Raw genomic sequence first — 57,671 nt, 5'->3', positions numbered from 1 at the left:
TACCAGTTTTAGAATCAGAAAGGCTAAAAACCTTCTTAAGAAACAGATCGACAACTACGAGGGAGACCCGCGCGCGGTTTTCGTCTACACTTTTTGTAAAGATACAATTGATGAAGCATACGAGGCTGCAGAACTCCTGGCATCACACAACTGCAAAATAACGTTCAACATGTTTTCCGCACCATTGAACTATTCGGGGAATCTGTTGCACACGCCGGGGACCCTGGATAAAGTCCGCAACGTGATGATAGATCTCATGGAAAAGTATCCGGAATCGGTATTATTCTCATATTATAATTCGGTTGTACATACCCACAAAAACAGCCTGTATCAGCTATTTTCATGTCCATATCCACGTATGAACCCGTCTGTTGCATTCGGACTCGGCAGATCTTTCCGTCAGTACAGAACTGATCTTACATGGGACAGGGCAGCGGCATGTTGTGTTCCGGATACGGATTGCAATGACTGCAGACATTATGCCGCAGGAAGTGCTATAGTTACATCAAAGCTGAGCAGACATACCGGGAATGCGGAGATCTTTAAATCATGGCTTGATTACGTGGATACGTACCTTGCTGTCTGGGTTAAAGGATACGATAAGGGAGAAAATCTTTGTTCCCATATTGAACAGCCGCCCGGTTTTTAATTTAATACAAATTCTACAGACAATGAAATACTCTCTGTTAAAAAAAACAACGATTAAACCTAAAGGAGTGGATTATGAGAAAGCGAAATAACATTTATTGTGCATTTCTGAAAGAGAAGGATGCATGCACACGGTAAGTACGCTTCTCAGCGGAGAATGGAAAAAACGTTATAACGCCATTTCTAACCTCAATATACGCAGCTCTATCTATGATATGACGAACAAGTGCAACCTGAGATGCAAAGGTTGTTTCTTTTTTTCCTCTGACGAACACAAACTGGAGGAGGAAACAGACCTCGGGAAATGGGAGAAATTTGTAGATAAGGAGAAAGAGAGAGGGGTGAATCTTGCGATATTGATCGGCGGAGAACCCACGCTCTTCCTTGACAGAATTGGGGCATTTTACAAACGCATCCCCACGTATTGCGCAACAAACGGCCTTATCAAAATTCCCAGGGACCGTTTCCCTGACATGATGGTAGGAATCTCCCTGTGGGGAGATGAAAACGAAGAACAAGTCCTGCGGGGTAAAAATACCTTTGGCATATCCCTGAAGAATTATAAAGGCGACCCTTATACGTATTATCTGTACACGATAACGCCCAGACAGGTTGGGACCGGTACGATTGAACGGATTATTAAAAAGATCTCGGATGCCGGGTTAAAAGTACATCTGCAGTTGTTCTCGAATGATGAGGAGGTGGAAGGCTTCGTGTGGACTCCAGAGATACTCGAGCGTGCACGCGATGAAATGGATGATATGCTGGAAAGGTACAGCGATACCGTTATATCCAGTAAGTACTACCATAAAATAATAACAAGCGGAAAGATGCTCGACAAGACATGGGGATGGATGGAATGTCCTTCTGTAACAGAGCCGATGGATACTCGTGACCCTCAACCCAAGAGGCTAATACGGTTCATAAGATGGGGAGCCGATCTAAAAACAACGCATAGGTGCTGCACATCAGCCACCCGTGAGTGTTCAACATGTAAGGATGGAGCCGCACACATGAGCTGGGTAATGGTAAATAAGCGGGCACATATGCGCAGCCCCGAGGATTTCCAGCACTGGGTTGAGGTCTATGAAATGTTCGCCAAATTATACCGCTTCATCCCGTGGTAATCCATTGATCAAAAAAATTGCATTTAAAAATAAGGGGATTTGTGCAGTGAGTAAATATTTGAATAAACATATAATATCAAATTCCGAATTCAAAATCCTGATTTCTAAACGATATCAAATGACAAAAAATCAAAACGGTATACCACTCTGTTTTGAATATTTGAGTTTAAGATTTAGGATTTGTTTGGAATTTAGATATCGGAATTTAGTATTTAAGAAAACGCGGATCGGAAAGTTTGAGCAAACAGCAGAATTATTGGAAAACTTCCTCACTACATTTTTTTGGTTGAATACGGATAGGAGCTGGTTATGAAAACACCCGTGCCCGTGGTTTTGGGATACGATGCCGTGTCTCCACTCGGTACTGTCTTTGAGGATCAATGGAACAGGGCTGCAGAGGGACAGAGCGGTATAGGTCCACTGACGCGGTTCCCATTGCGAGAGAATTTTCCGGTGCAGATTGCTGGAGAGGTTGCGGACGTTGATGTTGCACCGTACCCATTCTTAAGACCAAGGGAAATGGTACACTGGAAATCACCAATCTTTAAATACGGCATGCTCGTGGTCCATCGTACCTTAAAGAAGATCAAACTGGACATTACCGGTGAGTTATCACCAAGAATAGCAACCACGTTCAGTACGGCTATCGGGGGACTTGATGCTGTGCTCGATGCGGACAGGACCATGGTGCAATCCGGACAACTGCCCAAGCCGTATGTGAACCCGAATTCCTGCATCAATATGGTCGGAGGCAAGATATCGATCCTTACCAATGCCACAGGCCCTATTCTTACCACGGTCACGGCCTGTGCCACGGGAAGCACCTCGATGATTATCGGGGCCATGTTATTGCAGAGCGGCATGGCTGATGTTGCCATTTGCGGGGCAGTGGATTTCCCTCTTGTGGAAAGCATTGTGGCCGGGTTTGCCACTATGAACGGTGCATACCAGAACAGTGCGGAGTCCGCTCCGGAAACGCCTTCACTGGCCAGCAGGCCGTTTTCCATCAACAGGCGCGGGTTCATCATTTCAGAGGGGGCAGGATGTATAATACTGTCAACAAAGGAGTTTGCAAAGGCGCACGGATTAAACTACTCCATAGAGCTGGCAGGGTGGGCCATGACAGCCGATGCATATCACTCCGTAGCGCCACGGCAGGATACTATCGTACATTGTATCGATGGTGCCATAAAGCATGCAGGCATAGCACCAGGGGATATCAGTGCGGTCAATGCACATGCGACCTCAACCAAGGTAGGCGATGATGTTGAATATCTGGCACTCAGGAAGATCTTTCAGAATAATATTCCTCCGGTCAGTGCCAACAAATCCATGATCGGCCATGCAATGGGTGCATCCAGTGCCCTGGAGAGTATATTTGCCATGGAAGGCATGATGAGGGACGCTATTCTTCCAACGATAAACTATAAGCCTGACCCGTCAATAAGCATTGACTGTGTTCCCGGATCTGTTAGAACGCTGAAACAAAAATATGTTTTAAAGAACGCATTCGGATTCGGTGGAGCCAATGCCTGCATAATATTTCACAGGATTAAATGAGAGAAGTATGAAATCACCTAAAAATAGACGGGTTTTTGTAGTAGGATATGCAGTTGCAACCCCATTAGGAAAAACCATGGAAGAAACATGGAATAGAGCTGTAAAAGGGGAAACCGGGTTCCGCCGCGTTACAAGGTGCACGGTGGATACGTCTGCCAATATTGTTGGAGAAATTCCCGATTGGAACCCTGCTGGTCTGGATTTTTCTAGTGAGAAAGAAGCCAAGGAATGGAACGCAATGTACGTGATCCTTACTATGTCGGTATGCAAAGATGCATTGACAAACGCAGGACTTGAGATGGTCGACGGTGTAAAAGAAAGGACCGCCTGTATGATCGGTTCCGCGATAAACGGACATGATGCCTATAGGAAAGCAATGATCAATTTGCAGGAGAAGGGTCCCAACAGCGTCAGCAACTACCTTCTCCCGAACCTTTGCGCCAACCTGCCTTCAGGAAAGGCAAGCATGCTTTTAGGCTTCACGGGCCCGATCTTCTCTCCGCAGGCGGCATGTGCTTCAGGAAATTACGCCATCGGGATCGGCGCCAGGATGATACGGGACGGAGACAGTGATTTTGTTCTCGCCGGCGGGGTAGATACCCCGATTATGCCTGAGATCCTTCACGGATTTGCCAACATGAATGCGGTAATAAAAGTGACGGAAAAAGACCGTGCATGGAATGATCCCGGACAGGCGTCCAGACCGTTCAGTATCGACCGCCAGGGTTTTGTTCTGTCCGAAGGTGCAGGAGTCGTTGTTCTGGCAGCTGAAGAGATGATGTCCATCTATGGTCTAAAGCCCAGGGCCGAGGTCATCGGCGTAGGCTGGACATCCGATGCCTACCATTTTACAAGGCCGAACGGACCCACGGTTGTCCGGGCAATGCAGGAGGCCATTGATGATGCTGGCATGAGTCCCGCAGATATCCAGTACATAAACACGCACGGCACTTCTACACCCAAGGGTGATTTGAACGAGATAAATTGTATACGGGAGGTGTTCGGCAAAGCGCTTGAGCATACCCCTATTTCATCCAATAAATCCCAGATCGGTCATACCCTGGGAGCTGCGGCTGCAATCGAGGGTGCATTGACAATAGAGGGCATGCACCAAGGGATTATCCTCCCAACCATGAACCACATCCCTGACCCGGGCTTTCAGGATGTCGACGTTGTACCCAATGAGGCACGGAAACAGAAGGTGGAAATTGCCATGTCCAATGCTTTTGGTTTCGGCGGGACAAACTGCTGCATCGTGTTCATGGGGTGTAAATGAGACCCTCACCATTTAAACCTGAAGCAACAACCACGAATCATCCGTTTGATGGAGCTAATTTTGTCAGGGACACTGTCGGTAAGCTTGTCTGGCACAAGGTGTTCAACAGGACACTGTATGCGGATACTGATAGATCAGGGGTCGTTTACCATGCAAATTATCTCAGGTATTTCGAACTAGGTCGCTCGTGTTTGATGAGGGATGTTGGATACCCCTACAAAGAGGTGGAAGACAGCGGTTATGTGTATCCTATTATAGATCTGGGCGTAACTTATCATTCACCCCTGTATTACGACGATCCTATGTGGATTTACACGCGTCCAGGTGAGATAAGCCGTGTCAAGGTTGCATTCAATTACATCATTGCCCATGCGGAAACAAATAAAATTGTATGTATTGGATTTACACAACATTGTGCAATAAACCAATCAGGATGGCCTATCGCTATTGATAAAAAAACTGTTCAGCTGTGGAAAACATTCCCGAAATAAATTGCACCATGCGTTCCATCATTCGGATAGAAAATCATCCTTATCTTTTTGATCATAGTGTAGAGGGGCGTGCCGTGTATCCGGCTGTGGAATCTCTTGAGAGGCTTGCCGAAGCTGTAACGTCCGGATGTCCCGGAAGAAAAGTCATGAATTCCTGTGATGCGGAATTTTTAAGGTTCCTTGTGCTCCCTGCTGAAAAATCTTCTGCTGAAGTTGTCGCTGACATTGAGACGAAAGAAAACGGTGAGGTAACTGCCTCCATCGGCACCTTCGTGCGTGCACCGGGTGTCTCCATTTCACGTATCCGTGAGCACGCCCGTGTAACATTTTCCGATATACCCCCTCCTGTGCCCATACCTCTGGACATAGCGTGTGCAGGAGAGGGGCTATGCTATGCGGTAACGGCAGAAAGACTTTACAAAGAGATGGTGAAATTCGGTGCGTCATTCCATAACGCAGTGGGAACCGTGTTCCTATTCCACGACGGAGCCGTGGCAACCCTTCAGGCACCCGTCATAGGAATCCCCAACCCGCCTCTGGGCTCTCCGTTTGTTCTTGATGCTGCGTTCCATGTTGCCAGTGCATGGGGACAACGCTATCGAGGCTACATTGCCTTCCCGGTCGGCTATGCTGTCAGAACAATTATTCACCCCGCTATAGCCGGGGAATCGTATTTTTGCAGGGTTATACCAATGGCTGATGAAGCAGACACGCTCGTTTTTGATATATGGATATATGACAAAAATGGAGAACTCTGCGAGGCTGTTTCAGGCGTAAGAATGAAGGATGTATTCAAAAACAAGATACAGGTGCCGGAATGGGTGATAGATATCGGCACGGACAAGCTCCGGGTCATAAAGGAAAGAAGCATGGGCATGTCTGTGGTAGAGCTGGCAAGCATTTTGCCGTTTGCGGAAAACATATTATCGCCGCATGAGCTTGAGATAGTACGCAGGCGTCATCCGGGCAAAAGAAACATGCACATAGGTGCAAGGATTGCACTCAAGCGTCTATCGCGTATCCTCTACAGAACCGGGGTCCCGGATGATCCCTCACTCATAGAAACGATAGCCCCGGACGGCATACATCCTGCGTGCGTTCCATCAGGGAACAAACAGGGCTTTTACTGCAGTGCGTCTCATGATGACCGCTTCGCTGTTGCTGTAGGGGGAAACCATCCCATAGGTGTAGATGTAGAACGGATTAAAGATACCCTTTTGAAAGGCACGCATGTCTATATGACATCAAGCGAGCAGGCCCTGTGTGCACGATCTCCCCTCGGTCAGAAACACGCAGCCATCAGGGTCTGGACGACAAAGGAATGTGCAGCCAAGGCACTTGATATCCCGATTGCAGCCATGTGGTTCAGGGCTGAGCTGAAGGAGATTAAAGAGGACCGGAGCATAGTATCTATTGAAGGTAAGGCTGTTGAGGCGGCACATACTGCTGTAGACGATCATTTGTTCACTGTCCTGCAAATACCGGGCGCATAGCCGGCTGAGGTAGTCCACTTTCCCCTGCATACATCAATTTTTACTCCTGATAGATACACTATTTCATAAACCGTTTGACTGATAAGTTCCAATACGGTCTTTACTTCATTATTTGAAGCTTTTAATTTTTTAGCAAGTATGCTTTCAAATTCTTTGAGTATAAACGGACATGTAATAAGCTGTAATCGCCTAAAGTACGGAATGAAATCGAAGGCAGTTGAATTTCTGATTGATTTTATAAAAAAACTGTGTTTGATAATAAACAAGGTTGAGCAAAATATGCAGTGAGGTGTTTAGAGCCTGCTGCTCACCTATTGTATCTTCAGGTCAAAATGAGGTTTTATTTAAAAATAACAGTATTAGTTTTTATACTTCTATTCTCGTCTTGCATTCATAAAGATTATAAAGGCTCGGTATTGGTTATCGGGATTGAAGGAAGTCCTACAAACCTTGATCCAAGATATGCTACGGATGCCTTTTCTGAACAAATAGCAATGTTATCATTTAATGGACTAATGAGATTCACAAATAACGGACGCCTAGTTCCCGACCTTGCAAGAGCTATAAATATAAAGAATAACACTACAATAGATATAATATTAAAAAGGAATATCAGGTTTCAGGATGGCACATATTTCAGTGCGGCAGACGTTGCTGCTACAATTAACAGTATCATCCATGGGAAAGAATATTCACCATATACAGAGGCGTTTTTACATATAGAATGTATTTCCATATCAAATCCTTTTAATCTGGTCATTCATTTGACAGAGCCTTATGCGCCTATTTTATCAGCACTTACACTTGGTATACTCCCAGCCAAATATGCAGAAGATAAGAATATAACTCTAAAAAATCTTATAGGTACTGGCCCATATAAACTCGTAGATTACAGACCGGCAAAGTATGTAAAACTTGAAGCTAATAAATATTACTCCAATGGTAAACCCCGGATATCAACCCTTATATTTAAAATCATACCGGATGATCTTACAAGGGTGCTTGAATTAGAAAAAGGCTCGATAGGGTTGCTTGTTAATTCAGTGCCGCCTGATTCTGTCAAAAGCCTCATGAAGGATAAACAATTAAAAGTCATTGTAGGTGCGGGAAATAACTATGAATATGTTGGCTTCAATATGAAGGACCCCATTCTCAAAATAAAAAAGGTAAGACAGGCTATTGCTTATGCAATAAATAGAAATGATATTATTAGATATGTATTATTTAATCTTGCGGAACCAGCAACAGGAATACTGCCGCCATGGAACTGGGCATATACAAGTGATGTAGATATTTACCCTTATGAACCGTCTAAAGCGAAATCATTGCTTGATCAAGCAGGTTATCCTCTAAATCATGGGCATAGGTTTACTCTTACTTACAAAACCTCAAACAACCCCTTATCGGTAAGGATCGCACAGACAATCGCCTACGAGCTTGGACAGATCGGTATAAAGATCATTTTAATGCCATATGAGTGGGGAACTTTTTACAATGATATCAGACATAGCAATTTCCAGATGTATTCACTAAGATGGGTTGGAGTCATGGATCCGGACATTTTTTATTATGCATTTGATTCAAAAAGTGTGCCGCCTTTTGGAGCTAACAGGGGATACTATATAAATCCTGAGATGAATCAATTGTTGGAGACCGCAAGAACAATTCTTAAAAGAGATAAAGCCCTTGCTCTTTATGAATCGGTTCAGAGACTTGCTGCAAAAGACCTCCCTTATGTAAGTTTGTGGTATATGGATGACATAACTGTTATGAATAGAAGGTTGCATAACTTTATACCGCGCCGCGGAGGCGGATATGACGGGATTGAGAAAGCGTATCTCTCAGATTAGATCATAACCCGTATTTTTTTATCCTGTACCTTAGAGATCTCATGGGTATTCCAAGAAGTTCGCACGCTTTTTGTTTATCACCCGATACCGCGTTTAGAGCATCTATAATGAGTTCCTTCTCAACTGAAAAGAGCAGGTTATCAATGACTCCATTAAAATAAATCGAGATATCATCGAGTGTATAGATCTTATTATGTTCATTTGAAGTTGTGCAAATGATCTCATTGGGTAAAGATTCAGGAAGTATCCGTTGGCTTGATTCGATAGCAACAGCTCTTTCTACAATATTCTCCAATTCTCTAACATTTCCCGGGTAAGAATAGCTCTTTAATCGTTCTATTGATTCATTTGAAAAATCTTTTATATCCTTACCAAGTTCTTTGTTATATTTTTCAAGAAAATATCTGAGCAAAGGGAGTATATCCTCTCTTCGTTCTCTTAATGGTTTTAACTCTATTTGCATAACATTTAGCCTGTAAAAAAGGTCTTCTCTGAATTTACCCTCTTTTAACAGTTTTTTTATATCTTTATTGGTGGCCGTAATAATCCTCACATCAACGGAAAATTCTGCAGAATCGCCAACAGGCTTCACCCTTCTTTCCTGTATGACACGCAAAAGCTTTACCTGTGTTTGTAACGGCAGTTCACTTACTTCATCAAGAAAGATTGTGCCTGTATCGGCTTCCAGAAAAAGACCTCTCTTGTTTTCTACTGCCCCTGTAAACGCACCTCTTTTATGCCCGAAAAGTTCGCTTTCAACAAGATTCTCCGGTATGGCACCGCAGTTTATAGGAACGAATGCGCTATCTTTCCTGATTCCCTGATAATGGATAGCCCTTGCAACGAGTTCCTTCCCGGTTCCAGATTCACCTGTAATCAACACGTTTGTTCTTGTGTCTTTAACTCTGTCTATCATATTGAATAATTGCTGCATGCTATCGCTTACGCCTATGATATCCCATTTGCCGTCTTTAATACCAAGCTGCTGTTTAAGACGAAGGTTCTCATGTTCTATTTTTTGACTTTCTATTGCCCTCCTTATCTTTATTCTAAGGTCATCGTTGTTAAATGGTTTTGTTATATAATCGTAAGCACCAAGTTTCATTGCCTCTACAGCAGTCTCCACTGTCCCAAATGCGGTGATCATTATAACCTTTATATCGGGATATAATTCTCTTGATTTTTTTAATAGCTCTAATCCGGTTATGGCTGGCATCGTAAGATCCGATATGAGCAGTTCAAAATAATTTTCCTTTAACAACAGTATAGCATCAGCCCCATCTTTTGCAGTTGTAATATTATACCGCTCCCGCCTTAGCATAAGCTCAAGGAATTCCCGCATGCTTTTGTCATCATCCACCACGAGTATATTCACCATATATAATCTCTAATTTAAGGGTAAACTCATTGTAACAACAGTTCCTTTGCCTTTCTCACTCGTAATTTTTATGGTACCGCTGTGCTGCTCTATTATAGATTGAACAACCGGCAATCCCAGTCCCGTCCCACCCGGCATTGTTGTCCAGAAAGGCTCCAATGCCATTTTCAACTCTTTATAATCCATTCCCTCGCCATCATCTTTAATAGATAGTACAGTACAATTATCTTTTACAGCAAACTCTACATTTATATTACCTTCTTTCTTTATTGCGCTGACCGAATTAAGGAAAAGATTATAAAATACCTGTTTTAGTTTTGTACTATCTGCTCTTATTGTAGAATCCTCCGAAACAAGCAGATGCAGTTTTATTAATGGATTAAAATCTGCTCTCTTAGTTATGCTCTCCCATGATTCGTCTATAATAGGTTTTACTGACACATTGTTTGTTATATTTGAAACGGGTTTTGACATGTTGAGGAATTCTGTAACCAGGCCATTTATCCTGTCAATCTCCCTATAAATGAGTTGCATCAACTGCGAAGATTCCCTGCTATTCTTGATATTTGTATCTTCAAGTAGCAGCTGTGCAGATCCACTCATAGAAGCAAGAGGATTACGTATCTCATGGGCTACACTCGTTGCGAGCTTACCTGCTGTGGCAAGAATATCCGCTCTTTTCAGCTTTGCCTCTAATTTTTTCATTTCTGTCAAATCCTGAAATGTTATAACTGTACCTACTACCTTACCGGTTTCATCATTCAATTTGGAAATATTGTATCCAACAGGTATGATTTCCCCATTTTTCTTATTTATAAAGGTTTCTGCTCTTATAACCGTATTTTGAGGTTTAAACTCGGGCATCATTTTATTTACCTGCATATCGTAGATTTCTGTCAGGGTATATCCAGTAATACGTTCTGCCGCCGGGTTAGTGGTTTTTATTTTATACCCTTCATCGAGCGTTACTAATCCGGAATCTATACTGTTTATAATGATAGAATGGATTTTACTCAATTTTCTCAAATCCGTTGCACTTATTGATAACTCTTTTTTTGCCTTTATAAGATTATCACCAAGGTATGCCCCCAATATTCCAATCAGAAATGTTGTTAGGATATAAGTAATAAGATTAACGATGATCTCTTTAACGGAATGAATTGTTTGAAACGGCATTATTGCTGACGGGATTAATCTGTAATACTGAAAATCTACAATAAGCCCATACATTATGGCTGAAGCAGAAGCAAAAATAAGCCCGCCCTTTTTTGATAATAAAAATCCACCCTCTATTGCTACAAAAAGATAGAGGAATGCATATATGCTATCTACCCCGCTTGTCAGAATAACAATTGCTGATGTCAACATAACATCAAATATCAATGTAAGTAATGCAACTCGTTTTAATGTGGATTCTTTTTTAAGAATAAAAAATTCAATAAGACTGAATAGATATGCGGATATAACAAGTATAATTAAAGGAGACAGCCATGGTATTATTCTGAAAATGGAGGCATGTTCGTATAATATTAAAGCGGTTCCTATGATAAGCGTTATGATAAAAAGCCTTATCCATATAGACCAGTAAAGCCTATTCAACAGCTCTCGCTGCTCGTTAAAACCTGTTGAGGATAAAGAGTTATGCTGGTTGCCGGATGGTAGGATATCTGTCATTAATGAACTGTACTTGCAATCTTAAATATAGGCAGATACATCGCAACGACAAGCCCGCCTATTATCACGCCAAGGAACACTATCATTATAGGCTCAATAAGTGATGTCATTGCAGCCACAGCATTATCAACCTCTTCATCATAAGAATCTGCAATCTTTCCAAGCATGGCATCCATATTACCTGTAGCTTCACCCACCGAGATCATCTGAATAACCATTGAAGGGAAAACCTTACTCTGGCCAAGGGGCTCTGCTATGGTTTTACCCGATGCAATACTTTCCCTGGCTTTCATAATTGCATTTTCGATAACTTTGTTGCCTGATGTTCTGGCGACTATCTCAAGTGCATCCATTATGGGGACTCCACTTGACATCATCGTGGATAGCGTTCTTGTAAACCTTGCTACTGCATTCTTTTTTATCAAATCTCCGAACACGGGTAGTTTTAAAGTTATACTATCTATAACCAATGTACCATTCGGTGTTTTATAATACGTCCTGAAAGCGAATATTATTCCTACAACACCTATGATCATATATATTAGGTAATGCCGCAAGATATAACTGATTTTCATAACAACCAATGTAGGCCCGGGCAGTTGAGCACCCATATCAGCAAACATCTTTGCAAAAACAGGGATAACAAAAACAAGCAGTATCGCTACTGCACCGGCAGCAACCGTTAAAACAACGATAGGATAGACCATAGCCCCCTTTACCCTGCTTTTTAGCTTGTCCGCCTTTTCAATATAAACTGCAAGCCTGTTCAGTATTGTATCAAGCATACCTCCTACCTCACCTGCTGCAATAAGATTTGTATAAAGGTTATCAAAGACATCGGGATGTTTTTTTAATGCAGCGGCGAAGGTAGAACCACCTTCTATAGAAACCTTTATATCTTTTATCGTCTTCTGAAAAGTTTTATTTGGCTGTTGATCTCCGAGTATGTCAAGACACTGAACAAGCGGTAAGCCGGCATCAATCATCGTAGCAAACTGTCTTGTAAAAATAGCTATATCCTTACCTTTAATCTTCTCCTTGAATATGTTTATAGAGCCAAGATTAAAAGCAGATTTCTTCTCTTTAACAGATGTGGGTCTGATATCCTGCTGTCTTAATAAGGCTATGACAGCAGACTCACTTTGTGCCTCTGTAGAGCCCTTTACTGCCTCACCTGTTTTTTTCATACCTTCCCATGTAAATAGTGCCATAAACGTTCTCCTTTAAAAACTCCTTTGTACTGTTTGTGATTGCAGCCTTGCCTGTGCTTGAACACCCTGTGGGGTCGCAGAACTATTCTGCAACATCTGTTTTAATTCTTCAAGATCAGTAGAATATATCATGGCATCATCAAGGGATATCAGTTTTTTCTGGTATAAACTGAACAGAGATTGATTCATCGTTTGCATTCCGAATTTGGCCTGCCCTACCTGCATGTGTGAGTATATCTGATGGACCTTCTCTTCCCTTATAAGATTCCTTATGGCCGGAGTTGGTACCAATACCTCTACAGCGAGTGCCCTGCCGGGCTGATTGTACTTTGGTATTAGTGCCTGAGTCAGAACCCCTTCCAAAACAAATGATAACTGGGCCCTTACCTGAGGCTGCTGATGCGATGGAAAGGCATCTATAATCCTGTTTATTGTTTGCACCGCCGAGTTTGTGTGTAATGTGGCAAGGACGAGGTGACCTGTTTCTGCAGTATTAAGCGCCGACTCTATTGTTTCAAGGTCTCTCATTTCACCTATTAAAACAATATCCGGATCCTGTCTAAGTATGTATTTTAAGGCCTGTGGAAAACTTTTTGTATCGGCTCCAACCTCTCTTTGATTTACAATACAGTGCTTGTGTGGGTGCAGATATTCTATAGGATCTTCGATTGTTATGATATGCTCATGCCTGTCTTCGTTTATTTTGTCTATAATGGAGGCAAGTGTGGTAGATTTCCCACTCCCGGTAGGACCTGTTACTAAAATCAATCCGCGCGCCCTTTTTGTAAATTCAGAAACAACCGGCGGAAGACCAAGATCATTAAAACCGAGGATCTTAAAGGGTATTGTCCTGAAGGCTCCTGCAACAGCACCCCTTTGCATAAATATATTGGCTCTAAATCTACTCAACCCCTTTACTCCAAATGAAAGATCAAGTTCATTTTCCGATTCAAATTTTTGTTTCTGTGCATCCGTAAGTATGCTGTAACAGAGCTGCTTTGTCTCTATAGCAGTAAGAGGCGGAATCCCTAATGGTGTAAGGGTCCCATCTATCCTTAACTGAGGTGGTGTTCCAGTAGTGACATGTAAATCGCTCGACCCTTTTTCTATCATTATCTTTAATAACTGGTGTAAATTGATACTCATAATTACTCCTTATCTTAATCTTTTACAGTTACCCTTACAACCTCTTCCACCGTCGTTAACCCTGTTTTAAAATGTTTAAGCGCACTCTGCCTCATTGTCATCATTCCAAGCCTTATTGCCTCTTTTTTTATCTCGCTTGCTGATGCACCGGAAAGCACCAATTCTTTTAACTCCTCACCAATAACAAGCACCTCATAAACCGCCATTCTTCCTTTATATCCGGTATTATTACAGCTGTTACACCCCATACCTTTGTAAACTTTTGTGTTTTTTGCATCCTCTTCTGACATTCCCAGTTCTATCAACACTGCTTTCTCTACACTGATAGGTTCTCTGCATTTCTCGCAAACTTTCCGTACAAGCCTTTGAGCAATAATACAGTGTACCGATGACGCAACGAGGAAAGGTTCTATCCCCATATTTAATAATCTGTTGATAGCACTTGGTGCATCATTTGTATGGAGCGTGGAAAGAACAAGGTGTCCCGTCAATGCTGCTTTTATACCGATCTCTGCTGTTTCGTAGTCCCTTATCTCACCAACCATAATTATGTTAGGGTCCTGTCTTAAAAAGGATCTTAATGCAGAAGCAAAATTTAAGCCGATCTCTTCATGCATTTGAACTTGATTTATCCCAGGCATGTTGTATTCAACGGGATCTTCTGCTGTTGATATGTTTTTTGTTATCTGGTTCAGTTCTGACAATGCAGAGTATAGTGTTGTTGTTTTACCGCTTCCTGTAGGTCCGGTAACAAGAACCATGCCATAAGGTTTATGGACAGAGTCCTTAAAGTCTTTTAACTGATTGTCGAAAAATCCAAGTTTTGTCATATCAAGCTGAAGATTGGATTTATCAAGCAGTCTCAAAACAATTTTCTCACCAAACAATGTTGGGAGTACGGAGACGCGAAAATCCATATCCTTTCCATCAGCGTAGCGGATCTTGATTCTGCCATCCTGGGGCCTTCTTCTCTCTGCGATATCAAGCTTTGCCATAATCTTTAATCTTGATGCTATTGCATTTTTTAAAGTAAGCTGAGGCTTCATCACTTCATAGAGCATGCCATCTATCCGGAATCTCACCCTGAAGGTCTTCTCATAAGGCTCAACGTGTATATCGCTTGCGCCTTTTTTTATTGCATCATTTAAAATAGAATTAACAAGTTTAATAACAGGGGCCTCTTCACTCGCCTTTTCAAGACTTTTGACATCAATATTGTCATCATCATCTATAACCTCATACTCCTGTGCAGCTTCGTTAAGCAATTCCTGATAATCCGTTGATACCTCAAAATATTTTTCTACAGCCTTCTTGATAGCTGTTTCTGTTGCCACTACGAACTCCACATTGTAGCCCGTCAAAAATTTTATTTCATCAATAACGGATAGGTTTGTTGGATCCGATGTGGCAACTATGAGTGTAGAGCCTGTCTGATTAACTGGAATAACAAAATGTTTTCTTGCCACACTTTCGGGTATCTTTTTTGCTATCTCTTTATCAATCTCAAACTCTTCAAGGTTAATAGCCGGTACATTGTATTGTTTGCTGATAAAGGATATCAATTCCTGATCAGACACAAATCCAAGCTTTGTTAAACTTGCCCCAAGTCTGCCGCCTGATGCTTTTTGTTCATCTATTGCTTGTTTAAGCTGTTCAGTGGTTATGAGGTTTTCTTTAATAAGTAATTCTCCAAGCCTCGATGCCATAAATATAAGCCTCCTCCAGTGTTTGTATGGAGTATACGGAAAACTATCAATCCTGTCAAGAATGGATTGTTTATTGTCCCAGGATTTTTAATGAAATGGGGGATCTTTACCCCCTTTACAGCCATTCTTATATTCTTAAATGCATCGCTGGAGCAACAATAATGTCACAGGAAACTGTATATGTGACTACAACTGCACAAACCGCCCGTCCTTTACCTGCCATATAACATAAGGGCTGTGTACGACATCGCCTTTATTGTCAAACCGGATAGGACCAAGCGCGGTATCAAAACTATGGGTATGCATGTAGTTTATAATAGCCCTGGAGTTTGTAGTCCCGGCAGCACTGATTGAACCAAGCAGGATGTTCGCAGCTATATAAGCGTAAATAGAATAAGGGCCAGGATCCCCGTAAAGCCTTTTGTAACTTTTTATGAACCCTTTTGCCTGTTTAAACCTGGTTATGTCGGGACCAAAGGTTGCATATACACCATTCGCAGAACTGCCTGCTATTTTTATAAACTCAGGTCCCATAATCCCATCACCGCCCATGAATAAAGCATTTATGCCAAGCTGTCTTGCTTGATTTACAAGGAGCCCGCCTTCAGGATAAACGCCGCCGTAATAAATGAGTTGGGGATCGGCCGCCTTAATATCGGTCAGGACTGCTCTAAAGTCTTTATCTCCCTGGATAATCGAACTTGAATACACAACCTTGCATGCCTTTCCAAGCCATTTTTTGAATTGATCCGTAAGACCCTGTCCATAAGTTGTCCTATCATCTATAACGGCAATCCTTGTTAGTTTAAGTTTATTTGTTACGAATTGTGCTGCAATCCTGCCCTGCTGATCATCTCTTCCGCAAACGCGAAACACATTATTAAAACCCTGTTCCGTTAGCTGGGGATTTGTTGAGCCATGAGAGATCATGGAAATACCTGCCTTATGATAGACAACGGATGCAGGGATAGAGCAATTGCTGTTAAAATGTCCGATAACCCCGACAACTCCATCATCAACAAGCCTGTTTGCTACAGCTACGGCCTGTCTTGGATCATGCTGGTCATCTTCAACAACGGCAATGATTTTCTTTCCTAAAATCCCGCCCTTCTCATTCCATTCTTTAACGGCAAGCTCAACGCCGTGTGCCTCATCCTGACCGAATACGGACTGATCACCTGTCATCGGGCCTGCAACACCTATCTGTATTACATTTGTTTTTTTTGTACATCCAACCAGTACAGCAAACACAAACAATACACTTATGATCCATTTCATACATTGCCTCCGAACTCTATATTTTATTAAATATCGACTCAATATAGTCAAGATACTTTATCATTTAAACTTGAAAAGTGAAGCGATCTCGAGGGATCTAAAGTTGAAAATCCATTACTTCTACTTCTCACTTAATATGCAATATGATAAATTATGAAACACATTGTTTGACTTTGTCAGGATAGTCAATATAATTTATTTTAATTAAAGGTGGTATTTATGTTTGATTTTGTATTTAAAAAGATCCTGGGTACACAGAATGAAAGAGACCTGAAAATGGTTGAACCTATCGTTGATAGCATAAATAAACTTGAGCCGTCCATTTCTGTACTTTCCGATAATGAACTAAGGGCTAAAACGGATGAGTTTAAAAAAAGGCTTGAAAACGGAGAAACCATTGAAGATCTTCTTATTGAAGCTTTTGCGGTTGTAAGGGAGGCGTCAAAAAGAACTCTAAGAATGCGTCACTTTGATGTTCAGCTTATCGGCGGTATTATACTGCACAAGGGCAGAATAGCCGAGATGAAGACGGGCGAAGGTAAAACACTGGTTGCAACACTTCCAGCATATTTAAATGCACTTGACGGCAGGGGGGTGCATATTATAACCGTTAATGATTATCTTGCAAAACGTGATTCAGAATGGATGGGCGAGATATATAGTTTTTTAGGCCTGAGTGTAGGTGTTGTTGTTCACGAACTTGACGATAAGGAAAGACAGGCGGCATATAACTCGGATATCACTTATGGAACCAACAACGAATTCGGCTTCGACTATCTGCGGGATAACATGAAATTCGATATAAACGAGATGGTTCAAAAAGAGCTTAACTACGCAATTGTAGATGAGGTTGACAGTATCTTAATCGATGAAGCAAGAACGCCGCTCATTATTTCCGGGCCCGCAGAGGAATCAACAAGCAAATACTATACGATAGATAAGATCATTCCAAAACTCAAAAAAGATGCGGATTACACAGTAGATGAAAAGTACAAGCAAGTCATATTAACCGAAGAAGGTGCAGTCAAAGTAGAACAGCTGCTTTCTATAAAAAACCTTTTTGAACCGTCTCAGATTGAGATACTCCACCATGTCAATCAGGCGTTAAAGGCCCATGTAATTTTTAAAAAGGATGTTGACTACATGATTAAAGATGGGGAGGTCGTCATTGTCGATGAGTTTACCGGCAGGTTGATGCCGGGCAGAAGATGGAGTGATGGGCTGCATCAGGCAATTGAGGCAAAAGAAGGTGTAAAGATAGAAAACGAAAACCAAACCCTTGCAACCGTAACATTCCAAAACTACTTCAGAATGTATAAAAAACTTGCAGGAATGACCGGTACTGCCGATACAGAGGCATCAGAGTTTAAAAAGATATACAACCTTGACGTAAATATAATCCCGACCAACTTAGAGATGATCCGTCTGGATCAGGAAGACAGCATCTACGGGACAGAAGAGGAAAAATTTAATGCGGTGATAGAAGAAATCTTAAAATTAAATAAAGCAGGCACTCCTGTGCTTGTGGGCACAATCTCCATAGAGAAATCGGAAACATTAAGTAAAATGCTGACAAAGCGCGGGGTTAAACACCACGTTCTAAACGCCAAACATCATGAAAAGGAGGCTGGGATCATAGCTCAGGCAGGAAGAAAAGGCTCTGTAACAATTGCTACAAACATGGCCGGGAGGGGTGTTGATATTTTACTTGGCGGAAACCCCGAATACATAGTTAAAGAAAAAATTAAGAAAGGCGATGCAAAGCAGGAAGATTTTCAACAGCTTTACGAAACAGCAAAACGTATCTGCGACGAAGAAAAAGAAGTGGTTTTGAATTCGGGGGGATTACACATTATAGGTACTGAGAGGCATGAGGCAAGACGAATAGATAATCAGTTAAGAGGACGATCGGGAAGACAGGGAGATCCAGGGGCATCAAGGTTTTATTTATCCCTTCAAGACGACCTTTTAAGACGCTTCGGTTCTGAACGCATATCCTCATTTATGCAGAAAAGTATGGGACAAGGAGAGCCTATAACGCATCCGTGGCTTACAAAGGCTATAGCATCCGCACAAAAAAAAGTTGAAGAGCATAACTTTGAGATAAGAAAGCACCTTCTTGAATATGATGATGTTATGAATAAACAAAGAGAGGTCATCTATGAAATGAGGAAGGAGATATTAAAAGGAGAGAAACTCGAGTCCCTTATTAATGATATGATAGAAGAGACTATTGATGATATCCTTCACAAATACATAGAAGACCCGGATAGACCAGAAGAATGGGATTTCACGGTAATAGATAATGCGCTTGACAGCATGTTATCCATAAAACCCGACTTTGCCGAAGATAAAAAGAAAGAGATAACGGCATACGAACTGAAAGACATGCTTTTAAAACAGGCGGGCGCAAGGGTTGAGGAACAGCAGCAGTTGATGTCAAAAGAAACATTCTCAGAAGTCACAAAATTTCTGTTCCTTCAGGTTGTAGACAGCAACTGGAAAGATTTTTTATTGAATATGGATCACCTTAAAGAAGGCGTCGGATTACGTGGATACGCTCAGAAGGACCCTCTTGTTGAATACAAGAAAGAGGCATTTGATATGTTCCAGAAAATGCTTGTTACAATAAGAGAGGAATCCGTATCAAGGTTATTCAAGATCCATCTAAAAGAAGAAGAACCCCATGTCCCGTTAAGGAAAATGGCTCCATTGTCCCTCAATCTTAATTTAACACAGCCGTCACAACAAGCGGCAGCGGCATCAGTTTCACCGGGTGTTACTGCACCAATCAAGAGAGAAAAAAAGGTCGGGAGAAACGATCCATGCTGGTGCGGAAGCGGGAAAAAATACAAAAACTGCCATGGGAAAACTGCTTAACCCGAAAAATTCATTTAAAAGAACAGCCTTCTCTTTTTTAGATCTGTATTTTTTCAAACATATAATTCCCTAACCACAACAGTACTGCTGTCAAAGAAACAAGTACGATCAAATCGGTTATCATACCGTAGCCAATTCCCGAAGATAGAAGCGCATATCTCAAACCGCTTACTCCATAGCTCAGTGGATCAACACTCGCTATAATGTCTATTACTCTGGGTGCACCTTGAAGAGGGAAAAGAGCTCCCGACAAAAAAAAGATCGGCATAACCAGAAAGTTTATGATCAGTTGAAAACCCTGCATATCCTCTAACATGGAAGCTATAGTTATACCAAGGGCAGTAAACAGGAGAGCGATCAGAAAGACAAATAGCGCGGCAGCGGGAAGCAAAAATAGATTGTGGGGTTTAAATCCTATAAGAAGTGTTAATATGAAAACAAGCAATCCCTGTAATGAGGCTACTGTAGCTCCGCCAAAGGCTTTACCTAACATGATTTTCAATCTCGACACCGGTGCTACCATTGTCTCTTTTAAAAAACCGAACTGCCTGTCCCAGATCATATCTATACCTGAAAAAATGGCTGTGAAGAGCACGCTCATAAGGATTATTCCGGGAGCCAGAAACTGGATATAGTTACCCTCTCCAGCTTTTTTGTAGATTGAAGCGAAGCCAAACCCGAAAGCCAAAAGAAAGAGCAGCGGCTGACCAAGCGAACCTATAATCCTTGACCTTGACCTGAAATATTTTTTAAGCTGCCTCAACCACAAAATATATATTACACCCATTTCCTACCTCCTCCCCACATTTGTCTCATTGTCCTCATGTGATCTAATCCGTTCGCCTCTTCTTCTCTTATTTTCTCTCCTGTCAGACTTAGGAATGCCTCCTCAAGTGAATTCGAACCTGTCTGTTTCTTGAGTTGCTCTGCAGTGCCAATCGATATGATTTTACCATGATCGATTATGGCAATACGATCAGCAACCTTTTCTGCTTCTTCCATATAATGAGTGGTTAAAAAGACAGTCATACTCTCTTTCTTGTTGATGTCCTTCACATAGCTCCACATGTGATTCCTTGTCTGGGGATCAAGACCCAGTGTAGGCTCATCCAAAAAAAGGATAGTAGGGTGATGCAGCAGTCCACGTGCGATCTCCAATCTCCGTTTCATTCCGCCGGAAAAGGTTTTGACAAGATCATCCCTTCTTTCCCAGAGTTCTACAAACCGCAATAGTTCCTCTATTCGTTGTTTTCTGGTGCCCTTAGGAACTTTGTAACAGACAGCATGAAACTGCATATTTTCCGTAGCAGTAAGATCATCATCCAGGCTCGGATCTTGAAAAACTATACCGATAGATTTTCTGACACTGTCTTTATCAACGGCGGCATTGCTTTTATTAATGGTTATGTCTCCGCCGTCCGGATTGAGTAAAGTGGTAAGCATCTTTATTGTAGTAGATTTGCCTGCCCCGTTAGGACCCAGGAAAGCAAAGATTTCACTTTTTTTTACATTGAAAGAGATATTATCAACGGCGGTGAACCTACCAAATTTTTTAACCAGATTTGAAACAACAATTATGTTTATATTATCCTGACCCGTGTCCATAACGATTCCTCTTCATAAATAATGATATCGATCTTCATAAACTGTAAAAACAGACTTTAAATCCGCCTATGCTCGTTAGTTCTGCACCGCTTGCGGGTTATATTTTTAGTTCTCCCGATCTTAAGGCAAAAAACCTATTACGCTCTGTAGAGTTCTTCTATCACGTCCTTATATTTCTTCTCAACAGCGCTTCTTTTGACCTTAATGGTTGGCGTTAGTTCCCCCGATTCCTGTGAAAATAACTGCGGAATCAAAATAAATTTCTTTATTGTTTCGAATCTGGCGAGTCCCTTATTTACATCTTCGATTGCAGCAGAAATGAGTTCGTTTATGCGTGGTTTACCGATCAAATCTTCTTTGTCGTTGTAAGCGATGCCTTCTTTTTTTGCCGCATCTTCAAGCATTTCAAATGACGGGACTATTAGTGCTACACAGTATGGCCTTTTATCACCTATCATAACCGCTTCATCTATGTACTTATTCATTTTTAGTTTATTCTCAATCGGTTGAGGTGCAATATTTTTACCGCCTGCTGTAACAATAAGATCCTTCTTTCTGTCTGTAATATGTAAATATCCCTCACTATCAACAAAACCGATATCCCCGGAATATAGCCATCCATCTTTATCAAGAATCTCTTTTGTAGCTTCCGGTTTCTTATAATAGCCTTTCATTACGTTTGATCCTTTTAACAGGATTTCTCCGTCAGAGGCTATTCTCAGTTCATATCCTTTGAATGGCTTTCCTACGGTTCCAAACTTTATTTTTTTTGGCGGATTTGCCATAAAAATAGCGCTTGTTTCTGTAAGTCCATATCCTTCTATGATCTTTATGCCAAGTGCAAAGAAAAATTCACCAAGCTCTTTTGAAAGAGGTGCACCGCCTGCTATCGCGAACTTAAGTCTGCCGCCGACGGCCTGTTTAATTTTTTTAAATACAAGGATATTCGCAAACTGATACTGGAAAGCTAACGACAGAGGTAATGACTTGCTTTCCATAAGATATGGAGCAGCCTTCCTGCCTACCGATATTGCCCAATAAAATATCTTCTTTTTTATAGGTTTGTCTGCCTCAACCTGTGATATGATTCTTCCATAAACCTTCTCATATACCCGCGGTACGGATACAAACATTGTTGGATGTATTTCCTTCAAATTATCGGCTATCTTATCTATGCTTTCTGCTATAGCCTGGATACCTTTGGCATGGTAGAGCGGTACATAAAAATCAGCTATCCTTGCATAGCCGTGGCTTAGAGGAAGGAATGAAAGCATCACTTCATCCGTAAGCTCATCTTTAAATGCATCATAAGAAGCATCCGTAATTGAAAGAAGATTACCCTGAGTAAGCATAACACCCTTTGGATCACCCGTTGTGCCTGATGTATAAATGATGGTTGCGAGATCTTGAGGATTTATGGCATTAAGTATTTTATCTAATCCATCTTTTAACTCGTTTGACCGTCCTGAAGCTGTGACATCATAAAACCACATTATTCCGTTTTCATTGTTAAGCTTGTCCATAGATATAACATACTTTAAATTGGGCATTTCATTTCTTTTTGTTTTTATCTTATTATACTGTTGTGCAGTAGAAATTATTATTGCAACAGCATCTGAGTCATTAACAATATAAGCAACCTGGTCAGGGGTATTGGTGGCATAAACAGGTACGGTAACAGCACCAGCACTCTGTATGGCAATATCGCTAACGTACCACTCATTACGATTCTCTGATAAGATGCATACCTTTTCCTGAGGTTTTATCCCGAGTTTTATTAATCCACACGCAAGTGCCTCAGTAAGTTCTCTATTTTGATCCCATGTAATATCAAACCATTTGCCGTCCTTTTTATGTTTTATAATAACCCTGCCTTTGTTTCTATCCGCTTGCTTATAATACATTTCAGGTATTGATCTGTAATCCATATAACCTCTTTTTTAATTAAAATATTTTAACATTTCTACATGTCATCTTTATCTTTATTGAAATAAAAAACAACCATTTTGTCTATTTTTAGGTTAACTAAAAATTTAAGTGTAAAAGTATGCTCCATTGTAATTGCAAACGTGCGGCTTGCTATTGATAATGCAACTATGTTAAAAGATCCTAAATAGTATGGAGGTCCTTGGCGGCGGATGAAAAAAATTATACCGTTGATGATAATTTCTTTATCATTGGTTACAAATGTTTATGCCAGGCCTGCTTTTGACAGAAACGTTGATCCCGTAATTATACATGGGACTCAACTCTCACCATTTATAGGAACGGATATATCCTCTCTAAGACTTTATAAAGTTTCAAATAAAAGTGGTAAACAGGTTTTGGAACCCATACCTTTCCAGATAAATGAAAGAAATAAGCATGGAGACTGGATTTTTAACTTTGATGGCGAGGGGCATCCCTTACCATTGAAGAGAACAACACTAGCGCAACAAGATGAGCTTGTTTTTATGGCAAAGGATGCTGGAATCAAAATGGGCATACCTAATCTTTTTTTACGCGGGGACAAATTCATTGAGATAATATTGACCGATCCTTTAACTCGATCTCACGCGTACGCATATCTTGTATTTTTCCAGCGAAATGCCCCTCCTTTATCTCCGGTAAAGTATATCCATTTTGAGTCCGGACCGGATCGGGTAAGCACTGATCTGTATACCGTCGGTTTTTTAAAAAAAGAACCGCTTGAGTATAACTATTTTTTAGTCCCAAAATCGGCAGGCGGAGGAGGGATCAATCTTTTTAGAGGCTTCAGGATGAGTATTGATATAAGTGCATTCTGGGGCAAACTGAAGATACACCGTGATGAGCATGATTTTAAGTCGCGGCTTGTTGATTATATACTCGGTCCCATAATGGTCATTAGGCGGGTCAAAAATTCCATGAATGTTATGCTTGGGATTCAATCTCCATCTATACTTTCCGATAGTTCCTTTTATCCGGATTATTTTGAGTTTCCTTCTATTGTAAACATACCTATGAATCTAAGTATCCTGAGCAACGGTAAACTGCTCACAACGACCAATTTCAACAAAAACGCAATTGGCATGATTTTCTACAACTCCAACAATCCGCGGGGATTAAAGATAACCGGAAAGATGAGCTATGCACAGAAGCACCTTAACATGGGCCCGTATGACTGGGCCGTGATAGCAGGCCCTCAGGGTGCATGGATGAACCGTGTAGTTTTGGGTAAAGATGTTCCATTTACAAAGGATCTGTACTTTGTTGATGATGAAAGAAAAGGAGAGATAGCAGATACAGGATACAATTTTGGAAATCTCATAAAGGCACATCAGGGGGTTTATACATTCACTTCCTATATTTATGTGCCTGTTGGATACAAACCGGGCGACGAAAGGGCATGGCTTAATATTATTGACTATCCAATCATAACTATGATCTACTATCAGGGGAAATTAGTAAAACCTATAAAGGTTGAACTAAAAAAATCTAAACACATGGAGGAAAAATATGCTTTTTAGAATGTTTAAGATAATCCTTTCTGTTTTTTTAATAATTATTTTTACGATCAATGCTTATGCCGTTGATATAAGTCCTGCCCAATGGAAAATGCTAAAGAAGGGAGAGGTTGTAAAATGGCTTGAACCCGTAAAAGGCACAGAAGTCAAGAAGGGCGTAGCCATCGGTATTGTTAATGCTTCACCTGAAGATATCTGGGCTGTTTTACACCAGAACAATGATTTTAAAGCATTTATGCCGAGGACCATAAAAAGCATACTTGTACATCCCTCTGCTATTCCAGGGGCAGTAGCCTTAAAGTTTGATCACAATACACCGGATCCGAAGGCTCTTATAAAATATCTAAGACAACACCGTGCAGAAAAAATGACCGGTACAACAGGATACTTTTTTAGTTTATTAAACATGCCCTGGCCGCTTGTCAATAGATGGTATATTATTAAACTTGAAGATTTTGTAACCAGCAGCAGGTGGTTTCAGCACTGGATAATGGTCATGGGCAATGTAAAAACCAATAACGGATCATGGGAACTTGTTCCTCTCGATAAAAGAAGAACTCTTGTAACATATACACTATTTACAGATCCGGGAGGGAGTGTCCCGGACTTTTTGATAAACCTCGGCACAAATGTAACATTGCCCGGTGTTATTGAAGCTGTTAGAAAAAGAGTAAAAGAAGAGTTCAGTAAAAAATAAGGAAACTATATGAAAAAGTATTCATTTGTTATTGCAGCTTTGCTCCTGTCTATTTTTGGCATTTCCCTGATATCCTGCTCGAGCAGCAGCAACACGAAAACTTTTCCAAAGGGATTTTTATGGGGCGTGTCAACGGCGGCGGAGCAGAGCGAGGGCGGGATTACAAACAATGACTGGTATGTATGGGAGCAGATGGGCAAAACACCGCCTGTTGGGCTTGCTGATAATTTTTATAACCTTTACGCACAGGATTTTACCAATGCGCAGGCAATGCACATGAACGCATTCAGGCTTACCTTCGAGTGGTCAAGGATTGAGCCACATGCACCTTCAGTTATAGGAATGCCTTTAAATAAAGGTGATGTTGATATGGCAGAGGTCCGTCACTATCAGGAGGTAATAAACTCTTTAGAGGCCCATGGGCTTACACCCGTTGTTACACTGACACATTATACGTTACCAATATGGGTGGATGATCCGCAAGACCTTGCGGCCAACAACTATACCCGGAGTACAACAAGCCTTGCAGGCTGGACCAATACACTTACTGCTTATGCATTTGAAAACTATGCCGGCTTTATGGCACAGCAGTTTTCAACAACAGTAACATACTTGCTTACAGAGAATGAGCCTATGGTTGATGTGCTTGTTGGTTATGTTCTTGATGAATATCCTCCTGGATTTCCAATAAATTTAAATCTAACTACAACAACAATGCCATTTTCCACAAGTGCGGTTGATGTTGCAAGAAACATGATTCTCGGGCATGTACTCGCATACAAGGCAATCCATGCAGCAGAACCAAATGCAATGGTAAGTATTGCAAAGAATTCTATCTTTACAACACCGGCACCAAACGTGGCCGGTTCTACTGAGGCTGCAAATGCCTTTGATCATGCTTATAATCTAACCTATCTCAATGCCGTTACGAAAGGTGTTTTTGATAAAGGCTTAACAGGCACAACATTCACAGAAACGCATACTGACTGGGCGAATACCATAGATTTTATCGGTGTAAATTACTATGCAAATGATTATGTAATACCTGCCCCAGGCATACTCGCGCCTATAAATGCTATCCCCTGCGATCAGACACTTAATGCTTATTTACCCGGGGTGCTCACATCAATGGGTTGCCCGTATACAACCGAGTCAAACGGAACAAGAGTGCTCCTTAATCCATCCGAGACACAAGGGTTTACTAATATGCTTGTAGAATATACAAACCTCTATCACCTGCCCATGCTGATAACAGAAAACGGCTCGGGTTCAGGAGATCCTATCGCAAAAACAGCATACATTGTGCAGAACATTATGGCTGTGAAGAACGCCATAAACCATGGGTCAGATATACTTGGTTATATGTACTGGACAATGGACTATGATTATGAATGGACATCCGGCTATGCCCAAAATTTTGGTTTGTTTACTGTTGATGATTTTACAAGATGCACTGTACCGGCGTGCGGTGGTTGGAGCCCGACTACAGGGACGGATTTTACAAGAACAGCTGTCCAGCCCGCGGTTGATGTTTATTCTGCGATAGCCGCAGGTAACAGTATAAGCCCTTCAATTATTGATCAATATGGACACTGATATGTTGAAAAAAATATTCATTTCAACACTACTGCTGGGTTTGTTTATAATATCATGCTCAAATTCAAATAGCTCCTCAACGTCACCTGTTCTAATGACCGCCTATACAATACCCACAAATTATACAGTACCTCCCAATCCCATAACAAACGCACCCACACCATTGGAATATAATTATTCAGTGTTTACAAGATATTATTACAGTCAGGAACCAAAAGATATCAAGGCAGTGCTTATACTAATGCCGGGGATCTTTATGGGAGCAGGCGGCTTTGATAAAATGGCAAAGTCCCTCGTAGCAATGAGCCACGGTAATATTGAAGTCTGGACAATTGACAGGCGATCTGTATTGCTTGATGATAGGACAGGTTTAATATCGGCATGGAATAATCACGATCCGGCTATTGCCTATAATTATTATTTCAATAACGCATCTGTTAATGGAAAGACCTTTGCCGGTTTTGTTACACCATCAACTATTACATACATGTCTGAATGGGGACTCGATATGACCCTGAGGGATCTCAATACCATTGTATCTTTGATCCCGCCCCAGTACCGCAAAACAAATGTATTCGTTGGAGGGCATTCACTCGGTGCATGGCTCTCGGAGGATTATGCTGCTTATGACTTTGATGGAAACCCTTCCACAACATCCGATGCGGGTTACAATCAAATAGCAGGGCTTATACTGATTGACGGCGGTGGTTCCGGATTATTCCAAACAATGACGTCTTCTGATTACATATCCACACAAACAGGCAACTCGATAGAGCTTTCAGGTTTTACAATTCCCATACCCGGTTTGTATCAGATACGCTCAACCCCTGATAATGTATTAGCTGCAAGCCTGTTTAATTACATCAGTCCTTCCCTTGGCAGTATGGTAAACAAACTGCTGGTATTTTTTGAGATAGAAGGCTTGTATGACTACTTTGAACCAGATGTGCAGACAACCCTGCTCAAAGACCCGGTTTTCTCGCTTATTGCAGCATTGTTATACGGCAATACCCAATTCAAAGCTACAAATCAGGCAATGCTCGGGTTTACAATAGACAGGCACTTTAACCCTATCAGTATCCTTATCGGAACATTGGGTAGCGCGAATGGACCGCTTAAAACGGCGACAAATACATTGTTTCCCGGTGTAACCATTTCACAGCCGACGGATCAAGGCACAATGATTTATACATGGAACAGCGCAGGACACATAACATACATAAATGACCTCGCAGCAGCACTTTCAAATACCTATACAAGCTTTTTTGAGTGGTATTTTCCGTTGAGACTAGCACTTGATGTTTTATCAATAGGCGATGATTACGGTGTCAGAGGAACGTCGGATTGGAGGTGGCAGCAGGGTATGTATGTAATCCATACTCCGCAGATGGATGCACCCGTTCTTGCACTTGGCGGAGGCAGCGGTCTTGAGCAATCGGAGACGGTTTTTTATAAATACAGGGATATGCTACCATCGGCAAGGAACTGTAATAATCAACTGAGAACTTCATGCGGTTTCGACATACATATCATGCCGATGCATACGCACCTTGATATGCTTTTATCAGATCCGAACGTTTCAAAGCTTGATTCCATTATGTATAACTGGATTGAATCCCATGTGAGTACAACAATGCCGGTACCAAACCTCAAATAAAAATGTGAGTGGATGAAAAGGTTTCTATACTTAATAATATTATTAATGGCTGTCGAAACCAATGCTTATGCCCAGCTTGGCGCAATAGGAGGTATTGCATCAATACAGGGTAAAAGTCAGACAACATTCCCCTTGTTCACATTAACGGCAAAAACCGGCCAGGGGGGGATGATGGATACGGGGTTTTATGTGTATTATGTTCAGGTCGATCGTTATCTCGGGAAAGATATATGGGATGAGTTTAGTGGAAATCCAAGAGAAAGGCTTATATATAAGATATTGAATGCAAGTTATAATATCACATCGGATATGAATCTTTCTATGAGCATCCCTTATGTGTCTTTTGACTGGGGACAGACGAATCTAACTACAAATGCATTCTATATTTCAAACACAGGTGGCGGCTTAAGCAATCCCGCTATAAGGCTTATGTATCAATTTCTAAAAGCGCCAATGCTTGCGGTATACGGTACCGTATATTTACCAACAGGGTTTGAACAGGTGGGAAGCGAAGGTACCGATCTTGAGGTTGATCTTGCATACACAAAAGAGCTTGGGATTGTTCAGTGGGATTCAAATGCCGGATATAGATACACCGGCAGGCAGCCTTCAACAAATACCAAGCAAAACAATATAATCGTTGCAAACACAGCTTTTAGCGTACCGCTTGGATTATCTTTTTCAGGATTTTTTGAACTTAACTGGATGTATGGAGGCAACGTTGAAAATTTAGCAAACAATACAACAATACTGCAGTGGAAACTTGATCTTGTCCCAGGCATACGGGTCAGCATAACTCCAAAATTATTTTTTACAGCTTCTATGAAATATGCTCCTTATGATTCATTTATTCTTGGCTATCATTATATCTATGTAATGGGTCTTGACTACCTTATGTTATGAGTAGTACAGGTTTTTTCAGTCTAAAACTCAAACTTGGGTTGCTCGTTGCAATGCTTATTTTGATCATCATGATCATAGTTGCATACACATCCGTAATACGGCAGGAGTCAACCATGCGCACCGAAATAAGGTCAAAAGCTATAAGCATGGCTCAGATTACGGGCGCCCTTGCACTGCTTGGAGGGAATGGTACAGATCCATGGGCATTTGCGAAACAGTTTTTAAAATTCGCACCGCAGCTTGATAACAACATACTCTATGTTGTTATTGCTGATGAGAAAGGTAATATAATTGATACGGAGATCAATCTCCCTTTACTCACAAGAATAACAGGAACTCAAAGTAATATACTCGCCGGAGAGATCCAGGATGCAATAAAAGATAAGATAACAAAGGCACCCGAATCCTCTGCAGATAATGTGCTTGATCAACTCGGGCATTTACTTCCAATAGATGTAGTATTAAAACCCGCCAATCGCTTTATAGGAACAATGAGTATCGGATATTCTCTGTATAGATTTGATGCATCTGTAAGTAGTGCAAGAATTGTTACGCTATTTTTCACACTTGCATTTATTATTATTGGCATTATGGCTTCATTTGGATTATCCTTGAATATTACAAAACCCATTTATAAGATAGTCGATGCCATGAAAAATGTAGAGCATGGGGATCTTAATCAATATGTAGATGTAAAAACAAGGGATGAGATACAGATGCTTGCATCAAGCTTTAATTTTATGATTGAAGGTTTAAGGGAGCGAGAACACATAAAACAAACCTTTAAACGATACGTATCGGAACACGTTGCAGAGGCATTGATAAAGGAGAAAGGCGTTGCCATAACAGGGGAAAAGAGGATTACAACGGTTCTATTTCAGGATATAAGAGGGTTTACATCCATGTCGGAACAACTTTCACCGGAAGAGGTTGTGAGCATACTTAAAGAATATTTTACGGCAATGGTTGACGTAATTTTTCAATATGAAGGTACACTGGATAAATATATCGGAGATGCGATAATGGCAGTTTTTGGGACTCCTTATGCACACACAGATGACCCGTTAAGGGCTGTGAAAACTGCGATCGACATGCAAAAGGCTTTGAAAAAGCTAAATGATGAATGGGAAAAAAACGGCAAAACAAGGCATCTTCAGGTTGGCTGCGGTATTGCGACAGGACCCGTTGTGGCAGGAAGCGTTGGGTCTGAAAGAAGACTTGAATATACTGTAATAGGAGATACTGTTAACCTCGCCTCAAGGATTGAGGGACTTACAAAAGGTGGACAGATCCTTGTAAGTGAAATAACGTATCAGGCTATAAAGGACAACGTGCATGCAAACCCGCTTGAAAAGGTATATGTAAAAGGTAAAAAAGATGCCCAGCAGATATATGAGATTGCATATGAATTATAAAAAACTCATCTACATAAGCGTTACCACGGTTACCGTTTTTGGTCTGATTATAACGGCATGCTCAAAAAAGAAAAAAGAGGAAGAGATCACCATCACACTAAAAACGGAAGGTACTGCACCATCGCAGACTTCCATACCGTCTCAACTCCAGCCTGTACCAAGACCTATTGAATCAAACAAAGAACCGGCAACGAATAAAGCAAAAGCTGAAAATCCTAAGAAACATGTAAAACCTTTACACAGAGAGATATACGTCAAAACAACATCTTCAACTCCTGCAAAAAAACAACCCGAAGAAGTAACCGTTAATGTGCCTTCTTCAAAGCTTCAGCCGTCTCCAGCGGATGTAGCAAAAAAAGAGATCATAGCCATAATAAATAGACAGAAACAGGCAATGGCGCAAAAGAACGTAGGTTTAGCTCTTGAGGATCTCGCAGGAAATAGAGCTCAAAATGCGAGTACCCTTGAGAATTACTTTAATCGTTATCAGAAAATAGATGTTTCATTCTCAAAAATATCCATCAATGTGTCAGGTAATACGGCCACAGCAATCATGAATCAAAAGACATCAATAGTAACAAAAAGCCTTATACCCGAGACGATTACAGAATTAACAGAAGTGCAGTGGACATTTGTAAATGATAATAACAGATGGCTGATCACCGCTACACAGATACTTAAAAAGATACAGTAAAATTTAATAAAAAATATATACCTTTTGTGCTCTAATTTTAAATGAACAGGGGATGGTTAGCTGGCAGACAGCTACCCCATTGAATCTTCACAGATACAAGCTTTCAGCAGTAAGTTATAATGGATATGTATATGCACTTGGTGGCATATCAACACCCAATGGCACACCGCTTGATACCATAGAAGCAACAAAGGTGTATTAAGTTTGCTCTGCCTTGTGAAATTTATTTAACCATGTCCCCCTACAATCTCTTGACACTTCATAGCTTTATTCGTTACATATTGTGTCAGTATGAAGTTATACCATGCAAAAGTTTTATTTGCTTGTGTGATCGTGCTATTATTTGCAGGTAAAGCGATAGCAGTTCCAATAGGCTCTTTAGCCGTAGGACAGAAGTCGGGGGATCTATCATTGGATTTCGGTATCAATTTTGAGATGATCAACGTATCTCCAAATAAACAAAGGTTGCCGGATACGAATATAACGTCAAAAGGATTTACAGCTTTATTAAGATATGACCCTGTAAGCGAATTGAGTATATTTGCTGATGGAGGGTTCTCCGATCTATGGTTGTCAAACCCGTCTTTTAAAGGTTATATGGGCGGTGCTTTTGGCGGCGGGGTAAGACTTTCTTTGCCGGATCCGCACAGGAGCAGGTTCACGGTAAACATATCTGCCGATGTTTACAATATCCAGAGCGGTAATAGCAACCAAACGGCACAATACTTTGAGTATGAAGGGGCTATTCTGGGGGCCGTAAAAAATGCGAATACAATCCTCTATTGCGGATTGAATGGTTCTAATGTTAATCTTTCATTTCCAGGCATAACTTACAATTCAACGTATAATGTAGGTGCTGTGTTCGGTATGGATCAGTTTATTAACCCATATCTGTTTTTCAATTTTGAGGCGCATATGTTTGATAGGCAATCTATAGAAGGAAGTATTGGATATACGTTCTTTTAAGATGCTAATACCGCTATAGCTTGCTACATCGTTACTGAGTATCATTCCAGTGTAAACTGGAATCCGGGAAAGCGATGGTTAATAAATGTACTGTTTGCTTTTTTGCTAAAATATAGATTCTGCCGGTTTGTATAAAACCGGAGGTCTTGTTCAATAGATAAACATAAAGGAGCTAAAATATGAAAATCTTTCTTGATACCGCAAATATTGAAGATATAAAAAATGGCATAGCAATCGGCGTTGTTGACGGAATAACAACAAATCCAAGCCTTTTAGCAAAAGAAGGTAAGGAGCCGATAGAACAGCTTAAGCAGATAATAAGATTGGTAGATGGTCCCATAAATGCGGAGGTGGTTTCGCCGGATGCAGACGGAATGATTAAAGAAGCAGAAGCACTCTCAAAGTTGAGTGAAAAGATAGTAATAAAAGTGCCTATGTGTGAACAGGGATTAATAGCCGTAAAAAGACTTAAGGGAAAAGGCATTAAAACAAATATTACATTGATCTTTTCAGCTTCACAGGCATTACTTGCTGCAAAAGCAGGTGCAAGATACGTAAGTCCATTCATAGGCAGAATAGATGATATATCGGGCAACGGCATGGATCTCTTGGAACAGCTCGTTACCATATTTGATAATTATTTATTTGAAACAGAGATCATTGCGGCAAGTATAAGGCACCCGCTTCATTTTGTTCAGGCAGCACTCATAGGCACGCATATAGCTACAGTCCCATTCAATGTGCTTGAAAAGCTTATTAAGCATCCATTAACGGATAAAGGTATTGATATATTTAATAAAGATTGGGAAAAGCTCAAAAAATCCACTGTATAAAATATATCCTATGTTAAAAGTTAATACCGGAAAATGCAAATTGAAGTAAATAAATGATTCAATTATATTGTACAAGGGGGGGTAAAATTATATGAAGTTATTAAAAGTATGTCTGGCTCTGCTTATAATAAATTTTAGTACAAATCTATATGCTGATTCGATAGAACCATTTGGTGCTACTAATATTAATGGAGAGGTGGGAAATGGAGGTTTAAGTGTTGGGATATCACAGCATGGAACAATAACGGTTCTCAGATGGCCAAATCCGAGTTATTATAATCAACTTACTTACAAAACTGCATCATCCGGTGTCTTACCAACAGAATCAGCAAGAACTCTACCGCATTTTGGTGCCGCAGATAATATGGGTAGTTTTGCGGGCCTATATTTTACAGCAGGTATGCCTATCTCGGGTATGGTATGGTTAAGGGATCCAACATTTACAACACAACAATACTATCTATCAGCCGATTCTGACGTGCTTGTTACGCAGTACACATCGATCGCAAATGGTATAATGGTTACACAGTATGATCTTGTTATGCCCGATAAAGACGTACTCGTCAGACATTATGTTATAGACAATCTTACCATCAATTCAATAAATAACCTGAAATTCGTGTACTTTGAAAATCTCGGTCCTTGCCTCAACAAAACAGAATATTTGCCAATGGATGATTGGGTTGATGAAACACAGAATGATTATGCATGCCTTTATGATACCTCAGATAATGAGCTTGTACATTTTATGCCGGGGGATCAAAATTTTTCTCATGTAGCGACCTTATTCTCAGGCATACCTGATCAATCATCGGTGCAGTCTTTCTTATCAAACATCAATAACCTGCCAAACGGTGTTTATGGAGTTATAGGTTTTGACTTTACGCCCGACAGCTTTCAGGTAGGCAATGATTCTGTAACATTGTGCTCCCCAGGCAGAAATGTAATAAATCCCTATACTCCGCAGGATGCCTATTATGCGGCTTACAATGGCGATTTACAAGATAGTCTTGCAGCAGAATGCGAAGCGGACGGAGCTGTAATAAAGCAATTCTCCCTTGATGCACAAGGCAAGATGAGCTTTACGGTTTATTTCTCATTTGCAAAAGATTATACCGATGCGCAATCTGACATTGATTATGCTAAAAATCTTGGCTGGCAGGCTATACTTGATAACACGAATACGTGGTGGCATAATTGGCTCTCCACGGCGCAACTGCCTTCCACGCAGGATAAGACGATCCTGAATTTTTCAAAAAGAACATTAATCACCATCAGATTAGCAACAGACAATATAACAGGCTCTATTGTTGCTTCAATATCAACACAGCCTCCTTATGCAGAAGACTGGCCCAGAGACGGTTCTTTTATTAATTATGCGCTTGATATAGCGGGTTATCATGATATGGTCACAAAGCATAACTTATTTTATGCAAAGGTTCAAAGAAAAACTGCCACCAATAACGGCCCTGCCGGCAGCTTTGATATGAATTTTTATGCCGACGGCATGCCCGGCGGACCAATACCTTTTGAGATCGATGAAACAGGACTTGCCGTCTGGACAATGTGGATACATACGGGTTTTCTGCCAGCAGCATGCGAAAGAGTAAATTACATGAATCGGGTTTGGTCTTCCATAAAACTCGGCACACAAGCACTGGTCAATTGTAAAGATACATCAAATAATCTGCAATGTTATGCAAACGAAGATGATAACCCTGTACAAACACAAACATTACAGGGTGCTATTGCAGCATGGCTTGGCATAGAGTCGGGCATCCAGGCTGCAAAATACATGAATGATACAAATGATGCGGCACAGTGGCAGGTCAGGGCTGATCAATTAAAACAGGCAATAATCACCAATTTTTATGTATCATCAACTCAATATACTAATAATATTGGTGCAGCGTCATGGGCAATCTGGCCTGCAGAGTTTTTGCCGTACACATCTACAATAATGCAGGATCAGTCTAATTATCTTCTGGGGCAGATCACGCCTGCACTTACGTATCAGGTACCTGTTATTTCATATATTGGTAAGGCAACAGTTGCACTTGCAGCCATGTTCCAGAATAACGCATCCGGAATTAATCATTTAGATCCATTGATATACGATCTACTTTATAACGTACCAACACAGGATACCGGGCATATGGGAGAGGTTGCCGTAGTAATGACAAATACTACCACAGGCAAAGAATATTATAACGATAGAGTTGCAATACCTCATGTATGGGAGGCAACTCTGTCTTATCTTACTTTAATGGCAAGGTATAACCCTCAGAACTTCTATCCACCGTACCTGCCTGATGGACCTGAAACATGTCCATCATCTGCCGGTTGTAGTTGCAATACAACGGGCAGGGTATCCGTGTACGATCTACTATTCCTGATTATTCTTATCCCTCTCGCGTATGTGATTATCAAGAAACTCATTATCAGAGTTTAAAGTACTACAGTTCATCTTTCAACTTTAACCAAAAAATGCATTGCTTGGGTTAAAGTAGTTTTATAAGAACAAGAAGGGCTACACAGACCGACAGTTGTTCTTAGCTTATCCAATAAATTTACATGTTTTTTCTTTTTAATTGTGCGTAAAGCTTTATTGTCTCAAACCACCCGATACTTAGCAGCCCTGCACCAAAACAGATGCCTATGTCAAGAGGCTTGAGTGTTGAGAATCTAAAAAGGCTTTGCAGAAACGGTACGTAGATAGTAAGGACAAGGAACACCATCGCACCAGAAACGACCCCCCAAAGTGCCCTGTTCTTTATACCCAGCGTCGACACTATGGTCCTGGACCATGAACGGTTGGTCAGGATAAGCCCGAGGTTTGCTATGATCAGAGTTGTAACAGTAAGCGTCCTGGATTCCGTCTCTGTTTGTCCCATGTGCATCGAAATAATGAAAATAGCGAGCACGATGGCGAGAACTATACCTCCCTGCAGTATACTTATGCCAAACGTCCGCCTGTTGAACAGCCGTTCTTCAAACCTGCGCGGCCTGCGTTTCATTACGTCCGTTTCTTCAGCCTCTGCCTCGAACACGACAGAGCTTGACGGGTCTATGATGAGTTCGAGAAACGCTATGTGTACGGGCATCAGGATCAGCGGCCATCCGAACAGCACGGGTATAAGGGATATACCCGCGATCGGTACGTGTATGGCGAGAATATATGCCATTGCCTTCTTAAGGTTGTAGTATATTCTCCTTCCCATCCTGACGGATTTCACGATGGATGAGAAGTCATCGTCCAGAAGCACAAGGGAAGCAGCCTCCCTGGCCACATCCGTCCCTCTCGCCCCCATGGCTATGCCTATGTGCGCGGCCTTCAGTGCAGGTGCATCGTTTACTCCGTCGCCGGTCATAGCAACGATCTCCCCATTGGCCTTGAGTGCATTGACGATGCGCAGCTTCTGTTCGGGTACTGCCCGTGCAAAGATATTCACGGTCTTCAGCCTCACCATCAGCTCATCGTCGTGCATACGGTCAAGTTCCGCTCCTGTGAGCACCTCGTCCGACGCCTTTAGCCCGATCTGTGCGGCGATGCTTTTGGCAGTAAGAGGATAATCACCTGTTATCATAATCACCCGTATCCCCGCACCATAGCATTCCCTTAGTGCTTCTGGTACAGACGGCCGTATGGGGTCGGCGAACCCGATAATACCTATGAACTGAAAATCAAAGTCGTGCTGGATCCGCGGCAGGTCGTGCAGGCTGAAATACGCCTTGGCTATGCCTAGGACCCTGAGACCTTCCCCTGCCATGATACTGACATTTTCCGCGAGGCGTTCTTTTTCTCCGGGACTCAGGTGGCACAGATCCGCTATTGCCTCGGGTGCACCCTTGGCAGCTATTACGTAATCTTTCCCGTCTGCGGATTTCCAGACCCGCGACATGGCAAGCAGTTCTTTTGAAAGCGAATATTCATGCTCCATTTCCCAGTCCGTATGCAGGTGTCCCGTATGCGACAGCAGATCGTTCCCAAGGCCCTTCAGGGCGCTTTCCATGGGATCTCTCGGATCACTCTGACTTGAGAGGATCGCAAACTCAAGAAGCTGGTGGAAGTTTTCGGGCAGCGATTTTTTATAATTCGGGGCAAGGTCAAAGAATTCGTTGCTGGAGTATAATTTTGCAACGGACATCCTGTTCTGCGTCAGTGTACCTGTTTTGTCCACACATAGGACGGTCGCAGCACCGAGGGTCTCGATGGCCGACACCCTGCGGGTCAGGACGTGCTCTTTTGAAATCCTCCATGCACCGAGTGCAAGGAATATGGTAAGTACAACAGGGAATTCCTCCGGCAGTATGGCCATGGCAAGGGTAAGCCCCGCGAGAAAGCCATTGGACCAGTTTGCCCTTGTGATGCCGTAGATGACTATCACAAGAGCTGAGAGGGCCACAGCGAAGATTGTGAAATTGCGCACAAGCTGTCGTGTCTCACGGTGAAGTAAGGTCTCCTCGGGCTCAAGGACCTGCAGTATCTTTCCTATCTTACCCAGCTCTGTATTCAGTCCTGTCCTGATGACCCTTGCCGTACCCTGACCCTGTACCACGAGGGTGCCCGAATAAATGAACGGCAGGTCGTCTCCGCCGGGACTGTTCATTTCCTGCACCCCGTCCCATGCCGATTTCCGCACAGGGACAGACTCGCCGGTAAGGAGTGATTCATCCACGGTCACGTTGTTGGAATTTAAAAGCACGGCATCAGCGGGTACACGGTCGCCCTCTGAAACTATCACGATGTCGTCTGTTACAACCTCCCTGCCCGGGATCCTGATGTGTTTTCCGTCCCGTATGACCATGGCTCTCGGGCTGGAGAGGTCTCTGAGTGCCTCAAGTGCCCTCTCGGTTTTCCTCTCCTGGTACAGGGTAATGCCTATGACCACAAACACAAAGCTGACGAGGATCGCCGCCTCCTTGATGTCTCCGATTGTGAAGTATAGCGTACCGCATGCCACTAACAGAAGCAGCATGGGTTCCTTGATGACATCGAAGGCGATCCTTAGGATGCTTCTCCGTTTTGAAAACGGCAATTCGTTATAGCCGTCCTGCTTCAGCCTTTTTAATGCCTCTCCGGATGAGACGCCTGTCGTGTCTGCTGCCTGTTGATCCATAGTAAGCCAGACTTATCAGAGCTGATATACAGGCGTCAATAAAAGTATCAGAGGGGGTTCTCATTTTCTTGTTGCAATTTTCCGGCTGATGATTCAAGATTTCACGCAAGAATTCAGGGATGTGAGAAAAATGAATAAAAAATTATTACAGGTAAAAATCGGACGGATATGCCTTAAGAACGCAATCATAGGTGCTTCCGGCACATTCGGCTACGGAATTGAATATAAAAATTTTATCTCCCTCGAAAGTATCGGCGGGTTTGTAACAAAGGGGTTGTCCCTTGAGCCGAGAAAAGGCAATCCTGAGCCGAGGATCAAGGAGACCCCTTCTGGATTGATAAACTCTATCGGTCTTGAGAATATAGGACTGGACGCATTTCTCAGCGGTGTTCTGCCTCAATTAAAAAACATCGACACTAAGATTATCGTCAATATCTTCGGTACCTCTATAGACGAATACGCGGAGCTTGCCGGGAGGTTGGACAGGATTAAACGTATAGACGGTATTGAACTGAACATATCATGCCCGAACGTAAAGGCAGGCGGTGCTGAGTTTGGGAAGGATCCCTTTGTTGTGCATGCAATTACACAAAAGGTAAGAAACAAAACCGGTAAAACCCTTATTGTTAAGCTGTCACCCATGGTTACCAGTATAATTGATACTGCGGTCTCTGCCCAGAAAGGAGGGGCAGATGCTGTGAGCATTGCAAACACCTATCCTGCAATGGCTATCGATATGAAAAATAAACGTCCGTTCCTCGGTGCAAAGACAGGCGGGCTGTCAGGACCCGCAATCAAGCCTATAACACTAAAGCTCGTATATGATACCTATGGCATGCTTCGTATCCCAATAATAGGTTGTGGGGGCATCTCTACTGCAGAAGATGTAATAGAATATGCCCTTGCAGGTGCAGCAGCGGTTCAGGTAGGCACTGCAAATTTCATAAACCCGGCTATTACATCGGCGATTGTAGGGCAGCTCCGTGATTATATCTCAGATGCAGGTATCAAACAATTCACCTCTCTTATTGGCGCGGCAAAAATTTTACCCTGACTCTGGATTGTTAATTTCCCGCCCGGGCGGTATTATCCTCCCTGTGTCATTCCCGTCCCGCCGCAGGAGGGATAAACCCCACGGGGAATCCAGATGCTTTTAAAAGTAGTAAAGACTTCTTGTGGAATACTTTGAAGTCGGCAATCACCGGCATATACTTATAAAGCCCCCCTGACAATATCAATCACAACACTATCAGCATTCCAACAGCCGCTATAATACCCATTATGCCACCAAAGTAGAATGTGAACTGGGGTCCAAGAGTATCCCATATAAGTCCGGCAAGCAACGAAGCTGGAAACAGACCTATCCCAACAAGCGTCGCATGCAAACCTATTAAAGTAGCCTTGAGATCCTTTGGTGCTATATCCGAAACCAGCGCCTTTTCGACTCCTTCTGTAAAGGCTATATACAGACCATAAACTGAGAACAATATCCACATGGCAGAGCCTGTGTTGGTCAAACCAAAGCCCACGTAAACGATTGCATAAACAAAATAGCCTGAAGAGATCAGCGTTTTCCTTCCTATCCTGTCTGAAAGCCTTCCCGCAGGCCATGAAATAATTCCATAAACAAGATTGTAAACAAGATATAAAAGTAGTACCCCTTCAACTGAAAAACCGATGCCCTTGGCACGCATCAGTAAGAATTGGTTTGAAGAGTTCCCGAGTGTAAATATAAATGTTACGATAAGAAAAGCCTTCAACTTTCTGTCGAGCTTTGACCATCCCAATGAGATGTTGTGTGCCAGCGGTTTGCCGGTGCCTGTTTCCTTTACAAGGAACAGGACTGCAACACCTATAGCAGCAGGAATAAGACTTATGAGTATGATTGTTTTGAATGCAGGCAGATAAGATTGAATATTCTGCACGGTGTGCAAGCCCTCATTAAGCCCGAGATACTTCATTATAATAATGGCTATTACAATGCCAATGACAGCGCCGAGTGTGTCCATGGCTCTATGAAGACCAAAGGATGCACCTCTTTTTTCAGAACTGCTTGATTCCGCTATAATTGCATCTCTTGGTGCTGTTCTTATACCTTTACCGAACCTGTCCAGTGTTCTGCCTACAAACACAAGACTCCAGCCTTTTGCCAGCCACATAAAGAATTTCCCGATAGGCGAGAATGCGTATCCAAGAATCGCGAGCGATTTTCTTTTTCTAATCCTGTCGGATAGAGCACCTGAAAAAACCTTAACGATACTTGCAGTACTCTCTGCAAAGCCTTCAATAAGTCCGATAAGTGCAGGGCTTGAACCAAGAGCGAGCAGATAAAGCGAGATGAGAGGATAGATCATCTCACTCGATATGTCTGTAAAAAGCGATGTTAAGCCGGTAATGATTATATTCCACATAGTCTTTATGTTTATTACTGTCTTGATAAATATTTTAGAGGATCAACCGGTATTGCATGCAGCCTTATTTCAAAATGAAGATGCGGACCCGTAGTATACCCTGTCCGCCCGACCTTTGCTATGATTTCACCCTGTTTTACCTCCTGGCCCTGTTTTACAAGATTAACGGCATTATGGGCATATACGGTTACAAAACCATCATTATGCTTGATGATAACCATATCTCCATAACCCTTGATGGTATCATTACTGTATATAACCGTACCTGCTGCTGCTGCCAGTATCGGCGTACCCGTTTGCGCTTTAATATCTATGCCGTCATGTCTATCACCGTTTGATGTGTTGAAGTCTTGTGTAACCGTTCCACGTACAGGCCAGATAAAGACGCCCGGTATGCTGTGCGCATTTTTATTATAATAAATACTCTTCATGTTTGCATGCTTTACCGGTTCATGCTGAATAGGATAAGGTTGCTGCACATTATTCTGTTCCGCAGTTGGAGGCACATTCATAGTCTTTTGTGCACCTGGTATGAATAGCTCTTCACCCGGTTTAATGGCTGACGGATCATTTATTCCGTTTGCCTTTTCTATATCTTTAAGCGGAACATCGTAGACACGGGATATGGTGTAAAGTGTTTGACCTTTTTCAACAGTATGGTAAACGCCATAAGGAATACCGCATGCTGTTACAAACCATATAAAAAGGATCGCAGAGAGATATGTTAATCCCCGAAATGCAACAGGATTGCAGGTCTGGGTTTGAAACCCTGCCCTGCTACCAAAATCTGAGATCCCTCTGAAATACCATCGTGTCATAAAGTGATGTTTTTTATGCCTTCCAGCCATATTCACCTATTAACTTAACAAACCTGCATGCATTGAGTTCTTCTCTATTAAAATCCCTGCCATTTTTAGTTATCCTTACAAGCGTTTGAGAATACTCATCTCCGACAGGTATAATAATTCTGCCTCCATCTTTCAACTGTTGAAGAAATGGCTCTGGGATATCTGGTGCTGCCGCAGTTACTATAATACCATCATAAGGAGCCTTTTCTTGAAAACCCTTTGTCCCATCTCCAATAATAATCATTACATTATGATACCCAAGTTTATCCAGAAGCTTCCTTGCATTCGATGCAATACTGCCAATCCGTTCTACGGAGTAAACCTTCAAGGATAGTTCTGCAAGTATTGCTGTTTGATAACCGGATCCGGTACCTATTTCAAGTATAGTATCATCGCATTCAGGTTTAAGATATTCTGTCATAAGAGCAGCAATATAAGGCTGAGATATGGTTTGCCCTTCACTTATCGGTAAAGGATGATCGCTATACGCCTGATAGATAAGTCCGTCCTCTATGAACAAATGCCGGGGAACCTTTTTAAATGCATCTATCACCCTTTTTGTTTTGATACCTCTATTGATCAACTGCTCCTGAACCATCTTCTCTCTGCCGTATGATAAAGCATGATTGCCGGAATCTAGTTTCAATCACAGCCTCCAGTTTAGCAAATGTACCAAAAAATTATAATCGGTAAGATCAAGCTTGATTGGTGTAATAGATATATAACCGTGCTCCACAGCCTTTATGTCGGAATTCTCAACAGGCGTGTCTCCAAGCACATCACCGCCTATCCAGTAATATTTTTCTCCTCTCGGATCTGCCTTTTCTACAATCGGTTCACCGTAACGTCTTTTGCCGAGACGCGTATATCTGTAGCCCATGATCTTGTTCGAAGGTATGTTGGGTACGTTAACATTTAAGAATACATTTTCAGGCAAACCGTTTTTAAGCACCTTTCTTATAAGTTTATTAGCAACATCTTGTGCAGGTTTAAAATATATTTTTTTTCTTCCAGCTACCGAGATAGCTATTGAAGGTATGCCCTGTAACGTGCCTTCAATTGCCGCTGCTACAGTACCTGAATATGTAATATCGTCCGCCAGATTCGGGCCAATATTTATTCCCGATATGATAATATCCGTTTTTATTTTTAAAAGCCCGTTGATCGCGAGGTTTACACAATCTGTTGGAGTTCCATTAACAGCATATACCGAGTGTTTATTTATCTGCTTGACCCTTAAGGGCCTGTGAAGCGTTAAAGAATGGCTTGTTGCACTTTTTTCTGTCAAAGGCGCTACTACATAAACATTGCCAATCTTGCTCATCTCATGAGCAAGCGACTTTATACCATTTGAATAAACACCATCATCATTGGTTACAAGGATATTAACGGTCATCAAAGAATCCAGCTATCGGGGCGACCCGATTCGAACGGGCGGCCTCTCGCACCCCAAGCGAGTGCGCTAGCCAAACTGCGCCACGCCCCGACATAATTATGTATCAAGCCTGTGCTTAAGCTCCATCAAATTTTGTTTAACAGTATTAAGTATGTTTTTCAACTGTTTCATCTTTTGCTCTTTCTGCTCATCCTTATCTGAGAATAATCTTTTTTTTGCACCCTCAAGGGTCAGCCCATCATCATATATCAAACGTTTCAACGTTCTTATAATTTCAATATCATTTTTTTTAAAAAGTCTGTATCCTGTTGGGGTTACTATGGGTTTTATAGATGGAAGTTCTGAAACCCAGTAACGAATAATATAGTCTTTTACATCGGTTAACTTGCTAACTTCACCGATTCTATAGTACTCCTTACCTTTAAGTTCAGTCTCCGTCATGTGGAGCTGTTTTATTTTTTTTATTTACTTTTAGCAGCTTCTTGAGAGAGGTTCCTGCTTTATAAGATACAACCTTTCTGGCCGAGATCGTTAAGGATTCATTTGTTTTAGGATTTCTACCCTTCCTTGCCCTTTTTGAGCGTGTATAAAAAGTTCCGATACCTTTTATTTTTACCTGCTCTTCTTTAATCATTGCTTCTTTTATAAGGTTGAAAAAGGTATCTACCAAATCCGCAGCATCCTTTTTTGCAAATCCTATATTTTGATATATGAGTTCTGCAAGATCTGCCTTGGTTACTGTCATAGTATGCCTCCTTGAATCTTCAACTTAACACCGTATTGGTTAACAACATGATTCATTATTGTCTTCATATATAAATCAACTTCTTCATCTTTTAATGTTCTATCCTCAGCCCTAAAAATAAACCTATAGGTTATACTATGCTTTGATATATCCTTATTGTCAATATACAGATCAAAAGGAGAAATATCAATAAGTAAATCAATACCAAGTGATTTAATCCCATTTATAATTTTAGCCGAGGTAAGAGAAACGGGTTTTACGATTGAAAGATCCCTTACTATATGAGGATACTTAGGGACCTCTCTGTATCTCGTTTCTGGTTTTACATTCATTAATATATGGTCAAGTGATACATCAAAGACAAAAACTTTTTGTTTTATATCATACTTATCAAGCAAGTCATTCGTCAGTCCGCCTGCATATCCGATATTCATATTGTTATAACTAAACAACACCGAATCATCGTTAAGAAAATTATGAGATGTTTTTTCTTTAGTTATTTTATCGTTAAAACCAAGGACATTCATAATGTCTTCGACTATACCAATAGAATCAAATATGTCGGTATGCTCGCTTTTAAAAGCCCAGTGCAAAGGATAACGATTTCCAGTTATAGTTCCCGCCAGGTGTAATTCCTCTACATATTTTCCTGCCTGTTTAAAATAAACATTCCCTATCTCAAATAATTTCTGATCTTCTATCTGCCTGAAAAGATTAAACTGCGTGTTTTTGATCAATAGCGGTATCAAGTTTTTACGCATATTTGTTGTTTGTTCATTAAGCGGATTTGTAAGCCTTAAAGCATCTCCTCCAACAATACTGTGATCCGTATCGCTATAAAAACTGTAATTGATCACCTCATCAAAACCCATAGATAAAAGCCTTTCTTTGATAATATTTATATATTTATAAGGCAGTGGAGGTGCAACATTAGCGGCAGCCTTTAAAGGTAAAACAGATGGTATCTTCTCATAACCTATAAGCCTTGCAATCTCCTCCGAAAAATCAGCAGACTCCTTAAGATCAAGCCTGAATGACGGCGGTTCTATAGACAGCGTATTTGCACGAATCCTATTAACATCACAGTGTATGGATCTTAAAACCGATTGTACGGTTTTAATGTTAAGCTGAATGCCTATCAATCTCCCTAATACCTGTATTGTAGTAGTAACTCTGCGCTTCTTGTATCTTTTTTTGTAACTATCTACAAGCCTGTAAACCTTTGCACCTGCCAATCCCGATACAAGGTAAGATGCCATATCCGATGCAAGCCTTGGAAGGTTTGAGTCAACACCCCTTTCAAATCTGTATCCGGCTTCTGTAGATAAACCAAGATTTCTGCCTGTTGTTCTTACAAGTCCGGAATCAAATAATGCACTTTCAAGAAGCACATACCGCGTATTCTCTGTTATACCGCTGATAGCTCCACCCATTATACCTGCTATTGCAACAGGTTTAGAATCGTCTGCTATGACAAGGGATTGATCGGTAAGTATACGCTCCACCCCATCAAGTGTAATCAATTTTTCATTCTTTGCACGCCTTACTATAATCTTTCCACCATGCACCTTTTCGCCATCAAATGCATGTAAAGGTTGTCCTATTGCGAACATTACATAGTTTGTTATATCAACAACATTATTTATAGGCTTCTGCTTGATCTTACCAAGTATAAGCCTTAGCCATAAAGGTGATTGTGCGATCTTTACATCCGAAAGAAACCTGATAGCGTATCTTGGACAATCATCAGGATTTTCAACCTCAACATCAATGGGTTTATTCTCTTTATTATAACTAATAGTATCAAGTTCAAACGAAGGCTGTATCACATTCAAATGAAATATGGTCGCAATCTCCCTGGCTATACCAAAATGGCTTAGAACATCAGATCTATTGGGCATTACTGCCACATCCAGTACCCAGTCATCAAGTTCAAGCACGGATTTTACATCCAACCCGGGCTTTACTGCTTTATCAAATATAATAATTTCTCTTTTAGCTTCAAATATTCCAAGTTCATCCTCCGAGATGATCATGCCCGCTGATTTTACGCCCTTAATGTTCAGTTCTAAAATTGTTTTTTTATTTGCAACAACAGACCCTGGCTGCGCGTAGGCAACAATCATTCCCTGCGTAATTCCTTTTGCACCCGTAACTGTTATAAATTCATGCTCTCCTGCAGAAACATTTACAACAGATAGATTTTTATCGGATGGATGCGGCTTTACCCCATTTACAACTGCGGTAACAATACCTTTTAAATCTCCAAATAATCTTTCTACAGACTCTACCTCAAACCCCGACATGGTTAGTCTATTTGAAATGTCACCGACAGGCGGTATTTTATTTAAGAATTTTTTGATCCAATTATAAGAATAAAGCATTTTATTGTCTCAAAAACCTTAAATCATTTTCAAAAAATAATCTAAGATCATTGATATTGTATTTAAGCATGGCAAGTCTTTCCACCCCCATACCAAATGCAAACCCTGTGTAGGTTGATGCGTCATACTTAACCCTTCTCAAAACCTCCGGATGCACCATACCGGCGCCGAGTACTTCAAGCCAGCCCGTTCCTTTGCATACCCTGCATCCATCCCCATTACAGAGTAAACAGCCTATATCAACTTCTACGCTTGGCTCTGTGAAGGGAAAATAGCTTGGTCTAAACCTTACCTTTGTATCCTTTCCAAAAAAACCTATAAGAAATTCCTCAAGAACGCCTTTTAAATTAGCCATACTTATACCATTATCAACAAGCAATCCTTCCACCTGATGAAACATGGGTGTATGTGTTATATCCCAATCCCTTCTGAATACCCTGCCCGGTGCGATTACACTCACAGGAGGTTTTTTCGTCTCCATCGTTCTTATCTGTACGGGTGACGTTTGCGTTCTTAAAAGAAAGCCGTCCGGAAAATAAAAAGTATCCTGCATGTCTCTTGCCGGATGTTCTTTAGGCATATTAAGTGCCTCAAAATTATAGTAATCAAGCTCTATCTCGGGACCATCAACAGTCTGAAAACCCATTGATGTAAATATGGATATGATCTCATTCATGGCCTTTGTTATTGGATGGGTATGCCCTTTTCTTATTGACCTTCCCGGAAGGGTAATATCTATAGAAGGCAAATCACTTTCCCCATCAAGTTTATGTGTTATAAGCTCATGCCTATCTTCGTAAAGGCTCTGTATAAACTGTTTTAATTGATTTGCCTTTTTACCGAAAACGGGCATTTCTTCGTCAGTAAGCCCAGACATCTGCTTGAAAAGAGCTGTTAATGCACCAGATGACCTTCCAAGATATTTTATTCTAAACGACTCGAGCTGTTCGAGGTTTTCTATTGCTAATAATGCCTGCTCTGCGTCACTTCCAATACTATCAAGCTTATCAATCAGTTCCTTGAGGGTAGTCATAGATCATGCTATACCCTGAGCCTTTTTTGATGACTCAACAAGCTTTTGAAAAGCCGCAGGCTTGTTGACAGCAAGCTCTGCAAGCATCTTTCTGTTAACAACAATACCTGCCTTGTTCAAGCCGGCCATGAATTTACTGTAGCTCATATTGAATTCTCTTACCGCTGCATTGATTCTTATAATCCATAATGCTCTGAAATCACGTTTGCGCGCCCTTCTATCTCTGTAGCTGTACTTAAGTGCTTTATCGACAGCTTCTTTGGCTGTTTTAAATATCAAATGTTTTCTGCCCCAGTAGCCTTTGGCAAGTTTAAGGTATTTTTTATGCCTTTTCCTTGCTGTTACTCCCTTTTTTACTCTCATTTCTTCACCTCTTTAATCGTCATGTAGTTATCATTACTACATTGTTGGAATCAATCTTTTAACCTGCTTTTTAATAGAACCGGAAAGTATGATATACTTTTTCAATCGCTTTTTCTGCGCACTTGTTTTATGTTCAAGTATATGTCTTCTACCTGCTCCTTTTACTCTTATCTTACCGGTTCCTGTAATAGAAAAACGCTTCTTTGCACCTGATTTTGTTTTAATCTTCGGCATTCAAATCCTCCTAAAAAAATCCTTTTATCTCTTTGGCGATACTATCGCAAAAATACTTTTTCCCATTTGTTTTGGCGTTTCAGAAACCATGGCTTCTTCTGAAAGTACGCCTATTATATTATTTAGCATTTTAAATGCTCTTTCTGAATACATCATCTCTCTGCCTTTTAAGAATATCCCTATTTTTATACGATATCCATCCTTTAAAAAATTTTTTATTCTGTCAACTTTCACCTTTACATCATGCTCATCCGTTGTTGGTCTTAATTTTATTTCTTTTGTTTTGATTACGGTTTGACCCTTTTTCGAATCCTTGCTCTTTTTCTTTAACTGATATTTATATTTCCCAAAATCCATCAATCTGCAAACGGGTGGACTACTATTCGGGGAAACCTCTACGACATCTAAACCTACCTGTTCTGCAATTGAGATTGCCTGATATAAAGGCATTTTACCAAGCTGTGTACCGCTTGCATCTATAAGTAAAACCTCTCTTGCCTGGATTTTATTATTATATTTAAGTTCCTTTTCTATATATTCTCCTTTTCTATATTTTTCGTATGAAGCATTTCTGAAATCTCTTCAACATTCATTGTTATTTGCCCTGCATCTTTCTTCTTTCTTATATTTACAGTATTTGTCTGTTCTTCTCTATCACCGATTACAAAAACATAAGGAACCTTTTCAACAGTTGCCTCTCTAATTTTATGAGAAAGCGTTTCTTCCCTGTAATCCTCTTCTACTCTTATGCCCATATTCTTAAGCTTTAACACTATTCTCTTTGAATAATCAACATTTCTTGTGTTTATAGCGATTACCTTTACCTGAACTGGTGCAAGCCAGAATGGAAAATCTCCGCCGTAATGTTCTATAAGAACACCTATAAATCTTTCAAGTGATCCCATTATTGCCCTGTGGATCATCACTACCCTGTGCTTTTTGTTATCATCTCCAGTGTAGTCTACATCAAATCTTTCCGGCAAATTAAAGTCTATCTGGATTGTAGAACACTGCCATTCCCTGCCGAGTACATCTTTTATTTTTATATCTATTTTGGGCCCATAAAATACGCCCTCTCCAGGATCTACGTTGTATGTCAAGCCCTTTTCCCCAAGCGCCCCTTTGAGTGCCGATTCTGCCTTATCCCAGTTCTCAAGCGTACCCACGTGTTTTGCAGGCATTGTTGACAGATAAATATTAAACCGATCAAATCCAAACCTTTTTAAATATTCTATTGCCAGATTAAGGATCTTTAATATCTCATCCTGAAGCTGCTCCTGTGTTACAAATATGTGGGCATCATCCTGGGTGAACCCCCTTACCCTCATAAGTCCATGCATAACCCCTGTTCTCTCAAATCTATACACAGTCCCAAGCTCTGCCCATCTTATTGGCAAATCCCTATAGCTGCGCATGGCTGTTTTGTATATTGATATATGGAATGGACAATTCATCGGCTTCAATTGGTAATCCACATTCTCAAGTTCCATTGCGGGAAACATATTTTCTCTGTAAAACCCGAGATGCCCGCTTGTTTCCCACAAAGACAGCTTTGCAATATGAGGGGTGTAAACAAACCCATAACCTGATGCAAGATGAAGCTCCTTCCAGTAATTCTCGATTATCTGACGTAATATTGCACCCTTTGGATGCCACAGAACAAGCCCAGCACCTATCTCATCTTCAATAGAAAACAGATCAAGCTCTTTACCGAGTCTTCTATGATCCCTTTTTTTCGCTTCCTCGATATTATTAAGGTAGGTCTTTAAAGATGACTTATCAGGAAATGCGATACCATATATCCTTTTCAGCATTTCGTTATGTTCATCACCCTTCCAGTAAGCACCTGCTGTAGAAAGCAATTTAAATGTCTTGATATAACCTGTCGACGGTACGTGAGGTCCTTTACAAAGATCAACAAAATCACCTTGCTTATATACAGACGGTTTGCCTTCAATCTCTTTGAGCAGTTCGAGTTTATAATGTTCTTTCTTTTCTGAAAACAGCTTCTGCGCCTCGGGTTTCGTAAGTTCAATACGTTCTATAGGAATATCCTGTTCTGCGAGCTTCTTCATGCGTTCTTCAATCTTTTCAAGCTCCTGAGTAGTGAACGGTGTTGGAATAGAAACATCATAATAAAATCCATCCTCAATGGCGGGTCCTATGGCAAGTACCGCATCAGGGAAAAGCTGTTTTATTGCCTGTGCCATTAAATGCGATGCAGAGTGCCTTAGTGCTTCTATACCCTCAGGCTCATCAATGGTAACCGGTTTTAGAACTCCATTATCTTCAGATAATTGATGTGAAATATCAACATAACCGTCATTGAGTTTAGCAATTACAATCTTATCTGATAATTTATCAATACTTTTCAAGAAATCTTTTATAGTGATTCCTTGCTCTATTGAATAGTTCTTGTTTTCAAAGATAATATTTATCATCCGGATTCCTGAATGGTAGGCACGGGCGGTCTCGAACCGCCGACCTCTACCGTGTCAAGGTAGCGCTCTCCCCCTGAGCTACGTGCCTATTATGCCTCCGTAGTCTTTAAAAATACAGAAATCAATTTTTAATGGTCTGCTGTTATTAACTGAACAACGCATATCGTTTTTACTATACATTACAGCTTGTGAATGTCAAAGTTATCCACATAATTTCGTCTTTTAATACCACACATGGTAGGCACGGACGGGATTGAACCGTCGACCTCTGCCGTGTGAAAGCAGCGCTCTACCATTGAGCTACGTGCCTCTGAATAAAATACAAATTGTCTCATTGTACTTTAGGTAGCAATACATTTAATCTCTGTCAAGAACAGGGGCAGAGAGCGTCACCAAACAAAATCGATCACTATACACGTAATTCGGTACTTGCAAAGCCATTTCTATGCATCAACGGCACCTTGATAAAATCAAGTATAAGCATAAAAATAAATGTGCCAAATAAAAGACTCATCACTATAGTAAAAGGTATTGGCGTCATCAAAATGCCGTACACAGCCATAATGGAAACGATTACAAGATCCATACTCGTTGCAAGCAGCATAATTGTTGCAGGCCGGGAATACCAGAGATGTTCTCTTTCTCTTACAAGGTATACCGTAGCCTGACCGCTAAAAACCAATGACAGGAAAACGAATGTCTGAATATTAGATAAAGGCATTCTCAGGACATAATGTCCTATTGCATAAACACCAAATGAGTAAGCCAGCCATGCACCTGCCACAACAAGCGATATGCCGATCAATACGGGTACATTCCATTTGTCAGGCTTACTTGAATAACCAACCCTATCGTTTGACAAAGACATGGTAACAAAATCGTTGGCAAACAGGAGTAAAAGAACCAGTCTTGGGGTTGTAACAAATACACCAAAAAATAAAAGCCCGAGGCTTAGAAAAAGCGATATCTGAAACGTTTTTGAGATTTTGTTTATCGTATACGTAAGCATACGTTGATAAACCATCCTGCCGGTCTTAATGGCATCAAGAAGGTTTACCAGACCGGGCTGGGTTAAAACGAGACTCGCGGCAGCTTTTGCTACGTCGGTTGCGTTTGATACTGCAATACCCACTTCAGCCTGTTTCAGCGCAGGCGCATCGTTTACCCCATCCCCTGTCATACCTGTAATCTTGCCTTGCTTTTGCAAAGCTTTGACCAAATAAAATTTATCTTCGGGAAAAACACCGGCAAACACGTCACAGTCGTCCGGATTATTAATAGTCTCTTTTGTGCATATGTTTGTTCCGAGACCTATTTCTTTTGCCATTGATTTTGCAGTAAGCGTGCTATCGCCGGTTACCATCCTAACCTTAATTCCAAGACCTTTTAACTGCTCCAACAAGCTTTTTGAATCATGCCTTGGGGGATCTGAAAGTGCTAGCAGGCAAACGGGTTTAAATTTTTCATCCGAAGCTACTGCAACGGCTAAAACTCTGTAACCCTGCTCCTCAAGCTTGCTTGACTCTTCTATCAACTCATTTTTCTCACTTATCAACTGTGCTATTACTGATGGAGCTCCCTTAACAACGCGGATCGTAATCCCTGCTCTCTTTATGACCGCTTCCGCCCTTTTTGTCGCCGGATCAAAAGGTATAAAATTTATTCTTTCTACAGTATCGATTTTTATCCTGCTCTTTGCATAATTAATGATGGCGAGATCTATGGGATCCTGCGTTGCTTCATTTGAAGCAATTACAGCATAGGAGCAAGCTTCAGCATCACTAAATGGGGGGAAAACCTTGTACTTAGCAAGACTTAAAGTATTTAATGTTAATGTACCCGTTTTGTCACTACACAGCTCTTCCATTGATGCTGCGTCTTCTATTGCAGAGAGATGCGTAACCAAAACACCTCTTTTGGTTAAAGTAAGCGAGGCAATAGCTGTGGCAAGTGTAAAAGTAGCGGGAAGAGCTACAGGAACAGAAGCCACTAAAAGGATCAAGGCAAACGGCAGGATCTCTACAAGATTGATACCGGTCACCATTGCATATACAAAAATGGCAATAACTAAAATCACATCCATCGCAACAAGGTACTTAACAATACGAAATATTAATTCCGCGAGATGGCCTGTTGTTTTTGCAGTTCTAACAAGTTCGGCAGTCTTGCCAAAATAACTTGAAGCACCTGTTGCGTTGACCTTACCAGTAGCCTCACCGCGCTTTACTATTGATCCGGAGAATAATTTCTCCCCGTTTGTCCTTTCTACAGGCTGGGATTCTCCTGTCAAAACGGATTGATCTATCAACACATTCCCATCCATAATACTTAGATCGGCAGGGACAAGATCTCCCATCCGGACATGTACGATATCATCGGGGACGAGCTCCTCTGCGCTTATGCGGTTCCATGCACCGTTCCGTAGAACCCTTGCAAAAATTCTCAGCCTTTTTCTTAATAGTTCAAGGGCTGCCTCTGCCTTGTGTTCCTGACTAAAACCTAAAACGGCATTTAATATAAGCAGTGCAGAAATAATAACAGCTTCTGTATACTTACCAAGTACAATTTCTAAAATAAAAGTAAACTCAAGCATCCATGGTACCGGTCCCCATAGCTTTAATAAGAACAGCCTGAATGGCCGCTTTTTCTCCTCATCAACAGTGTTTGGCCCATACTTAGCCAAACGCTCCTGTATCTCGGCTGTCGTTAACCCTGTTTTATTTTTATCATACTCGTTACTTTGATTCATTTCAGCACCCGCATATTCAAAAATATAAAAATTCAGTCAATCAGAAAAATTCACATCAAGCAAGCATTATAATAATATCGGACAGCAGTTCAACATTTTTTAAATGCATTATTTGAGTTAAATACCGTTTTACAACAATTTGCATAGTGTGTTAATGAAGTAGGTATGAGAAATGAATTTACAAAGAAAAAGAGATTTTTAAATGCCTGTAAAAGACTTCCTGTTGATATGACACCGGTATGGATCATGAGACAGGCAGGCAGGTTTTTAAAAGAGTACAGGGACATAAGGAGAAAATATGCATTTATAGAAATGTGTAAAGAGCCGGAGATAGCCACTGCGGTAACGCTTCTCCCCGTAAAAAAACTTAATGTGGATGCTGCCATTATCTTCGCCGATATACTTTTACCTCTTGAAGGTATGGGTGTTGGATTTGGTTTTACAACCCATGATGGACCAGTTATTCACAACCCGATAAGAACAGCAAATCAAGTGAGCAAATTGATTATACCGCAGCCGGAAGAGTCTCTCAGTTATGTACTATCGGCTATAAAGCTTGTAAAGAGGGAACTCGGCAGCGATACCCCTCTTATAGGTTTTTCGGGTGCACCCTTTACCATGGCAAGCTATCTGATAGAAGGCGGGCATTCACAGGATTATCTGTTAACAAAAAAGATGATGATGGATGCAACGAATACCTGGCATGCGATTATGAATAAACTTTCAAAAATAGTTTTGCTCTATCTCGGGTCTCAGATAAAGGCAGGGGCTGACGCAGTACAGTTGTTTGACTCCTGGGCAGGCTGTTTAAGTCCCTACGATTACGAACGGTATGTAATGCCGTATAATAAACGGATACTTGACGGCTTGAAAAAATATGACATCCCCATTATCAACTTTTCAACCAACAACGCGGGACTGCTTGAATTGATGAGCAATTCAGGCGGGGATGTTATAGGCATTGATTGGCGAATAAGTATTGATAAGGCATGGAAGCGCATAGGCTACAAAAAGGCTATTCAGGGCAACCTCGACCCGGCAGTGCTGTTTGCTTCACCTGAAGAAATAAAAAAGCATGTAAAAGCCATACTGAAAATGACCGGCAAACGCAATGGTCATATATTCAATCTCGGCCACGGTGTTCTTCCGACAACGCCGGAATCCAATGTAAAAGTTCTGATAGAATTCGTACATGAACTGTCAGAAAGATGAAATAAAATACCTGTGTTTTATTAAATCTTCCGTTCGTAGTGTCAGGGTTTATTCCTCCACTATTTCGTTCTAAGCGAGTGGAACAATACACTCTCCCGTCTAAAATATCTCTTTCACTCGCCCTACTTCTCCGCTTTCCAAACGGACTTTGATCCCGTGTGGATGCACGGGCGAACCGGTTAGAATATCTTTTACGATACCCTTCGTTAGCTTTCCGTTTTGCTGGTCTTTCTTAAGTACAATAGAAACATGCAATCCCGGTCTTATATCTGAGCGTCTTGTTCCATCCATGATTTGTTTTCACCCCGTTTTTTCCTTCTGCTTCCCGAGTACAGTTCATACTCGAGGAGCCTGCATTCTATATCCCCATTAAAAAATGGGATTCTTCGTTTTGCTTTCAAACCTACCTTCTTTGCCATGTCGAGATTACCGGTAAAAACATATCCTGTATATCCACTGCACTTTTTTTTAAAATAATCGCCGATGCCTTTGTAAATGCTCTCAAGCTCTTCGGCTCTTCCCATTCTCTTTCCATATTCAGGGTTGAGTATTATTGTCCCGCCGTTTTCCGGAACTATGGTTTCCGAATAATCACACACAGCGAATTCGATCAGGTGTTCAACACCTGCTGCCGCAGCATTTTTCTTTGCTGCTTCTACTGCCTCTTTTCTGATATCGGTGGCAATGATCCTACAATTAATGTCATTCTTAATATCCTTCTTTGCTTGTACAAGAAGACCGTTCCATAGTGATTCGTTAAATCCCTTTATATGCATGAAACCATAATTGTTTCGCAAAAGGCCCGGCGCTCTGTTAAGTGCAATTAAAGCGGCTTCAATGGCAAGGGTACCGCTGCCGCACATAGGGTTGATGAAATTCCGGCTCCCGTTCCATCCTGTTGCCATGATAACTGCAGCAGCAAGTGTCTCCTGCATAGGTGCTGCCATAGGGATTTTCCTGTACCCGCGTTTAGAAAGGGCTTCACCAGAGGTATCAAAATACACTGAACAGTCCTCGTCTTTCCAGTAGATATTAATCACGGTCTTTCCTTTATCATGCCCCGAATCAGGACGCCGCCCGCACTTTGCATTTATTCTGTCGACAATGGCATCCTTGCTTTTTACATTTACGTAGCGTGAGTCCCTGACACTCGGATTATCCACACTGGATGTTACACAGACATATCCATCCTCAGCTATATGTTCTTCCCATGCTATTTCCAAGAGTGAGAGATACATGCCATCGGCATCATGTGCGGATAATCGCTTAAGGAGGAAAAGCACTCGGTGTGCTGTGCGGAGCATGAGATTAAGCCGGAGTGTATCGTCCATAGTACCCTCGGTTGCTATTCCCGCGATAGTCTCAGTGACTACCGGGAATCCCAGCATGAGTAGTTCTTCCTTCAAAAAAGGCGCTATCCCTTTTGCACAGGTAATAAGGATCTTGCTTTTTTTTATAATTGTTTCTGACATATATATAGTCCTCCACTTTTCAAAATCCAAGCCTTGCACCTGATAATTCTTAACTCAAAAAATAAAATAAGGAAATATCATTGACTTATTTAAATATTAAGGTTTTGTGTTTTTAATTTTTTATGTTTAGAAAAGCAGTATTTTGATCTATGCCCAGTGCAATGCGAAACATGGTTTCCACCATGGCTGCAACCTTGCGTTCTTCCTTCTCGCGAGGCGGAGGGATCGGCTCTAAAAACTCGAGACGGATAGAGGATGTTTCATACGGCGGGAAATACCAGCGGTCCTCGTGGGGCAGGAAAGGCGGTGTGTTCCTGATGAGTACCGGTTGAATAGGGACATTGGCCAGTCTGGCAAGCTTGAACGCACCGGCCTTGAAGCGCAGCAAACTGCCTTTCGGAGAACGCGTGCCTTCCGGGAAGAGCATAAACTTATAGCCTTTTCCCAGCACTTCCACTGCGTTATTCGTGGTTGCCGCTGCCGTAGCGGCATTCGCATTGCCGGTTGCGAAGATCCATCCTGCGAGTTTGAATAAATAGGCCATTCCCAGTCTGGTGCGGAGCGGCTGTTTGGCTATAAGGGACATTTTCGGAACATCGCGGATCAGGACGAGGACATCGAAAAGGCCCGGATGATTGGCTATTACTACACAGGGTCCCTCCATAATCGTTCCCTTGTTAGGAAGCGTTTTGAGCAGTCCTCCCTTTCCCATGAGCCATAGCCACAGGACGACAAATCCCCTGTAAACCCTCTGATTGCGAAACGGATCAGGCCCGGCAAGTCTATCGTACAGCAGCAAGAATGGCGTGATAAAATGTCCAAGGAGTATTGCAATACCGAACACCGCAAACATCACCAGCATGTACAGGCCTTTCAGGAGCCGTATGATAACGCACCTCAGGGACGATTCAGAGGAAGAGGCTGTTCCGGTCATCTATTCACCATCTTTTTGCTCATCTCAAACTTTCCTTATAACAGCATATCTTTCCGAGGTCTCCTCATCAATGCTAATTATGCTTACTCGTGGTGAGGAGATGCACTCCTCAAGAAAAGTCCTGTTCTTCTTTTCATGCTTTCCCATTACGAATCCAGCCAACAATTCGCCGATTATAACGGGGTTCAGAAATATTTCATCAGCTTGTTGTATTGACAGTTTAAGCTCCTCATGCCCTCTCAAAAAGGCAGAATATGCAGATGTATCCAGTATTATTCTGTTTTTTTCCATAACCCATCATCTATCTTTCGTTGTGCATCGAGATTCTTCTTAAAGTGTGAGGCCTCTTCTTTTGCCCATACACCGGAGAGATGATCCAAATCGTGGTATAGCGTCTTGCTTTTTTTCTTTTCTGTCGTGATCCCGGTTACACGTTCAAGTAATGAAATAAATGCCTTGTTAAGGCTTACTCCATTCCTTTTTACCTCTCTGTTAATGATATTTTCAATTTGATTTGGGATACCACTTATTGTGAGCTGTCTCATATCACCTCATAGTGGAATTAAAAGTGAATCACTATGATTCTATTATTGCGTCTGAAGTGAGAAAGTCAAGACTGTTATTACGTTCATCGCTGTCAGTGTGTCCTGATATTTGGTATACAAAGGAGTAATTCTTATGGCTGGTAAGACCGCATTAAAATCTGCGAAGCTTAAAAAAAGGCCGGTTAGGCTGCGGGTATATCGGAAAAATCTACAAG

At 41.4% G+C, this 57,671-nt stretch carries 49 protein-coding genes and 3 tRNA genes (1 of these 52 running past the window's edge); 21 read left to right on the top strand and 31 right to left on the bottom strand.

Features of this window, described 5'->3' with window-relative positions:
- The 7 genes from M1381_05515 to M1381_05485 all read left to right on the top strand — a co-directional run.
- Positions 1-649 carry the 3' portion of a radical SAM protein gene (locus M1381_05515; protein MCL4478543.1) on the top strand. Its footprint begins 290 nt before the window's first position, so 649 of the gene's 939 nt are visible here — the last part of the coding sequence; the start codon falls outside the window, past its left edge; the stop codon is at positions 647-649.
- 124 nt (positions 650-773) lie between these two features.
- Complete coding sequence (locus tag M1381_05510) at positions 774-1,775, top strand: 4Fe-4S cluster-binding domain-containing protein (GenBank protein ID MCL4478542.1); 1,002 nt, start codon at positions 774-776, stop codon at positions 1,773-1,775.
- Positions 1,776-2,084: 309 nt separating this feature from the next.
- Positions 2,085-3,335: a beta-ketoacyl-[acyl-carrier-protein] synthase family protein gene (locus tag M1381_05505; GenBank protein MCL4478541.1), complete on the top strand. Its 1,251-nt coding sequence runs from the start codon at positions 2,085-2,087 to the stop codon at positions 3,333-3,335.
- Positions 3,336-3,342: 7 nt separating this feature from the next.
- Positions 3,343-4,611, top strand: a complete 1,269-nt coding sequence (locus M1381_05500) for a beta-ketoacyl-[acyl-carrier-protein] synthase family protein (protein MCL4478540.1) — start codon at positions 3,343-3,345, stop codon at positions 4,609-4,611.
- Positions 4,608-5,102 (top strand): YbgC/FadM family acyl-CoA thioesterase, encoded by a 495-nt coding sequence (locus tag M1381_05495; protein ID MCL4478539.1) that lies wholly within the window; start codon positions 4,608-4,610, stop codon positions 5,100-5,102. The genes M1381_05500 and M1381_05495 overlap by 4 nt, the downstream gene beginning before the upstream one ends.
- Entirely contained in the window at positions 5,081-6,595 is a 1,515-nt protein-coding gene (locus M1381_05490; protein MCL4478538.1) for a polyketide synthase dehydratase domain-containing protein, read from the top strand. The genes M1381_05495 and M1381_05490 overlap by 22 nt, the downstream gene beginning before the upstream one ends.
- Positions 6,596-6,927: 332 nt before the next feature.
- A complete protein-coding gene (locus tag M1381_05485; GenBank protein MCL4478537.1) occupies positions 6,928-8,445 on the top strand; it encodes an ABC transporter substrate-binding protein in 1,518 nt (505 codons plus the stop codon).
- Position 8,446: 1 nt separating this feature from the next.
- Here M1381_05485 and M1381_05480 read toward each other — a convergent pair whose 3' ends face one another.
- The 6 genes from M1381_05480 to M1381_05455 form a co-directional block, all read right to left on the bottom strand.
- Positions 8,447-9,823 carry a sigma-54 dependent transcriptional regulator gene (locus M1381_05480; protein MCL4478536.1) on the bottom strand — a complete coding sequence of 459 codons (1,377 nt, stop codon included), beginning with the start codon at positions 9,821-9,823 and terminating at the stop codon, positions 8,447-8,449.
- A 9-nt stretch (positions 9,824-9,832) separates the two neighbouring features.
- Positions 9,833-11,497: an ATP-binding protein gene (locus tag M1381_05475; protein MCL4478535.1), complete on the bottom strand. Its 1,665-nt coding sequence runs from the start codon at positions 11,495-11,497 to the stop codon at positions 9,833-9,835.
- On the bottom strand, positions 11,497-12,708 hold the full coding sequence (locus M1381_05470; protein ID MCL4478534.1) for a type II secretion system F family protein: 1,212 nt from the start codon (positions 12,706-12,708) through the stop codon (positions 11,497-11,499). The genes M1381_05475 and M1381_05470 overlap by 1 nt, the downstream gene beginning before the upstream one ends.
- A gap of 12 nt (positions 12,709-12,720) precedes the next feature.
- Positions 12,721-13,848: a PilT/PilU family type 4a pilus ATPase gene (locus M1381_05465; GenBank protein ID MCL4478533.1), complete on the bottom strand. Its 1,128-nt coding sequence runs from the start codon at positions 13,846-13,848 to the stop codon at positions 12,721-12,723.
- Positions 13,849-13,868: 20 nt separating this feature from the next.
- Positions 13,869-15,560, bottom strand: a complete 1,692-nt coding sequence (gene pilB / locus M1381_05460) for a type IV-A pilus assembly ATPase PilB (protein MCL4478532.1) — start codon at positions 15,558-15,560, stop codon at positions 13,869-13,871.
- A gap of 186 nt (positions 15,561-15,746) precedes the next feature.
- The gene (locus M1381_05455) at positions 15,747-16,838 is read right to left on the bottom strand and encodes a branched-chain amino acid ABC transporter substrate-binding protein (GenBank protein MCL4478531.1); all 1,092 of its coding nucleotides are present in this window, start codon (positions 16,836-16,838) and stop codon (positions 15,747-15,749) included.
- A gap of 219 nt (positions 16,839-17,057) precedes the next feature.
- Here M1381_05455 and secA point away from each other — a divergent pair, with 219 nt between their 5' ends.
- Complete coding sequence (secA, locus tag M1381_05450) at positions 17,058-19,718, top strand: preprotein translocase subunit SecA (GenBank protein MCL4478530.1); 2,661 nt, start codon at positions 17,058-17,060, stop codon at positions 19,716-19,718.
- A 37-nt stretch (positions 19,719-19,755) separates the two neighbouring features.
- Here the strand turns inward: secA and M1381_05445 are convergent, their stop codons facing one another.
- The 3 genes from M1381_05445 to M1381_05435 form a co-directional block, all read right to left on the bottom strand.
- The gene (locus M1381_05445; GenBank protein MCL4478529.1) at positions 19,756-20,505 is read right to left on the bottom strand and encodes an ABC transporter permease; all 750 of its coding nucleotides are present in this window, start codon (positions 20,503-20,505) and stop codon (positions 19,756-19,758) included.
- The gene (locus M1381_05440; protein MCL4478528.1) at positions 20,496-21,323 is read right to left on the bottom strand and encodes an ATP-binding cassette domain-containing protein; all 828 of its coding nucleotides are present in this window, start codon (positions 21,321-21,323) and stop codon (positions 20,496-20,498) included. Before M1381_05440 ends, M1381_05445 begins: the two co-directional genes overlap by 10 nt.
- Positions 21,324-21,460: 137 nt before the next feature.
- Entirely contained in the window at positions 21,461-23,251 is a 1,791-nt protein-coding gene (locus M1381_05435; GenBank protein ID MCL4478527.1) for a long-chain fatty acid--CoA ligase, read from the bottom strand.
- 210 nt (positions 23,252-23,461) lie between these two features.
- Between M1381_05435 and M1381_05430 the strand changes: the two genes are divergently transcribed.
- From M1381_05430 to M1381_05380, 11 genes are all read left to right on the top strand, one after another.
- Complete coding sequence (locus M1381_05430; GenBank protein MCL4478526.1) at positions 23,462-24,811, top strand: hypothetical protein; 1,350 nt, start codon at positions 23,462-23,464, stop codon at positions 24,809-24,811.
- Positions 24,801-25,505, top strand: a complete 705-nt coding sequence (locus tag M1381_05425) for a hypothetical protein (GenBank protein MCL4478525.1) — start codon at positions 24,801-24,803, stop codon at positions 25,503-25,505. Before M1381_05430 ends, M1381_05425 begins: the two co-directional genes overlap by 11 nt.
- Positions 25,506-25,514: 9 nt before the next feature.
- On the top strand, positions 25,515-27,101 hold the full coding sequence (locus M1381_05420; GenBank protein MCL4478524.1) for a family 1 glycosylhydrolase: 1,587 nt from the start codon (positions 25,515-25,517) through the stop codon (positions 27,099-27,101).
- A gap of 1 nt (position 27,102) precedes the next feature.
- Complete coding sequence (locus tag M1381_05415; protein MCL4478523.1) at positions 27,103-28,758, top strand: alpha/beta fold hydrolase; 1,656 nt, start codon at positions 27,103-27,105, stop codon at positions 28,756-28,758.
- A 45-nt stretch (positions 28,759-28,803) separates the two neighbouring features.
- Entirely contained in the window at positions 28,804-29,661 is an 858-nt protein-coding gene (locus M1381_05410; protein ID MCL4478522.1) for a transporter, read from the top strand.
- Entirely contained in the window at positions 29,658-31,076 is a 1,419-nt protein-coding gene (locus tag M1381_05405; protein ID MCL4478521.1) for an adenylate/guanylate cyclase domain-containing protein, read from the top strand. The genes M1381_05410 and M1381_05405 overlap by 4 nt, the downstream gene beginning before the upstream one ends.
- A complete protein-coding gene (locus M1381_05400; protein MCL4478520.1) occupies positions 31,066-31,770 on the top strand; it encodes a hypothetical protein in 705 nt (234 codons plus the stop codon). The genes M1381_05405 and M1381_05400 overlap by 11 nt, the downstream gene beginning before the upstream one ends.
- 52 nt (positions 31,771-31,822) lie before the next feature.
- Positions 31,823-31,972, top strand: a complete 150-nt coding sequence (locus M1381_05395) for a hypothetical protein (GenBank protein ID MCL4478519.1) — start codon at positions 31,823-31,825, stop codon at positions 31,970-31,972.
- Positions 31,973-32,097: 125 nt separating this feature from the next.
- Positions 32,098-32,736 carry a hypothetical protein gene (locus tag M1381_05390; protein MCL4478518.1) on the top strand — a complete coding sequence of 213 codons (639 nt, stop codon included), beginning with the start codon at positions 32,098-32,100 and terminating at the stop codon, positions 32,734-32,736.
- Positions 32,737-32,915: 179 nt separating this feature from the next.
- On the top strand, positions 32,916-33,569 hold the full coding sequence (gene fsa, locus M1381_05385) for a fructose-6-phosphate aldolase (protein MCL4478517.1): 654 nt from the start codon (positions 32,916-32,918) through the stop codon (positions 33,567-33,569).
- Positions 33,570-33,660: 91 nt separating this feature from the next.
- Positions 33,661-36,021, top strand: coding sequence for a hypothetical protein (locus M1381_05380; GenBank protein MCL4478516.1), 2,361 nt, complete (start codon positions 33,661-33,663; stop codon positions 36,019-36,021).
- A 118-nt stretch (positions 36,022-36,139) separates the two neighbouring features.
- Here the strand turns inward: M1381_05380 and M1381_05375 are convergent, their stop codons facing one another.
- The gene (locus tag M1381_05375; GenBank protein MCL4478515.1) at positions 36,140-38,689 is read right to left on the bottom strand and encodes a cation-translocating P-type ATPase; all 2,550 of its coding nucleotides are present in this window, start codon (positions 38,687-38,689) and stop codon (positions 36,140-36,142) included.
- A gap of 130 nt (positions 38,690-38,819) precedes the next feature.
- On the opposite strand from M1381_05375, the gene M1381_05370 reads away from it, so the two are divergent.
- The gene (locus tag M1381_05370; protein MCL4478514.1) at positions 38,820-39,743 is read left to right on the top strand and encodes a dihydroorotate dehydrogenase; all 924 of its coding nucleotides are present in this window, start codon (positions 38,820-38,822) and stop codon (positions 39,741-39,743) included.
- 184 nt (positions 39,744-39,927) lie between these two features.
- On the opposite strand, the gene M1381_05365 is transcribed toward M1381_05370, so the two are convergent.
- The 16 genes from M1381_05365 to M1381_05290 form a co-directional block, all read right to left on the bottom strand.
- Entirely contained in the window at positions 39,928-41,100 is a 1,173-nt protein-coding gene (locus tag M1381_05365) for an MFS transporter (GenBank protein ID MCL4478513.1), read from the bottom strand.
- Between the two features lie 14 nt (positions 41,101-41,114).
- Positions 41,115-41,918, bottom strand: coding sequence for a M23 family metallopeptidase (locus tag M1381_05360; GenBank protein ID MCL4478512.1), 804 nt, complete (start codon positions 41,916-41,918; stop codon positions 41,115-41,117).
- A gap of 13 nt (positions 41,919-41,931) precedes the next feature.
- Positions 41,932-42,546: a protein-L-isoaspartate(D-aspartate) O-methyltransferase gene (locus M1381_05355; protein MCL4478511.1), complete on the bottom strand. Its 615-nt coding sequence runs from the start codon at positions 42,544-42,546 to the stop codon at positions 41,932-41,934.
- Between the two features lie 48 nt (positions 42,547-42,594).
- A complete protein-coding gene (surE, locus tag M1381_05350) occupies positions 42,595-43,344 on the bottom strand; it encodes a 5'/3'-nucleotidase SurE (GenBank protein MCL4478510.1) in 750 nt (249 codons plus the stop codon).
- Positions 43,345-43,359: 15 nt separating this feature from the next.
- A tRNA-Pro gene (locus tag M1381_05345) sits at positions 43,360-43,434 on the bottom strand.
- 6 nt (positions 43,435-43,440) lie between these two features.
- Positions 43,441-43,785: a MerR family transcriptional regulator gene (locus tag M1381_05340; protein ID MCL4478509.1), complete on the bottom strand. Its 345-nt coding sequence runs from the start codon at positions 43,783-43,785 to the stop codon at positions 43,441-43,443.
- The gene (locus M1381_05335) at positions 43,772-44,089 is read right to left on the bottom strand and encodes an integration host factor subunit alpha (protein ID MCL4478508.1); all 318 of its coding nucleotides are present in this window, start codon (positions 44,087-44,089) and stop codon (positions 43,772-43,774) included. The genes M1381_05340 and M1381_05335 overlap by 14 nt, the downstream gene beginning before the upstream one ends.
- The gene (gene pheT, locus M1381_05330) at positions 44,086-46,473 is read right to left on the bottom strand and encodes a phenylalanine--tRNA ligase subunit beta (GenBank protein MCL4478507.1); all 2,388 of its coding nucleotides are present in this window, start codon (positions 46,471-46,473) and stop codon (positions 44,086-44,088) included. The genes M1381_05335 and pheT overlap by 4 nt, the downstream gene beginning before the upstream one ends.
- A gap of 1 nt (position 46,474) precedes the next feature.
- Positions 46,475-47,506: a phenylalanine--tRNA ligase subunit alpha gene (gene pheS / locus M1381_05325; GenBank protein ID MCL4478506.1), complete on the bottom strand. Its 1,032-nt coding sequence runs from the start codon at positions 47,504-47,506 to the stop codon at positions 46,475-46,477.
- A 3-nt stretch (positions 47,507-47,509) separates the two neighbouring features.
- A complete protein-coding gene (rplT, locus tag M1381_05320; GenBank protein MCL4478505.1) occupies positions 47,510-47,869 on the bottom strand; it encodes a 50S ribosomal protein L20 in 360 nt (119 codons plus the stop codon).
- A 36-nt stretch (positions 47,870-47,905) separates the two neighbouring features.
- Positions 47,906-48,103, bottom strand: coding sequence for a 50S ribosomal protein L35 (rpmI, locus tag M1381_05315; protein MCL4478504.1), 198 nt, complete (start codon positions 48,101-48,103; stop codon positions 47,906-47,908).
- 24 nt (positions 48,104-48,127) lie between these two features.
- Positions 48,128-48,583: a translation initiation factor IF-3 gene (gene infC, locus M1381_05310; GenBank protein ID MCL4478503.1), complete on the bottom strand. Its 456-nt coding sequence runs from the start codon at positions 48,581-48,583 to the stop codon at positions 48,128-48,130.
- Positions 48,584-48,633: 50 nt separating this feature from the next.
- Positions 48,634-50,544 carry a threonine--tRNA ligase gene (gene thrS, locus M1381_05305; GenBank protein ID MCL4478502.1) on the bottom strand — a complete coding sequence of 637 codons (1,911 nt, stop codon included), beginning with the start codon at positions 50,542-50,544 and terminating at the stop codon, positions 48,634-48,636.
- Between the two features lie 13 nt (positions 50,545-50,557).
- Positions 50,558-50,632: transfer RNA gene (locus tag M1381_05300), tRNA-Val, on the bottom strand.
- A gap of 147 nt (positions 50,633-50,779) precedes the next feature.
- Positions 50,780-50,854 (bottom strand) — tRNA-Val (locus M1381_05295).
- A 99-nt stretch (positions 50,855-50,953) separates the two neighbouring features.
- Positions 50,954-53,293 carry a plasma-membrane proton-efflux P-type ATPase gene (locus M1381_05290; GenBank protein ID MCL4478501.1) on the bottom strand — a complete coding sequence of 780 codons (2,340 nt, stop codon included), beginning with the start codon at positions 53,291-53,293 and terminating at the stop codon, positions 50,954-50,956.
- 165 nt (positions 53,294-53,458) lie between these two features.
- On the opposite strand from M1381_05290, the gene hemE reads away from it, so the two are divergent.
- The gene (hemE, locus tag M1381_05285; protein ID MCL4478500.1) at positions 53,459-54,505 is read left to right on the top strand and encodes a uroporphyrinogen decarboxylase; all 1,047 of its coding nucleotides are present in this window, start codon (positions 53,459-53,461) and stop codon (positions 54,503-54,505) included.
- A gap of 99 nt (positions 54,506-54,604) precedes the next feature.
- Here hemE and M1381_05280 read toward each other — a convergent pair whose 3' ends face one another.
- From M1381_05280 to M1381_05260, 5 genes are all read right to left on the bottom strand, one after another.
- A complete protein-coding gene (locus M1381_05280; protein ID MCL4478499.1) occupies positions 54,605-54,796 on the bottom strand; it encodes a YwbE family protein in 192 nt (63 codons plus the stop codon).
- Positions 54,769-55,977 (bottom strand): class I SAM-dependent RNA methyltransferase, encoded by a 1,209-nt coding sequence (locus M1381_05275; GenBank protein MCL4478498.1) that lies wholly within the window; start codon positions 55,975-55,977, stop codon positions 54,769-54,771. Before M1381_05275 ends, M1381_05280 begins: the two co-directional genes overlap by 28 nt.
- 112 nt (positions 55,978-56,089) lie before the next feature.
- Entirely contained in the window at positions 56,090-56,839 is a 750-nt protein-coding gene (locus M1381_05270) for a 1-acyl-sn-glycerol-3-phosphate acyltransferase (GenBank protein ID MCL4478497.1), read from the bottom strand.
- Between the two features lie 96 nt (positions 56,840-56,935).
- Positions 56,936-57,202, bottom strand: coding sequence for a PIN domain-containing protein (locus tag M1381_05265; protein MCL4478496.1), 267 nt, complete (start codon positions 57,200-57,202; stop codon positions 56,936-56,938).
- A complete protein-coding gene (locus M1381_05260; GenBank protein MCL4478495.1) occupies positions 57,184-57,456 on the bottom strand; it encodes a hypothetical protein in 273 nt (90 codons plus the stop codon). Before M1381_05260 ends, M1381_05265 begins: the two co-directional genes overlap by 19 nt.
- Positions 57,457-57,671: the final 215 nt, after the last annotated feature.

Source organism: Deltaproteobacteria bacterium, from assembly GCA_023382265.1.
Lineage (GTDB): Bacteria > JAMCPX01 > JAMCPX01 > JAMCPX01 > JAMCPX01 > JAMCPX01.
Note: the sequence above shows the minus strand (reverse complement) of the source record. Positions and strands in the feature narration are given on the sequence as shown.

Bases quoted from the DNA above. Each gene is read 5' to 3' on its own strand.
- M1381_05370 (MCL4478514.1), top strand. From the start codon at position 38,820: ATGAATAAAAAATTATTACAGGTAAAAATCGGACGGATATGCCTTAAG.
- M1381_05380 (MCL4478516.1), top strand. From the start codon at position 33,661: ATGAAGTTATTAAAAGTATGTCTGGCTCTGCTTATAATAAATTTTAGT.
- M1381_05360 (MCL4478512.1), bottom strand. From the start codon at position 41,918: ATGACACGATGGTATTTCAGAGGGATCTCAGATTTTGGTAGCAGGGCA.
- rplT (MCL4478505.1), bottom strand. From the start codon at position 47,869: ATGAGAGTAAAAAAGGGAGTAACAGCAAGGAAAAGGCATAAAAAATAC.
- pilB (MCL4478532.1), bottom strand. From the start codon at position 15,560: ATGGCATCGAGGCTTGGAGAATTACTTATTAAAGAAAACCTCATAACC.
- thrS (MCL4478502.1), bottom strand. From the start codon at position 50,544: ATGATAAATATTATCTTTGAAAACAAGAACTATTCAATAGAGCAAGGA.
- M1381_05510 (MCL4478542.1), top strand. From the start codon at position 774: ATGCACACGGTAAGTACGCTTCTCAGCGGAGAATGGAAAAAACGTTAT.
- M1381_05375 (MCL4478515.1), bottom strand. From the start codon at position 38,689: ATGGATCAACAGGCAGCAGACACGACAGGCGTCTCATCCGGAGAGGCA.
- M1381_05440 (MCL4478528.1), bottom strand. From the start codon at position 21,323: ATGGACACGGGTCAGGATAATATAAACATAATTGTTGTTTCAAATCTG.
- M1381_05425 (MCL4478525.1), top strand. From the start codon at position 24,801: ATGCTTTTTAGAATGTTTAAGATAATCCTTTCTGTTTTTTTAATAATT.
- M1381_05430 (MCL4478526.1), top strand. From the start codon at position 23,462: ATGAAAAAAATTATACCGTTGATGATAATTTCTTTATCATTGGTTACA.
- M1381_05405 (MCL4478521.1), top strand. From the start codon at position 29,658: ATGAGTAGTACAGGTTTTTTCAGTCTAAAACTCAAACTTGGGTTGCTC.
- M1381_05435 (MCL4478527.1), bottom strand. From the start codon at position 23,251: ATGGATTACAGATCAATACCTGAAATGTATTATAAGCAAGCGGATAGA.
- rpmI (MCL4478504.1), bottom strand. From the start codon at position 48,103: ATGCCGAAGATTAAAACAAAATCAGGTGCAAAGAAGCGTTTTTCTATT.
- M1381_05275 (MCL4478498.1), bottom strand. From the start codon at position 55,977: ATGTCAGAAACAATTATAAAAAAAAGCAAGATCCTTATTACCTGTGCA.
- M1381_05365 (MCL4478513.1), bottom strand. From the start codon at position 41,100: ATGTGGAATATAATCATTACCGGCTTAACATCGCTTTTTACAGACATA.
- M1381_05400 (MCL4478520.1), top strand. From the start codon at position 31,066: ATGAATTATAAAAAACTCATCTACATAAGCGTTACCACGGTTACCGTT.
- M1381_05265 (MCL4478496.1), bottom strand. From the start codon at position 57,202: ATGGAAAAAAACAGAATAATACTGGATACATCTGCATATTCTGCCTTT.
- M1381_05470 (MCL4478534.1), bottom strand. From the start codon at position 12,708: ATGGCACTATTTACATGGGAAGGTATGAAAAAAACAGGTGAGGCAGTA.
- M1381_05415 (MCL4478523.1), top strand. From the start codon at position 27,103: ATGTTGAAAAAAATATTCATTTCAACACTACTGCTGGGTTTGTTTATA.
- M1381_05355 (MCL4478511.1), bottom strand. From the start codon at position 42,546: ATGGTTCAGGAGCAGTTGATCAATAGAGGTATCAAAACAAAAAGGGTG.
- fsa (MCL4478517.1), top strand. From the start codon at position 32,916: ATGAAAATCTTTCTTGATACCGCAAATATTGAAGATATAAAAAATGGC.
- M1381_05455 (MCL4478531.1), bottom strand. From the start codon at position 16,838: ATGAAATGGATCATAAGTGTATTGTTTGTGTTTGCTGTACTGGTTGGA.
- pheS (MCL4478506.1), bottom strand. From the start codon at position 47,506: ATGACTACCCTCAAGGAACTGATTGATAAGCTTGATAGTATTGGAAGT.
- M1381_05505 (MCL4478541.1), top strand. From the start codon at position 2,085: ATGAAAACACCCGTGCCCGTGGTTTTGGGATACGATGCCGTGTCTCCA.
- surE (MCL4478510.1), bottom strand. From the start codon at position 43,344: ATGACCGTTAATATCCTTGTAACCAATGATGATGGTGTTTATTCAAAT.
- M1381_05495 (MCL4478539.1), top strand. From the start codon at position 4,608: ATGAGACCCTCACCATTTAAACCTGAAGCAACAACCACGAATCATCCG.
- pheT (MCL4478507.1), bottom strand. From the start codon at position 46,473: ATGCTTTATTCTTATAATTGGATCAAAAAATTCTTAAATAAAATACCG.
- M1381_05420 (MCL4478524.1), top strand. From the start codon at position 25,515: ATGAAAAAGTATTCATTTGTTATTGCAGCTTTGCTCCTGTCTATTTTT.
- M1381_05280 (MCL4478499.1), bottom strand. From the start codon at position 54,796: ATGGATGGAACAAGACGCTCAGATATAAGACCGGGATTGCATGTTTCT.
- M1381_05480 (MCL4478536.1), bottom strand. From the start codon at position 9,823: ATGGTGAATATACTCGTGGTGGATGATGACAAAAGCATGCGGGAATTC.
- M1381_05500 (MCL4478540.1), top strand. From the start codon at position 3,343: ATGAAATCACCTAAAAATAGACGGGTTTTTGTAGTAGGATATGCAGTT.
- M1381_05410 (MCL4478522.1), top strand. From the start codon at position 28,804: ATGGCTGTCGAAACCAATGCTTATGCCCAGCTTGGCGCAATAGGAGGT.
- M1381_05335 (MCL4478508.1), bottom strand. From the start codon at position 44,089: ATGACAGTAACCAAGGCAGATCTTGCAGAACTCATATATCAAAATATA.
- M1381_05485 (MCL4478537.1), top strand. From the start codon at position 6,928: ATGAGGTTTTATTTAAAAATAACAGTATTAGTTTTTATACTTCTATTC.
- M1381_05290 (MCL4478501.1), bottom strand. From the start codon at position 53,293: ATGAATCAAAGTAACGAGTATGATAAAAATAAAACAGGGTTAACGACA.
- M1381_05395 (MCL4478519.1), top strand. From the start codon at position 31,823: ATGGTTAGCTGGCAGACAGCTACCCCATTGAATCTTCACAGATACAAG.
- secA (MCL4478530.1), top strand. From the start codon at position 17,058: ATGTTTGATTTTGTATTTAAAAAGATCCTGGGTACACAGAATGAAAGA.
- M1381_05340 (MCL4478509.1), bottom strand. From the start codon at position 43,785: ATGACGGAGACTGAACTTAAAGGTAAGGAGTACTATAGAATCGGTGAA.
- hemE (MCL4478500.1), top strand. From the start codon at position 53,459: ATGAGAAATGAATTTACAAAGAAAAAGAGATTTTTAAATGCCTGTAAA.
- M1381_05260 (MCL4478495.1), bottom strand. From the start codon at position 57,456: ATGAGACAGCTCACAATAAGTGGTATCCCAAATCAAATTGAAAATATC.
- M1381_05445 (MCL4478529.1), bottom strand. From the start codon at position 20,505: ATGGGTGTAATATATATTTTGTGGTTGAGGCAGCTTAAAAAATATTTC.
- M1381_05475 (MCL4478535.1), bottom strand. From the start codon at position 11,497: ATGACAGATATCCTACCATCCGGCAACCAGCATAACTCTTTATCCTCA.
- M1381_05270 (MCL4478497.1), bottom strand. From the start codon at position 56,839: ATGCTGGTGATGTTTGCGGTGTTCGGTATTGCAATACTCCTTGGACAT.